Annotated in this window: 59 protein-coding genes and 1 pseudogene (2 of these 60 cut by a window edge); 25 read left to right on the top strand and 35 right to left on the bottom strand. The window is 49.1% G+C overall.

All coding sequences use genetic code 11. The features are described 5' to 3' along the window. On the top strand, positions 1 to 1,205 hold the 3' portion of the coding sequence (locus tag D515_RS18765; RefSeq protein WP_002540733.1) for a dicarboxylate/amino acid:cation symporter. 70 nt of this gene lie to the left of the window's left edge; 1,205 of the gene's 1,275 nt are visible here — the last part of the coding sequence; the start codon falls outside the window, past its left edge; the stop codon is at positions 1,203 to 1,205. Between the two features lie 341 nt (positions 1,206 to 1,546). Here the strand turns inward: D515_RS18765 and D515_RS18760 are convergent, their stop codons facing one another. Next, positions 1,547 to 1,870 carry an antibiotic biosynthesis monooxygenase family protein gene (locus D515_RS18760; protein ID WP_039850315.1) on the bottom strand — a complete coding sequence of 108 codons (324 nt, stop codon included), beginning with the start codon at positions 1,868 to 1,870 and terminating at the stop codon, positions 1,547 to 1,549. A 115-nt stretch (positions 1,871 to 1,985) separates the two neighbouring features. Between D515_RS18760 and D515_RS18755 the strand changes: the two genes are divergently transcribed. From D515_RS18755 to D515_RS18715, 9 genes are all read left to right on the top strand, one after another. Beyond that, positions 1,986 to 2,894: a LysR family transcriptional regulator gene (locus tag D515_RS18755; protein ID WP_039850308.1), complete on the top strand. Its 909-nt coding sequence runs from the start codon at positions 1,986 to 1,988 to the stop codon at positions 2,892 to 2,894. Positions 2,895 to 3,047: 153 nt separating this feature from the next. Then, positions 3,048 to 4,208 carry an ABC transporter substrate-binding protein gene (locus D515_RS18750; protein ID WP_002540728.1) on the top strand — a complete coding sequence of 387 codons (1,161 nt, stop codon included), beginning with the start codon at positions 3,048 to 3,050 and terminating at the stop codon, positions 4,206 to 4,208. Positions 4,209 to 4,247: 39 nt separating this feature from the next. Next, positions 4,248 to 5,234: an ABC transporter ATP-binding protein gene (locus D515_RS18745; protein ID WP_002540727.1), complete on the top strand. Its 987-nt coding sequence runs from the start codon at positions 4,248 to 4,250 to the stop codon at positions 5,232 to 5,234. Further along, positions 5,231 to 6,187 (top strand): ABC transporter permease, encoded by a 957-nt coding sequence (locus D515_RS18740; protein WP_002540726.1) that lies wholly within the window; start codon positions 5,231 to 5,233, stop codon positions 6,185 to 6,187. Before D515_RS18745 ends, D515_RS18740 begins: the two co-directional genes overlap by 4 nt. Continuing rightward, the gene (locus D515_RS18735; protein WP_002540725.1) at positions 6,177 to 6,992 is read left to right on the top strand and encodes an ABC transporter permease; all 816 of its coding nucleotides are present in this window, start codon (positions 6,177 to 6,179) and stop codon (positions 6,990 to 6,992) included. The genes D515_RS18740 and D515_RS18735 overlap by 11 nt, the downstream gene beginning before the upstream one ends. Positions 6,993 to 7,001: 9 nt before the next feature. Continuing rightward, complete coding sequence (locus D515_RS18730; protein ID WP_002540724.1) at positions 7,002 to 8,426, top strand: gamma-aminobutyraldehyde dehydrogenase; 1,425 nt, start codon at positions 7,002 to 7,004, stop codon at positions 8,424 to 8,426. 252 nt (positions 8,427 to 8,678) lie between these two features. Then, positions 8,679 to 9,671, top strand: coding sequence for an ABC transporter substrate-binding protein (locus D515_RS18725; protein WP_039850307.1), 993 nt, complete (start codon positions 8,679 to 8,681; stop codon positions 9,669 to 9,671). Between the two features lie 28 nt (positions 9,672 to 9,699). Next, a complete protein-coding gene (locus tag D515_RS18720; protein WP_002540722.1) occupies positions 9,700 to 10,443 on the top strand; it encodes an ABC transporter permease in 744 nt (247 codons plus the stop codon). After that, complete coding sequence (locus D515_RS18715; RefSeq protein WP_002540721.1) at positions 10,440 to 11,189, top strand: ABC transporter ATP-binding protein; 750 nt, start codon at positions 10,440 to 10,442, stop codon at positions 11,187 to 11,189. Before D515_RS18720 ends, D515_RS18715 begins: the two co-directional genes overlap by 4 nt. A gap of 52 nt (positions 11,190 to 11,241) precedes the next feature. Here D515_RS18715 and D515_RS18710 read toward each other — a convergent pair whose 3' ends face one another. Both D515_RS18710 and D515_RS18705 read right to left on the bottom strand, forming a co-directional pair. After that, the gene (locus D515_RS18710) at positions 11,242 to 12,762 is read right to left on the bottom strand and encodes a hypothetical protein (protein WP_002540720.1); all 1,521 of its coding nucleotides are present in this window, start codon (positions 12,760 to 12,762) and stop codon (positions 11,242 to 11,244) included. A gap of 48 nt (positions 12,763 to 12,810) precedes the next feature. Next, positions 12,811 to 13,239 carry a cupin domain-containing protein gene (locus tag D515_RS18705; RefSeq protein WP_231590873.1) on the bottom strand — a complete coding sequence of 143 codons (429 nt, stop codon included), beginning with the start codon at positions 13,237 to 13,239 and terminating at the stop codon, positions 12,811 to 12,813. A gap of 203 nt (positions 13,240 to 13,442) precedes the next feature. Between D515_RS18705 and D515_RS25405 the strand changes: the two genes are divergently transcribed. Then, entirely contained in the window at positions 13,443 to 14,816 is a 1,374-nt protein-coding gene (locus tag D515_RS25405; RefSeq protein WP_002540718.1) for a PAS domain S-box protein, read from the top strand. Positions 14,817 to 14,897: 81 nt separating this feature from the next. Then, positions 14,898 to 15,293 carry a DUF2750 domain-containing protein gene (locus D515_RS18695; protein ID WP_002540717.1) on the top strand — a complete coding sequence of 132 codons (396 nt, stop codon included), beginning with the start codon at positions 14,898 to 14,900 and terminating at the stop codon, positions 15,291 to 15,293. A 78-nt stretch (positions 15,294 to 15,371) separates the two neighbouring features. Here D515_RS18695 and D515_RS18690 read toward each other — a convergent pair whose 3' ends face one another. The 4 genes from D515_RS18690 to rlmC form a co-directional block, all read right to left on the bottom strand. After that, positions 15,372 to 16,538, bottom strand: a complete 1,167-nt coding sequence (locus D515_RS18690; RefSeq protein ID WP_002540716.1) for a questin oxidase family protein — start codon at positions 16,536 to 16,538, stop codon at positions 15,372 to 15,374. A 32-nt stretch (positions 16,539 to 16,570) separates the two neighbouring features. Next, complete coding sequence (locus D515_RS18685; protein ID WP_002540715.1) at positions 16,571 to 17,548, bottom strand: glutathione S-transferase family protein; 978 nt, start codon at positions 17,546 to 17,548, stop codon at positions 16,571 to 16,573. 2 nt (positions 17,549 to 17,550) lie between these two features. Next, positions 17,551 to 18,549, bottom strand: coding sequence for a glutathione S-transferase family protein (locus D515_RS18680; protein ID WP_002540714.1), 999 nt, complete (start codon positions 18,547 to 18,549; stop codon positions 17,551 to 17,553). A 163-nt stretch (positions 18,550 to 18,712) separates the two neighbouring features. Then, positions 18,713 to 19,849 carry a 23S rRNA (uracil(747)-C(5))-methyltransferase RlmC gene (rlmC, locus tag D515_RS18675; protein WP_039850305.1) on the bottom strand — a complete coding sequence of 379 codons (1,137 nt, stop codon included), beginning with the start codon at positions 19,847 to 19,849 and terminating at the stop codon, positions 18,713 to 18,715. Between the two features lie 217 nt (positions 19,850 to 20,066). On the opposite strand from rlmC, the gene murQ reads away from it, so the two are divergent. The 9 genes from murQ to D515_RS18625 all read left to right on the top strand — a co-directional run bounded on the left by murQ (position 20,067) and on the right by D515_RS18625 (position 28,416). Then, positions 20,067 to 20,966, top strand: a complete 900-nt coding sequence (murQ, locus tag D515_RS18670) for an N-acetylmuramic acid 6-phosphate etherase (protein ID WP_002540713.1) — start codon at positions 20,067 to 20,069, stop codon at positions 20,964 to 20,966. Positions 20,967 to 21,207: 241 nt separating this feature from the next. Then, complete coding sequence (locus D515_RS18665) at positions 21,208 to 21,444, top strand: hypothetical protein (RefSeq protein ID WP_002540711.1); 237 nt, start codon at positions 21,208 to 21,210, stop codon at positions 21,442 to 21,444. A gap of 404 nt (positions 21,445 to 21,848) precedes the next feature. Beyond that, a complete protein-coding gene (locus D515_RS18660; protein ID WP_002540709.1) occupies positions 21,849 to 23,057 on the top strand; it encodes an ammonium transporter in 1,209 nt (402 codons plus the stop codon). Between the two features lie 363 nt (positions 23,058 to 23,420). After that, entirely contained in the window at positions 23,421 to 23,651 is a 231-nt protein-coding gene (locus tag D515_RS18655; protein ID WP_039850304.1) for a hypothetical protein, read from the top strand. 710 nt (positions 23,652 to 24,361) lie between these two features. After that, positions 24,362 to 24,907 carry a nucleotidyltransferase family protein gene (locus D515_RS18645; protein ID WP_002540704.1) on the top strand — a complete coding sequence of 182 codons (546 nt, stop codon included), beginning with the start codon at positions 24,362 to 24,364 and terminating at the stop codon, positions 24,905 to 24,907. 83 nt (positions 24,908 to 24,990) lie between these two features. Beyond that, the gene (locus tag D515_RS18640) at positions 24,991 to 25,695 is read left to right on the top strand and encodes a hypothetical protein (RefSeq protein ID WP_002540703.1); all 705 of its coding nucleotides are present in this window, start codon (positions 24,991 to 24,993) and stop codon (positions 25,693 to 25,695) included. An 8-nt stretch (positions 25,696 to 25,703) separates the two neighbouring features. Continuing rightward, complete coding sequence (locus D515_RS18635; RefSeq protein WP_002540701.1) at positions 25,704 to 26,240, top strand: RNA polymerase sigma factor; 537 nt, start codon at positions 25,704 to 25,706, stop codon at positions 26,238 to 26,240. Continuing rightward, positions 26,228 to 26,998, top strand: coding sequence for a hypothetical protein (locus D515_RS18630; protein WP_002540700.1), 771 nt, complete (start codon positions 26,228 to 26,230; stop codon positions 26,996 to 26,998). Before D515_RS18635 ends, D515_RS18630 begins: the two co-directional genes overlap by 13 nt. Positions 26,999 to 27,120: 122 nt before the next feature. Then, positions 27,121 to 28,416, top strand: a complete 1,296-nt coding sequence (locus tag D515_RS18625; RefSeq protein WP_002540699.1) for a hemolysin family protein — start codon at positions 27,121 to 27,123, stop codon at positions 28,414 to 28,416. Positions 28,417 to 28,470: 54 nt separating this feature from the next. Here the strand turns inward: D515_RS18625 and D515_RS18620 are convergent, their stop codons facing one another. The 14 genes and pseudogenes from D515_RS18620 to D515_RS18550 form a co-directional block, all read right to left on the bottom strand. Further along, positions 28,471 to 30,255 (bottom strand): zinc-dependent metalloprotease family protein, encoded by a 1,785-nt coding sequence (locus D515_RS18620; RefSeq protein ID WP_002540697.1) that lies wholly within the window; start codon positions 30,253 to 30,255, stop codon positions 28,471 to 28,473. A gap of 263 nt (positions 30,256 to 30,518) precedes the next feature. Continuing rightward, positions 30,519 to 31,574, bottom strand: coding sequence for an ABC transporter ATP-binding protein (locus D515_RS18610; RefSeq protein WP_002540695.1), 1,056 nt, complete (start codon positions 31,572 to 31,574; stop codon positions 30,519 to 30,521). Between the two features lies 1 nt (position 31,575). After that, positions 31,576 to 32,823 carry an MGH1-like glycoside hydrolase domain-containing protein gene (locus D515_RS18605; RefSeq protein WP_002540694.1) on the bottom strand — a complete coding sequence of 416 codons (1,248 nt, stop codon included), beginning with the start codon at positions 32,821 to 32,823 and terminating at the stop codon, positions 31,576 to 31,578. Between the two features lie 74 nt (positions 32,824 to 32,897). Beyond that, complete coding sequence (locus D515_RS18600) at positions 32,898 to 34,142, bottom strand: carbohydrate ABC transporter permease (RefSeq protein WP_002540693.1); 1,245 nt, start codon at positions 34,140 to 34,142, stop codon at positions 32,898 to 32,900. Beyond that, a complete protein-coding gene (locus D515_RS18595) occupies positions 34,139 to 35,401 on the bottom strand; it encodes a carbohydrate ABC transporter permease (RefSeq protein WP_002540692.1) in 1,263 nt (420 codons plus the stop codon). Before D515_RS18595 ends, D515_RS18600 begins: the two co-directional genes overlap by 4 nt. A gap of 85 nt (positions 35,402 to 35,486) precedes the next feature. Further along, the gene (locus tag D515_RS18590) at positions 35,487 to 36,845 is read right to left on the bottom strand and encodes an ABC transporter substrate-binding protein (RefSeq protein WP_002540690.1); all 1,359 of its coding nucleotides are present in this window, start codon (positions 36,843 to 36,845) and stop codon (positions 35,487 to 35,489) included. 86 nt (positions 36,846 to 36,931) lie between these two features. Then, the gene (locus tag D515_RS18585) at positions 36,932 to 38,008 is read right to left on the bottom strand and encodes a LacI family DNA-binding transcriptional regulator (protein WP_002540688.1); all 1,077 of its coding nucleotides are present in this window, start codon (positions 38,006 to 38,008) and stop codon (positions 36,932 to 36,934) included. Between the two features lie 185 nt (positions 38,009 to 38,193). After that, complete coding sequence (locus D515_RS18580; RefSeq protein WP_002540687.1) at positions 38,194 to 38,667, bottom strand: 2TM domain-containing protein; 474 nt, start codon at positions 38,665 to 38,667, stop codon at positions 38,194 to 38,196. Positions 38,668 to 38,857: 190 nt separating this feature from the next. Continuing rightward, entirely contained in the window at positions 38,858 to 39,169 is a 312-nt protein-coding gene (locus D515_RS18575; RefSeq protein ID WP_002540686.1) for a cupin domain-containing protein, read from the bottom strand. Between the two features lie 179 nt (positions 39,170 to 39,348). After that, positions 39,349 to 39,870, bottom strand: coding sequence for a transcription termination/antitermination NusG family protein (locus D515_RS18570; protein ID WP_002540684.1), 522 nt, complete (start codon positions 39,868 to 39,870; stop codon positions 39,349 to 39,351). Between the two features lie 335 nt (positions 39,871 to 40,205). Further along, a pseudogene (gene fos / locus D515_RS18565) lies at positions 40,206 to 40,603 on the bottom strand (fosfomycin resistance glutathione transferase). A gap of 3 nt (positions 40,604 to 40,606) precedes the next feature. Beyond that, entirely contained in the window at positions 40,607 to 41,029 is a 423-nt protein-coding gene (locus D515_RS18560; protein ID WP_002540681.1) for a GNAT family N-acetyltransferase, read from the bottom strand. A gap of 26 nt (positions 41,030 to 41,055) precedes the next feature. Beyond that, complete coding sequence (locus D515_RS18555) at positions 41,056 to 41,412, bottom strand: hypothetical protein (protein ID WP_002540679.1); 357 nt, start codon at positions 41,410 to 41,412, stop codon at positions 41,056 to 41,058. 515 nt (positions 41,413 to 41,927) lie between these two features. Further along, positions 41,928 to 42,143 (bottom strand): hypothetical protein, encoded by a 216-nt coding sequence (locus tag D515_RS18550; protein ID WP_002540677.1) that lies wholly within the window; start codon positions 42,141 to 42,143, stop codon positions 41,928 to 41,930. 556 nt (positions 42,144 to 42,699) lie between these two features. Between D515_RS18550 and D515_RS18540 the strand changes: the two genes are divergently transcribed. The 4 genes from D515_RS18540 (at position 42,700) to D515_RS18525 (ending at position 46,680) form a co-directional block, all read left to right on the top strand. Then, a complete protein-coding gene (locus D515_RS18540; RefSeq protein WP_002540676.1) occupies positions 42,700 to 43,761 on the top strand; it encodes an extracellular solute-binding protein in 1,062 nt (353 codons plus the stop codon). 76 nt (positions 43,762 to 43,837) lie between these two features. Then, complete coding sequence (locus tag D515_RS18535) at positions 43,838 to 44,944, top strand: ABC transporter ATP-binding protein (protein WP_002540675.1); 1,107 nt, start codon at positions 43,838 to 43,840, stop codon at positions 44,942 to 44,944. An 8-nt stretch (positions 44,945 to 44,952) separates the two neighbouring features. Then, positions 44,953 to 45,813, top strand: coding sequence for an ABC transporter permease (locus tag D515_RS18530; protein WP_002540674.1), 861 nt, complete (start codon positions 44,953 to 44,955; stop codon positions 45,811 to 45,813). Positions 45,814 to 45,816: 3 nt separating this feature from the next. Next, on the top strand, positions 45,817 to 46,680 hold the full coding sequence (locus tag D515_RS18525) for an ABC transporter permease (protein WP_002540673.1): 864 nt from the start codon (positions 45,817 to 45,819) through the stop codon (positions 46,678 to 46,680). 71 nt (positions 46,681 to 46,751) lie between these two features. Here D515_RS18525 and D515_RS18520 read toward each other — a convergent pair whose 3' ends face one another. The 14 genes from D515_RS18520 to D515_RS18455 all read right to left on the bottom strand — a co-directional run. Next, on the bottom strand, positions 46,752 to 47,135 hold the full coding sequence (locus tag D515_RS18520; RefSeq protein WP_002540672.1) for a DUF2541 family protein: 384 nt from the start codon (positions 47,133 to 47,135) through the stop codon (positions 46,752 to 46,754). A gap of 115 nt (positions 47,136 to 47,250) precedes the next feature. Then, complete coding sequence (locus tag D515_RS18515) at positions 47,251 to 48,486, bottom strand: RNA polymerase sigma factor (RefSeq protein ID WP_002540670.1); 1,236 nt, start codon at positions 48,484 to 48,486, stop codon at positions 47,251 to 47,253. 3 nt (positions 48,487 to 48,489) lie between these two features. Then, a complete protein-coding gene (locus D515_RS18510) occupies positions 48,490 to 48,849 on the bottom strand; it encodes a YciI family protein (protein WP_002540669.1) in 360 nt (119 codons plus the stop codon). Positions 48,850 to 48,945: 96 nt separating this feature from the next. Then, a complete protein-coding gene (locus D515_RS18505; protein WP_002540667.1) occupies positions 48,946 to 49,560 on the bottom strand; it encodes a preprotein translocase subunit SecE in 615 nt (204 codons plus the stop codon). A gap of 15 nt (positions 49,561 to 49,575) precedes the next feature. Further along, complete coding sequence (locus D515_RS18500) at positions 49,576 to 50,280, bottom strand: HupE/UreJ family protein (RefSeq protein ID WP_002540666.1); 705 nt, start codon at positions 50,278 to 50,280, stop codon at positions 49,576 to 49,578. Positions 50,281 to 50,475: 195 nt separating this feature from the next. Continuing rightward, entirely contained in the window at positions 50,476 to 51,432 is a 957-nt protein-coding gene (locus D515_RS18495) for a FecCD family ABC transporter permease (protein ID WP_002540665.1), read from the bottom strand. 71 nt (positions 51,433 to 51,503) lie between these two features. After that, complete coding sequence (locus tag D515_RS18490; protein WP_002540664.1) at positions 51,504 to 52,463, bottom strand: ABC transporter substrate-binding protein; 960 nt, start codon at positions 52,461 to 52,463, stop codon at positions 51,504 to 51,506. 26 nt (positions 52,464 to 52,489) lie between these two features. After that, on the bottom strand, positions 52,490 to 53,278 hold the full coding sequence (locus tag D515_RS18485) for an ABC transporter ATP-binding protein (RefSeq protein WP_002540663.1): 789 nt from the start codon (positions 53,276 to 53,278) through the stop codon (positions 52,490 to 52,492). Between the two features lie 180 nt (positions 53,279 to 53,458). Then, the gene (locus D515_RS18480; protein WP_002540662.1) at positions 53,459 to 53,758 is read right to left on the bottom strand and encodes a PAAR domain-containing protein; all 300 of its coding nucleotides are present in this window, start codon (positions 53,756 to 53,758) and stop codon (positions 53,459 to 53,461) included. 9 nt (positions 53,759 to 53,767) lie between these two features. Continuing rightward, entirely contained in the window at positions 53,768 to 54,442 is a 675-nt protein-coding gene (locus D515_RS18475) for a hypothetical protein (RefSeq protein WP_039850300.1), read from the bottom strand. After that, positions 54,439 to 54,996, bottom strand: coding sequence for an SMI1/KNR4 family protein (locus D515_RS18470; RefSeq protein ID WP_232314488.1), 558 nt, complete (start codon positions 54,994 to 54,996; stop codon positions 54,439 to 54,441). Before D515_RS18470 ends, D515_RS18475 begins: the two co-directional genes overlap by 4 nt. Next, entirely contained in the window at positions 54,989 to 55,567 is a 579-nt protein-coding gene (locus tag D515_RS18465) for an SMI1/KNR4 family protein (protein ID WP_002540658.1), read from the bottom strand. The genes D515_RS18470 and D515_RS18465 overlap by 8 nt, the downstream gene beginning before the upstream one ends. Positions 55,568 to 55,605: 38 nt before the next feature. Next, a complete protein-coding gene (locus D515_RS18460; RefSeq protein WP_039850299.1) occupies positions 55,606 to 56,130 on the bottom strand; it encodes an SMI1/KNR4 family protein in 525 nt (174 codons plus the stop codon). A gap of 22 nt (positions 56,131 to 56,152) precedes the next feature. Beyond that, a protein-coding gene (locus tag D515_RS18455) for an HNH endonuclease (RefSeq protein ID WP_002540656.1) crosses the window boundary here: on the bottom strand, positions 56,153 to 56,726 show its 3' portion. Its footprint extends 278 nt past the window's final position; 574 of the gene's 852 nt are visible here — the last part of the coding sequence; its start codon lies off the right edge, out of view — the gene reads right to left on this strand; the stop codon is at positions 56,153 to 56,155.

Here is a 56,726-nt window from a genome sequence, read left to right as displayed (position 1 = left end):
CCCGCCTCTTCTCCATTGACGATCAGGTCGCTCAGCAAGACTGGTATCAATTGATCGCACTGGGTAAAACCACTTATCTGGGTTTGCTCAAAATGGTGGTAGGCATTGTTGTGATGCTGTCACTGCTGCAAGGTATCACCAGTATTGGCTCAACAATGCGGTTAAAAAAGATAGGCCGAACCACGATACTGTTTTATAGCTTTACCTCTTTCATTGCTATCAGCCTCGGGCTGGGTGCGTCGTTACTGCTCCCACCATGGGAGCCACTGACATCGATTGTGCCAGTGGGCGAAGAGGTCAAATTGATTAGCGCTGAAGCCGCTAATGGTGGGGCGATTGCAGAAAAACTATTCTCGATGGCACTTGTCAACCCAATACAAGCCTTGTCCGAAGGTAACCTTCTCGCGATTGTCTTATTCTCATTTATGCTCGGTTTGGCCTTAGTGTCGACACTACCTGAGAAACATTCGTTATTTGAGGTGATCAATGGATTAAACAAAGGCGTGAATAAAATCGTCAACGGTATCATCAAGCTTGCTCCATTGGCCGTTTTTTCCATCGTTTTTGAATTTTCTGTCTCCGGCAGTAGTTTGCTGTTCAAGCAATTGGCCCTGTTTGCCGTATTGGTGTTTACGCTCACCCTGATCCACGGCGCCATAGTGTTGCCGGGTATTGCAAAATTCATCACTGGGATAAGTTTCAAGCGTCTCTTTAAAGCATTGTCTGCCCCAATGGCCATGGCATTCGCGACTTCCTCTAGCTCTGCAACCCTGCCCCTTTCGATGCAGACTGCAGAGCAGGAACTTGGGGTATCTCAAACGACCAGCAGTATGGTTTTACCTCTTGGCTCTGTCATGAACATGGATGGCACAGCACTGTTTGAAGGGGTAGCTGCGATTTTTCTTGCTCAGCTCTTTGGTGTCGATCTGACAACCTCAGGATTGGTGATGATCTTTATCATGGCCATGGTGTCTTCCATTGGCGCGCCAGGAATGCCTTCAGGTTCTATGTCCGGTATGCAGATGGTACTTCTGGCGGCGGGTATTCCCCTTGAAGCGATTGCCATACTATTGCTGATTGAACGCCCACTGGATACCTTCAGAACCGCTGTTAACGTTGAAGGGGATCTGATTGCTGCGGTAGTGATCGATAAGTGGCAACAGGAGGAAGGGGCAAGTCATCAGCTAACCCATCACGCCATTTGATAACTGCCATCGGTATGCCCATCATAGATATGAATCTGAATGATTATTCATCATGTATTTTTCTTAATCCGGACATGCCGATGGCCAAACAAACTTTTTACAGCCCAATACAATAAACACCTTCAAACAGCCGAAATAGGCCTTACGCAACCATGCGCATTTAACACTCACTTGTTTATTATTTGCTACTGGTGTTTTTTATTCACAGTATTTGTGGATAAGATACATAAGGTCAACGTACGTCTTTACTTTTAACTCAGCGGTTCTTTTTTGAGAAAACCAAGTTAAAAATTTATCTATCTTGTACATCCGACCATAACAGTCTTATTTGACTAACATTTTTAGTCTGACAGACTGTACTCCTTCTCAACCTTGGCAATTCGTGTTGTAAAGGCCTGATACCATTTTTTTCGCCCCATTTTCTGGGCTTCTACATGCTCCATGTTTACTTTCCATTGCTTGATGGATTCGAGGTCTTTCCAGTACGAGACCGTAATACCTAATCCCTCCCTGACCGATTCAATGCCCAGAAAACCAGGTTGCTCAGCTGCCAACTCAACCATTCGCTCGGCCATCTCTCCATAGCCTTCATCGATCTCTGTTCGGTGGTTGGTGAATATCACAGCGTAATAAGGCGGCTCTGGGGTTTTCGCAATGTCAGACATGATCATTTTCTCCTTCGCTCAATTGCCTACAGGAAGTATCTCAGTCTTTGGGATAGCTTCAAATACGCTTCAATGCTCTACAATCAGAAGAGTCATTTCAATGGATTAATCACTTTTGGCTTTTACGTTGCGACAATTGCAGTACTTCGTCGCTACTGCAGAGCAAGGCAGTATGTCCCATGCCGCCCAGTTGCTTTCTATCTCCCAGTCCGCAATAACGGACGCGATAAAAGATCTTGAGGCTGATCTCGGGGTGCTTTTGTTTGAACGCCATCCAAGGGGTCTGAATATCACCCGGAATGGTCATCACTTCCTGCGGCATGCCAAAACAATCCTTGGGCAAGTCTCCGATGCACGCTTATCTCTTTCTCCAGAGAGCTCTACTTCCAAAGGGGAACTTAACATTGGCGTGACGGCGCTAGTTTCAGGCTATGTATTAGCTGATATTCTTTCACGTTATAAACGTGCTTATCCTTACGTAAAAATCGCCGTTATCGAAGACAACAGTGAATATCTCGAGCATCTTTTGATTGGGGGAGAACTTGATGCTGCTGTGATCCTACTCGATGAAGATCAGGACCTAATGGCACTCGAAGCAGAAACATTGGATGTTTCTCCATATCGGCTCTGGCTGCCGATTGGGCACAGATTAACCACCAGCGACTCTATCTCACTCGACGATATTTCGGATGAGCCCTTGGTCATGCTCAATATCGAGGAAATCGAAGCCACCACACACAAATTGTTGAGCGCATTAAATACGCGCCCAGACATCGTATTCCGCACGCGCTCCGTTGAAGCCGTCCGTAATATGGTCGCTACTGGCGCAGGAGTCACTTTATTGCCGGATATGGTTTACCGGCCTTGGTCGCTGGATGGTGATCGCATTGAATCACGAGACATCTCGGGCTCGCTCCCTGTTATCCGAATTGGTGTGGTGTGGCGAAAAGGCTCAAAACTCCAACCTCACGTTCAAGGTTTTATCAACGTCGCCCAGTCTCATCACAAACAGCGCTCACGATAAAAAATCTATTTTTCCTGTAGTTACTTCTGGTATCGGATTTTCCTATACCTCTCTTCTGGATATCCCATTTGTAAATGTGTACTCAAAAAACAAAGCTTCTAAAGGTTGATTCCGACTTTCGTTTTTTGAGAAGTACACAGGGAGAGAAAGGAAATGAATCAGACAAGGATTACCGCACTTATCGCCTCCACTTTCATTTTCGCCGCCTCGAGCGCTGCGACAGCAGATGCACTCACCAAGATCGGTAAACCCGAAGGTCAGGTAAACATTGTCGCCTGGCCGGGGTATATCGAGCGCGGTGAGACATCCCCTGATTTTGATTGGGTAACGGGGTTTGAAAAAGCCACAGGCTGTAAGGTAAACGTCAAAACTGCCAACACATCAGACGAAATGGTCGCCTTGATGAACGAAGGTGGTTTTGATTTGGTCACTGCCTCTGGCGACGCCTCTTTGCGGTTGATTGCGGGTAAGCGCGTGCAACCCGTCAATATTGACCTGATCCCAAGCTGGAAGACCGTCGACAAGCGATTGCAAAACGCGCCTTGGCATACCGTTGATGGCACACATTACGGGACTCCCTACATGTGGGGACCCAACGTATTGATGTACAACAAGGACGTTTTCAAGGAAGCGCCAGCCAGTTGGAACGTGGTTTTCGAGGAAGTCACACTGCCAGATGGGAACACCAACAAGGGACGTGTTCAAGCCTACGATGGACCAATACACATCGCAGATGCCGCCAACTATCTGATGCACCATAAACCTGAGCTAGGCATCACCAGCCCTTACGAGCTCAATCAGGAACAATACAACGCGGCGCTTGATTTACTCAGACAGCAAAGAAAATTAGTTTCCCGCTACTGGCATGATGCCTTCATCCAGATTGACGACTTTAAGAATGAAGGCATGGTAGCCTCAGGCTCTTGGCCATTTCAGGTCAATCTGCTCGCTGCAGACAAACAGCCTATTTCATCAACCATCCCAGTTGAGGGGGCCACAGGTTGGGCGGATACCACCATGATGCACGCTGACGCTGACAACCCTAACTGTGCATACCTTTGGATGGAACATACCCTTGCTTCGAACCTTCAAAGCGATCTCTCAGTATGGTTTGGCGCAAACCCCAGTGTACCCGCAGCGTGTACAGATGGCCGCGGCATGCAAACTGCCGCAGGTTGCAAACTCAACGGAATGGAAGAGTTTGACCGCATTAAGTTCTGGCAAACCCCTGTCTCCAAGTGTAAGAGCCAAGGTCAGTGCGTGCCCTACTACCGTTGGGTATCTGATTACATTGGTGTGATAGGTGGCCGTTAAGGCCACCTTCAAGGATTCCCCGGACACAAGGAGGTAACGATGTCCGATGCTGTGAGTTTCCAATCGGTTTCACGTTGCTACGGCGATGTTAAGGCTGTTGATGATCTAACCCTGTCTATCGAAGAAGGTGAATTCTTTGCCTTACTTGGTCCTTCAGGCTCAGGGAAAACCACCAGTCTTCGCCTTATTGCAGGTTTTGAACAGCCCTCCTTTGGAGATATCAGGCTATTCGGTGAAAGTGTGTCGGGCATTCCGCCCTACCAACGACAGATAAATACTGTGTTTCAGGACTATGCGCTCTTCCCTCATCTCAACGTTCTCGACAACGTGGCATATGGGTTGATGATCGCAGGCGTTGGAAAAAGCGAACGCTACCGGGAAGCTGAAAGTGCGCTGGAGATGGTTAAGCTTCATGGTTTTTCAGACCGACGCCCGGCTGCACTTTCCGGTGGGCAACGTCAGCGCGTAGCCCTGGCTCGTGCACTGGTCAACAAGCCCCGTGTACTGCTTCTTGATGAACCTCTCGGTGCGCTTGATCTCAAGCTCAGGGAGCAAATGCAGGAAGAGTTGAAATCGCTGCAACGTCAATTGGGCATTACCTTCGTGCTTGTTACCCATGACCAAAGTGAAGCACTTTCCATGGCTGACAGGATTGCGGTTTTCTCAGAAGGGCGTGCCATGCAGGTAGACTCACCGGAAGGCATCTATCGTAATCCCGCGTCAAGGTTTGTCGCCGACTTCGTGGGTTCATCCAATGTTTTGCCACCGCAATTTGTCGAGCGTCTTAACGGAGAATCACGATGGGCAAGCCTGCGGCCAGAAGCCGTTAACCTCGTGAATGAAGGAGGCCTACGCGCCACGGTCACAGGAAGAAGCTTCTTAGGGGTGATGACAAAGATAAGCCTGAATGTTGAAGGTTACGCCCTCTCGTTGCTCGCGCCGTCTTCGTCCGTGCTGCCAGAAGAAGGTATGCAGGTTCGCGTGAACTGGCAGCCCACCGACCTGCATTTGATGGAGGCCAAATGAATCATCAAGCCTCTACTGTCACAACACCCAGTGCAGCTTCAAAAGGATTATTGGTCAGCTTCTCGGATTTACTTTGGAGAAAGCCAAGCGTTTTGCTCGCGATTCTTCTTGGCCCCCCCGTACTTTGGCTGGGCGTCGTCTATCTGGGCAGTTTGTTTGCACTTCTCATCCAAAGTTTCTTTTCCATCGATGAGTTCACCGGACTGATTCAGTACGAATTTACACTGAAAACCTACGGCGAACTTTTCAGCGCCGCCAACCTCGACATTATTGTCCGTACCGTATCTATGGCGGCATTCGTGACAGTTGGCGCTGCGATCATTGCTTTTCCCGTTGCTTACTTTGCTGCCCGCTACGCACATGGGAAATGGAAGGCCCTGTTCTATCTCGGGGTGATGCTCCCACTTTGGTCGAGCTATTTGGTCAAGGTGTATGCATGGAAACTCATCCTCGCCAAAGAAGGCATTCTTAACTGGCTGCTTACCCAACTGCACCTAGATGCGTTGCTTAACGCCTACCTTTCAATACCCATCATTGGTGGTAACTCGCTGTCTGTGAGTTATACAGGAACCTTTTTGGTATTCCTTTATGTCTGGTTACCCTTCATGATCTTGCCGCTGCAAGCTTCGCTTGAACGCGTACCGTCGAGCATGCTGGAAGCCAGCTCAGATCTGGGCGCAAAGCCACTTCAGACGTTCCGCCATGTGCTGCTCCCTTTGGCGCTCCCAGGTATGGTCGCGGGCTCGATCTTTACGTTTTCACTGACACTGGGGGATTACATCATCCCTCAGATCATCGGTTCATCCCGCCTGTTTATCGGGCAAGCCGTTTACTCTCACCAAGGCACTGCTGGGAATATTCCTCTTGCTGCAGCCTTCTCGGTGGTCCCAATCGTGATCATGGGTTTCTATCTAATGGGCGCGAAGCGCATGGGGGCTTTCAATGCACTCTAATTCTTCCCCCAAAGCACCTTGGTTGTTGAAAGTCGCCGCTTTCGGTGGGCTGGCCTTTTTGCACCTGCCTATTCTGTTGATATTTGTCTACGCGTTTACGACTGAAGAAAAGAGCTACCAGTGGCCGCCACCAGGTTTCACGCTGCGCTGGTTTGAGGTGACCTGGAACCGCCCTGATGTTTGGGAGGCGCTAACCCTTTCGCTGAAGGTCGCCAGCTTGGCAACCATCATCGCCATGGTGTTGGGAACACTCTGTGCGGCAGCAGTTTCGCGATCTCGCTTCTTTGGGCGCGAAACCATTTCCCTGTTGGTGATTTTGCCTATCGCACTGCCAGGCATTATTACGGGGATTGCCCTTCGCTCAGCGTTCAATCTGGCTGACATTCCGTTTTCCTATTGGACGATCGTATTGGGCCACGCCACCTTTTGTATTGTTGTGGTTTACAACAACGCGGTAGCGCGTTTTCGCCGGACCTCAGGCGCATTAATTGAAGCTTCTATGGATTTGGGTGCAAACAGCTTCCAGACCTTCAGATACGTGATTTTGCCCAATATCGCCACCGCATTATTGGCAGGTGGCATGTTGGCATTCGCCCTTTCATTTGACGAAGTTATCGTCACCACATTTACTGCAGGACAACAAGCCACATTGCCCATCTGGATGTTGGAAGAGCTTGTGCGACCAAGGCAAAGACCCGTCACCAACGTTGTTGCTATGGTCGTCGTTCTGGTGACATTTCTACCAATTCTTATCGCCTATTACGTGACGCGTGAAGGCAGCCACATTGGCGGACAAGGAAAGTGAGGAGGATTCATGGACACAAACATGTTGATTGGTAAAAGCATAGAAGCTGGCCAGGATGCGAAAGAAACCATACTGAACCCAAGAAATGGGGAAACCATCATTGAGCTGCCGGAAGCCTCCAGAGATCAAATTGACCGCGCGGTCTTTTGGGCCCGAAAAGCCTTTACGCACTGGTCGCGCACAACGCCTGCGGAGCGATCGGCATGCTTGCTGAAAATTGCCGACCGCATCGAAGCCTCTGCTGAAGAGTTTGCGCGACTTGAATCGCTCAATTGCGGGAAACCTTATGGTGCGGTTCTCAATGATGAAATCCCTGCTATCGTTGACTGCTTCCGCTACTTTGCAGGCGCAGTAAGGTGCACAACCACCACGGCGGCCGGAGAGTATCTGGAAGGGTTCACCTCGATGTTACGCCGTGATCCTGTCGGTGTTGTCGCCTCAATTGCACCGTGGAATTACCCACTGATGATGGCCGCTTGGAAGCTCGCACCCGCCATTGGTGGTGGTAATACTGTTGTGTTCAAACCTTCAGAACAAACACCACTCACCGCCCTGCATCTTGTTAATATTCTCGCCAGCGAGCTACCTGAAGGTGTCGTCAATGTGGTGCTTGGCCGCGGTGAAACTGTTGGGAATGCACTTATCAATCACCCTGACGTTGATATGATTTCAATCACCGGTGATATTGCGACCGGCAAGAAAGTGATGGAAGCAGCGAGTAAGTCTGTAAAACGGACACATTTAGAACTGGGCGGCAAAGCGCCTGTTATTGTATTTGACGATGCGGACATTGATCTCGTGGTTGCCGGACTCAAAGACTTTGGTTACTACAACGCAGGACAGGACTGCACGGCCGCCTGCCGTATTTATGTCGGTGACAGTGTTTACGAGAAATTAGTAGCGGATCTCAGCGCTGCCGTCAGTACCATCCAGTACAACAATGATGATGACGAGACAAACGATATTGGTCCGCTTATCTCACATCGCCAGCGAGAGCGCGTCGCCAGCTTTGTAGAGCGCGCTTCCAACCAAAAACACATTGAAGTTGTGACAGGTGGGAAAACTCTACCGGGGAATGGCTTTTACTATGAACCCACTGTCATCGCCGGGGCGCTGCAAAGTGATGAAATCGTCCGCAAGGAAGTCTTTGGACCTGTGGTCTCGGTGACACGTTTTTCAGATGTTGAAGATGCGGTAGCCTGGGCGAATGACTCAGATTACGGCTTGGCTTCTTCTATCTGGACTCGTGATGTCAGTAAAGCCATGGCAACGGCAGCAAGGCTTCAATATGGCTGCACCTGGATAAACACCCATTTTATGTTGACCAATGAAATGCCCCATGGCGGCATGAAACGCTCGGGTTATGGCAAAGATATGTCGATGTATGCATTGGATGATTACACCGCCATACGGCATGTGATGATTGCACATTAAGTTAACCCTTTTTGCGAAACCCATTGATCACCTCCTCCTCTCAGGTCCTATTCGGTCAATGGTCTTTTTTCTTGGGGTATGTTGACCTTTGGAGCGAGGCACAAGTGCCTCGCTCACATTGAACAAAAACAACATGCCTACAACTGTTCCAACACAGCAATTGTGTTTTTTCGTCACAAAGTAGCATTGTGCATAAACACTTAACTGCTTAGTTTTAAATCTGTTGCCACCGGAATCAAGAGGTTAACCGTCATGGTTAGAATGTTCTCCGCTGCGTTAATACGTAGTCTGTTCTCCGCCACCGTCCTGATAGCAACATCTTTCTCAGCGCTCGCGAACGAATTCCCAGTGGTTAAAGTCGGGGTTCTAAAGTTCGGTACCATTAACTGGGAAATGGACGTTATTAAACGCCACAAACTGGACGAGAAAGCTGGCTTTGTTTTAGATATTACGCCGCTGGCTTCGAAAAACGCGTCTTCCGTGGCCTTACAAGGTGACGCCGTCGATGTCATATTCTCCGACTGGGTTTGGGTCAGTAGACAACGAGCGGCAGGCAAAACCTATACGCTTTCTCCGACATCTGCCACCGCAGGTGGCGTGTATGCCGCTTCGAATTTAACCCTTTCTTCTCCCTGTGATATCAGCGGAGAAACACTCGGGATAGCGGGTGGTTCTGTCGACAAAACCTGGCTTCTTTACCAAGCCTATTGCGAAGCCAAAGAAGACAAAGCCATCAGCGAACTGACTGAACAACAGTTTGTCGCGCCCCCGCTGTTAAACAAACTTCTGATGCAAAACAAAGTCCCAGTCGGTATCAACTTCTGGCATTACGGCGCAAGGCTCAAAGCGGCTGGATTCCAGCCCGTTATTAGCCTTGATGAAATCGTTGAAGGCTTAGGGATCAACACTCAAGTGCCTATGCTTGGCTGGGTGTTCGATGAAAAGTGGGCGAATGCGAACCCATCTCTTGTTTCAGCGTTTTTGAAAACATCCGCAGAAGCGAGAGCATTGCTACGCGCTTCGGATCAAGAATGGGATGTTATACGACCGCTCACTAAAGCGGAGAATGACGACGTTTTCAATGCGTTGAAAGCTGCTTATCGCAGAGGGTTCTCAGGGACTTTCGGCGACGAGCAGCTGAGAGCGGCAGCTCAGATCTTCGATATTCTCGCTAAAGAGGGTGGGCCAAAACTCGTGGGTGAATCAACCTCACTGAGTGACGGCACCTTTTGGCTACAACCATAGCCAAATATCAAAGAGGATTTGCTGACGAGTGCGCTTACCAGGCTACCAACGCTATCTCCTTCCGATTCTACTGCTGGTGTTCTGGCAGTGGTCAGCGGCGCTGGTTAACAGCGCCGAATACCCAACGCCTGTTCAGGTCTACAACGCGTTTGTTTTTGAGCTACTCAATGAGCAGATGCTTTCTCATCTTGGCATCACGCTTTGGCGCGTATTTCTGAGTTTCATTATTTCCATGGTGCTCGGGGTGATATTTGGCATCATGATGGGTCGCTTTCCAAGGCTCAATGAGCTATCAGATCCCTTATTGATTCTTGCCCTCAATATCCCTGCTCTTGTGACAATCTTGCTTTGCTACCTGAGCATTGGTCTGGTGGAAACCGCGGCCGTTACTGCCGTAGCGCTGAACAAGATCCCCACCGTTGTTGAGATGATCCGCGAAGGGGCGCGGGTGATTGATAATGATTTGATGGATGTTGCCAAGGTCTTCCGCCTTCCCCCAACTAAGCGCTTTCTTAACGTCTTCCTACCCCAGCTTTATCCATACATCATGGCTTCCGCACGTACCGGACTTTCACTGATCTGGAAAATCGTGCTAGTTGTAGAGCTGTTAGGTCGCAGCAATGGTGTTGGATTCAAGCTTCACACCATGTTCCAGTTTTTCGATATTGCCGGGATTCTTGCCTATACCTTTGCGTTTGTAACCGTGATATTCCTGCTCGAAGCATTGATTTTCCGCCCGCTCGACAAAGTCGTCTCAAGGGGGCGGGCATGATATCCATTACGCTCAATATCGAAGAAAAAAACTATGGTTCTGAAACGCCAGTGCTGGGCTCACTGCGTGGTCAAATAAAACCTGGGAAAATCACCGCGATTGTTGGCCCTTCAGGTTGTGGTAAATCCACCTTACTCAACATGATTGCAGGGTTGGAAAGCTCACAGAAAGGAGAGATCGGCTTTTCTAATGTATCCGAAGAAAAACCGAGGGTGGGTTACATTTTCCAATCGCCGAGGTTGATGCCTTGGCTCACTGCCAAGGAAAACCTTGAACTGATAGCTGGGAAGAACAATCCCGCCATTCAGGAAACTCTCAGTGCCATGGGTATTCTTGATAAGTTGGATAGCTATCCTGCTCAGCTTTCAGGTGGCATGCAGCGTCGAGTCAGTATTGCCCGAGCATTCGTTTATCACCCAGAACTACTGCTGCTAGACGAGCCTTTTACCTCGCTTGATGCCCCGACAGCCGATCAACTGAGGCAACAACTTATTGCGCTATGGCAGCGCCAACAATCGACTATGGTATTTGTCACCCACGACCTTCGTGAAGCGATTTCGCTGGCAGATGAAATCTGGTTTTTGAGCCGACCTCCAACGACAGTCATTCATAGAATGGAAATCGACCAGCCCAGTGAACGCTGGCTTGGCCGAGACGACGGCAGAAGACGCATTGATGATATTGTTGCAAACCTGATCTCAATGCATCCCCAGATACTTTCAGGAGTGCTGGACGCTGGGGCATAAAAAAGCGGGCATCAACTGCATACCCGCTCATACCTTCGCAAAATAGTGTTGCTCATTTTTTGGCGAGTACTGGCCGACAAGTACTCTGTTCACTGGGGATCATTCCCAGCATCACATTTCCCGCAGGAGGCTCATTGTAGCCAACTGGCTCTGAGACCGCCGGATAGGTGAGTTCTAACTTCTCCGGCACATGCTGACTGTCAGGGTTTTTAATGCCTTTCGAGGTGTGATAGTCGTCCGTAAATACACCGTATTCACCGGGCTGCATCTTATAGGTCACGGTTTCTGTCCCAAATCCTGCATTGGCCAGATATTTGTTCGGGTCGTTCCATGAACGCCCATCAAGATTGGTGTAAAACTTGATGTCGAGAAGCACAGCATCACAGAGCGGCGTCACTTCCTCATATTGCGTGGGCCAACCCGCACCACCAGCCGTATCAGGGTAACGTCCCCAATCTCCACCTTTAAGGGGACATGCCCCACCCCCACCAAATACAGCCCGGTTAGGATGGTGAACACCATAGATTGGCAAACCAATGGCTTCTCCTTCACTCCCGCCAAGCAAGTTAAACCTTGGCGCCATGGTCACTTCAGTTTTTAGCTTGCCTGCATCAGTTAAAGACGCGTAATACGCACCATCAGGCCTGACGTACTGGTGATCTGCGTTATTGAGGTTATCGTAAACGGCCGTCAAAAAAAGGTAAGGCTTGTTGAAGAAAGTACGCTCAACCAGGTAGTACTCCACATGAGTTTTAGAGGTATCAATCGCTTTCCACTCAACAAAAGACGTATCTTTTCCTTCCTGCCCAACATTCACCCAGGACTTAGCATCGGGAAAATGATCGAGCCTGAGCACGTTGAGGTAGTTTTCCTTTACATCAAGCCCCGCTCTTTTACCGAGAGGTCCTATTTGGTTAGCTGCTTCCTGACTAAAGGCAAAATCCATTGCTTTCTTGGCATAGGGGAAGTCGTTACCAGACATGGTGCAATACCAGTTTGATAGGTCGATTGGCTCATGGTTGGCGTATTTGCCCTTGAAGATGGGGTGAGTAATGGGAACATCGATGTAATTGAGATTACCGCTTTCGCTCAGTTTTTCATCAGGATATTTGTACCCAGACCAGCTTTCATCCTCCAAATAATAGCCGTATTCATTGCCTATTTTCTTAACGGCTTCTTCCGCATATAAATCACCTCCGGGCTGAATCCCCTCGGCGTTGCGCCGCCGGTACAGCCTGACGTTCCCATTTTCCTGTACACGCCAAAGACCATGTTTGCCCTCACCAATCATGGTAAATACCTGTTCGGCAATATTCACAAACCGATAGGTCGAATTGGTGTTCATGTATCCCATGTATACGGGAAGATGGGGGATCTGAGAATGTGTTCGGTTTGGACGCCCTATGCCAAGTAAAACTTTGACGTCATTATCCGCCTTAATATTTTGATCACTGGTGTAAAAAAACGGGTCGTTATGGGTCAGATCTGTTAAGTTCTCAACTGCCAGTGCTGCGGCTCCGTAAGAAAGGTATGCGACGGCAGCAAAGGTTGATTTTGCTAGGGATAACTTCATGTCCTTCTCTCCCTAAAGTCCTATTTCTAGTGATAGTTACCATCGTCTCTAGAACAACTTCCTTTGTCCGCAGGCATAAGCCAGTCCTGAATCATCCGTCGAGAAAGTGATTGTTGAGCCTTTCGGGAAGAACAATACGTCACCGACTTCTCCTTTAACCTTCTGGTTACCATCAGAAAAATAAATGTGTCCATCCAGAATCACTTTGCTGTCGTCATAGTCGTAGGTGTAAACAAGAGGGTTACCCTTTTCAATTTTGAAGATACCGCAGGCAATAGGCGCGTTGGGATCAGCGGAGCCAACAATATCTTCAAAATAGGCGTTCACGCCGGGCTCATTCATTGACGCTATTTGCATTGAGGGCACATCTTTGAATATTTGAAGGCTCTTGCTATCAGACGGGACTTTTACTCCATGAGCTTGAACATTTGCAGCGACAGCAGTCAGACATAACGTCATGATTACTCTTGTTTTCATAATATTCTCCAGTATTAAACATGCACTTTAATATGCTTTTTATTTCATAATTTACTGCCATTTAAACCGTACAATAACCTATATAATCAAAAAAATTACCCGTCAAGTAATAAATTACTCACTAAGAAATTACCCTTTAATTTCCGATACTTCATGCTAGTATTTCATTCTCCTAACCTTCTAAATGCCGCTTGAGGACGAATATGAAAAAAGACAACTTCGGCGAGCGTTTAAAATCCTTGCTTAAACAACAAAATAAAACTCAGGCTGAAGTTGCAGTGGCTATCGGAACCTCTATTCCTTCAGTGAACCGTTGGACCAAGGGCGGACAAATTGAATATGGCAATCTAAGAAGCCTTGCTGACCATCTGAAAGTCAATTGGATATGGTTGCGATATGGTGATGAAGCCGTAGAAAGCGTCCAGCAAATCTCGCACAACGAATCCAATGCCAAAGACATGCGTAGAGAGTATCTGAACCAGATCATGGAAAGTGAAGCGCGCATGAGGCAAGCCCATGAAATGGCAAATATTATTACTTGGGAATGGAATGTTCTGACAGGTTCAGTCGAGTGCTCTTCCAATGCTGCTGATTTTTTTGGTGTCGAGGATAAAAACCTTCCCAATTGTATGCTCCCTTATGCTGACATGGCCCTTGAAGAGCTCTTACATGTGTTTGGTGCAGATGAACCACACTCCTGGGATTTCTCTTCAGTCACATCAAAAGGCATACTTAAATGGTTCAATTCAAAAGCAAAGCTATACTTCGATGCTTCAAACAGGCCGACAAAAGTCATTGGTATATGCTCTGAAATCACGGAAAGGAAAGAGGTAGAAAAAGCACTTGAGAAGAAAGAACTATTGCTGAGACGTATTCTGGAATCTATCCCGGTAGGGTTTTGGGGAACAGATGAAAAAGGCGTCATTAATCTCATCAACCCAGAAGCCGAACGCATTTGGGGAGGCTCCACCTTTGCCAAACTAGAGCACTACCAGACGACACAAAGTTGGAGTACCGAAGACGGCCATTTACTCAAAGCTTCTGAACGTCCACTTTCAATGGCAATTGAGAATAAGCAGGCCATAGACCCTAAAGTCATCACCATTAAATCTCTCGATGGCAACTTCAAAAAAATCATTTCTTATGCCGCACCCATTTATAACAGCGATAACGATTTTCTCGGCGCATTCGAAATAAATCAGGATGTCACGAAGATAGATATCGAGGAGCGAAAACATCTAGAAGACGACATCTACACCCGTTTATTTTTGAGTGAAAATAAATATGGCATCTTGTTAATTAAGAATAAAAAAATCATTAGAGCCAATCAGTTTGCAATAGTACATTCTGAAGAGAAGCTTTCCAATATCAGGCACCTTAACACCCTTTTTTCTGAAGAAACGACCAGCGAAATTATGGCTTGCATCTCCAGTAACGAAACGCCGAAATTTAATATTACCGGTTCGGAAAAGTCGGGGGAAAAGCAGTTCTCTATCTATTTGTCATCCTTACACCATGAAGCGGACCGATACACAACTGTTGTGTTCTTTGAAACGGGCTTAGTCGCCCGCGAATAAAGACCAGTTATGGTATGATCGCTTTTACACTCACATCTTGCGATAATGCCACTCTTAACTTATTGCCCGGTGGAAATCAAAATGGCAAAGACGCTGACTCAGGAACGCATTGCTGAAATCCTGAAATTCGACGTAGACCAACGTTACAAATATCTAGTGAAGGAAGTGGTGGAAAACCGCGAAATCTGGATCCTGACCGATGAGCATGGTTGTGTGATGCTCAACACCGAAGACGAAGATTGTGTGCCAGTATGGCCGAATGAAGAATTCGCACAAGAATGGGCAACCGGCGAGTGGGAACATTGTAAACCAGAGCCAATCGGCTTGAACAAATGGCACAGCCGCTGGACTAACGGTCTTCTGGACGATGAGCTTTCTATCGTGGCTTTCCCAAATACCGATCTGGAAGGTGTAGTACTGTTCCCAGATGAGTTTGATTTCGACCTGACCAACCAGGCGAAAAAGCAAAAGCGTTAATTAAATACCAACATTAAAAAGAGCGGGCAATGCCCGCTCTTTTAGTTAAACCTCTATTTTTGCAGATCTGCAAATTTATCAGCTCAACTTCACTGGCTTCACATGGGTGTGATCCGCCAACACATTGATGGCTGAAGCTTTAAACAAAGGATTTTCATCCAGTTCTTCAAACAGCCATTTGCAGCTGAATACCATTTTGATGGCATGCACTTCCGGCACTTTACGGATTCCACTGGCAATGTCTGCCCAGTCGATGGCATTCACGTATGCCAGCGCATCTTCATCCAACGTCGGCAGGGTTTTAGGATAACCTTTCTCGATGTAAAGACCTGTTAACCATATCCAGTAACGTTGCCATAATTCAGCCAACAAAGGACGATAACCATTCCCCTCTGCCAGCACACGCTTAGTGATGTCTGCCAAAGCCTGAAAACTCGTGACGGCATGAAGCGTGGTCAACGCAGGTTCATACAGGTACAAACCAATCGCCCGGTCACCAATTTCACGCATCTTCAGCTCGATGTTTTCTTCCGTAATAAAGAACTCATCTGCTACCGAAATATCATGAAGTACGGTGTCTGAGCAGAGCATTTCGCAGATTTGCAAGCTACCACCGAAACGGGTGATTTCAGGTTTGGCAGCATGCACTTTCAGCCATTGATCTTCTGCAGTAATAGACTGTGCAGACATATCAATGCGTGGGGGCAACATGCGCTTGTACATATCTTCAAAGCGGATCGCCCAGTACGCTAAGGCATCGGCAATCAGCCCTTTGTCGCCATGCATAATGGCAAAGCTCAGGCGGATCACCGGGTGAAACAGACCCATCGGCAGCGCGTATTGCAGCTTTTCAAGTACGCCCATCAGATACGCCGTTTGGTCGTTCGCTGCTTCCTGCCCTTCGAAGAAAAGACGTTGGAAGTCTGCAAGGTATTCCGCTTTTCCCAGGTATTCCGTCCAATTCTCTTCGGTCACGACACCGGTATCGCGCAGGTGAAGGTCTTCTTCAATACGTGCACGGTAACGTGGCCAGCTGCTGCGGAATGCTTTGATTTCATTATCAGTCGCGCCTAATCCCTGCAGCGACATAATCGTCATTGGGTAATGGTTCGACATACCACCTTTGGTGACGCCACCAAGGTTCGGGTGGAATGCGCTGTCGCGCTGCATTTCGTCATTGACCAACGCAGACATTTCTGTTGCCGCGTTGAAGCGTCTTTCTTTGTTTTTGATTGAGAACAACATAATGGATCCTCCTTGCGTTGATTGCTGTTGGTTTAATCAAGAAAGCTCACGCATGGCGCAACGGGCACGATACCGTGCGGATTTCTAAGTGGGCTTTTCGAGTTATAGCCTCGGCGATAAATATCCAAATCTATGGTGTCTTTTACGCCAGGCTGCTGTACCAGTGTTTTCAAATACGCTGAGATATTCGGGTAATCCCGCAGCGCTTTTAAATTGCACTTGAAGGCGGTGAAGTAACCCACATCAAACCGCACTAATGTCGGTAGCAATCGCCAGTCTGCTTCGGTGATGGCATCACCCAGCAAGAACGCTTGTTTGCCAAGGCGCGCTTCAATCTCTTCAAGTGATGCAAACAACGCAGTGACTGCCTCGTCATACGCATCCTGCGTTCTGGCAAATCCGGATTTGTACACGCCATTGTTGACCGTGTTGAAAATCCAGTCGTTGGTTTCATCAATCTCTTTAGCCAACGCTTCCGGATAGAAGTCCTGCGTATCACCGGTAATCTCGTTAAACGCACTGTTAAACATGCGGATAATTTCCGACGATTCATTGCTCACAATGGTTTGGGTCTTTTTATCCCAAAGCACAGGCACCGTGACTCTGCCGGTAAAATCGGGATTCGACTTCACATAGAGCTGGTGCATGGCTTCAAGCCCGAGCAGATTGTCGGTAAAGCGTTCCTCGGTGTTATCGAACACCCATCCTTGCTCCGTGCGAAGTGGTGCCACCAGAGACAAACCCACCACGTTTTCCAGTCCTTTGACTTTTCGATAAATCAGAGTGCGATGCGCCCAAGGGCAGTTCAGTGCTGCAAACAGGTGATAACGACCTGCTTCGGCTTTAAAACCAGCTTCACCACTTGGCCCTGCTTCTCCCGTTGCGGTGACCCAATTACGGAACTTGGCGACGCCGCGAACGAAACGCCCGTTTGCTTCTGAATACTGTTTCTCTTCCCACTCACGCAGTTGGTCATCGGTGAGCCAACGGCCTTCAATTAACTTGCCCATCTCTAACCTCCATACTGCGCAGCGCCGACGTTTTCACGTCCGTGCGGTGCATCGAAATCCAAAGCCGGGCCAATCGGCACAATGCGGGTTGGGTTGACCGTTTCATGGCTGGCGTAATAGTGCGCCTTGATATGATCGATATTTACTGTCTCTGCGACACCCCCGAACTGGTAGAGCTCACGAAGGTAGCCTGACAGGTTTGGGTATTCACTGATCCGGCGACGGCTGCACTTGAAGTGTCCGACATAAACAGCATCGAATCGGATAAGTGTGGTGAACAAACGCCAGTCTGCTTCAGTAAGCTGCCCGCCCACGAGGTAGCGATTGGTCGCCAGATGCGCTTCCAGTTTGTCCAGCGCACTGAATACGTCTTCCACTGCTTCATCGTAAGCCTCCTGCGTGGTCGCAAACCCAGCGCGATACACACCGTTATTAATGTTCGGGTAGACAAAATCGTTCATTTCATCGATGGCTTCCCGCAATGCTTCTGGGTAGTAATCACCCGGAAGCGCGCCAACTTCATCAAACGCACTGTTGAGCATACGAATGATTTCTGAAGACTCATTGCTCACAATGGTTCCTGTCTTCTTATCCCAAAGCACTGGCACCGTGACACGGCCGGTGTAATCCGGTAGCGCGCTCGTATACACCTGATGCAAATAGGTCGCGCCATTAATCGTGTCCTCGACCACATCATCGCCCGGCAGAAAGGTCCATCCGTCATCGCCCATGAAGCCATTGACCACCGCAATGGAAATCATCGCTTCCAGCCCTTTCAGCTTTCTAAAAATCAGGGTGCGATGCGCCCATGGGCACGCCAATGAAACATAAAGGTGATAACGACCCGGCTCTGCTTTAAATCCGCCTTCGCCTGTTGGCCCCGCCGAACCCTCTTTCGTGATCCAGTTTCGAAAGCTCGGCGCTTTTCGGGTAAAGCGTCCGTTTGTTTTGCTGGTGTCATACCAATCGGTGCGCCAAACACCGTCTACCAATAAGCCCATTGCCGTGCCTCCAAGCTGTGTAATTTGCTGATGGGCTAACAATAGGTGTTATTGCACTGAGGAAAAACAGAAGATAAATGAAATGATTGTTCTCTAAACGAGAACAAAAAGGCGTATTCAGCCCACCGAAGCAGGCTGAAACAAGAAAGATAGGGAACGAGGGTTAGCGCTTTTCCAGAAGCACCATGACTTCGGCATGTTCTGTGTGTGGGAACATATCAAACCATTGCAGACGTTTGACGGTGTAGTTCTGCCAACCATCAACATCGGCTTTCAGTGTTTCTGGATTACAGCTGGAATAGATAATGTGGTTGGGTGCCAACTCACCAAGTTGTGCCACCAACTCTTTACCCAAGCCACGGCGGGGTGGATTGACCAGCACCAGATCAGGTGCACTGTCTTGCAGCAGCGAGAATTTCGCCGAATCAAGCGCATCAAAGCTGAGGTTGGTAATTCCCATTTCTGCCGCAGAACGCTTCGCGCTCGCAATGGCTTCCAGCTCGATTTCAATACCGGTTACAGACTCGGTCACCGACGCGCAATGCAAAGCAAAACCACCAACGCCGCAAAACAAATCCCACATGTGTTTTGGCTTAAGTTCTCTTACCCACTCACGCGCTGTCGCATAGAGTTTGGCGGCGACTTCAGGATTGGTCTGGAAAAAGCTTTTCGGACGCACTACCAGCGGTACGTCGTTGAATTGCTCGATAAGGTGTTCATCTTCTGTTAGGAAGATTTCCTCATCGCCTTCAAGGCGCGCCATGTGCACGGGCTGCAGGTTTACAGACACGACACGGATTTTCGGAAACGCCTCACGAAGCCTCGCTAAGTTCGCTTCCACGCGCGGCATAGCATCGCGGCTGCGCATCACAAATCGCAGCATGAACTCGCCGGAATGTGCAGCGCGGGTCAGCAGAATGTATTTCAGCTCGCCTTTCTTTTTTGTTTTGTTATAAGGCGGAATACCGGAGGTGCGAATCCAATCCTGTAGGTAATCCAGTAGTGCGGTCATGTCTTCGGTGTAGAGTGGGCAATGGGTCAGGCTGACCAGTTCAGGGTTATCTCCCAACTTTACGTCTGCACCCAACACAGGTTGATGCGCTGCACCCAGCACCACCATCTTGGCTTTGTTGCGGCAGCCCGTTTCTTTGCTCAATACCGGCGATAACCACTGCTCTGGCAAGCGGTTCTCAAACAGGGATTTCAGCGCGTTGTCTTTGTCAGCGACTTGCTGGGTGTAAGGGACGCCCCTCAATTCGCATGAACGGCACTTGTGCTGATCGAAGAATTTGCAATGCATAACGCTCTACCGCAGAAAAAGAAGGGAGAGTCTAAGCATCCTGACGAAAATGACCATTCACGTTATTACTCGTTAAAATCGAATATATTGATGGTAGAAACCAGACGCATTGAAGCCCGGTTCAAGCATGGGAAAAATGCCTTTTTTCTTGAGTTTATCCCTGCGCTTCAGGAATACTGGTCGCACAAAAATCCGCTGATAAATGAGCACACTACTGATGAAAATAGATCTAACCCGACTGATCACAGAAAGCCGTAACACTGCAAGCGCAGAAATCGACAAACTTTCCACGCTGGAAATGCTCGAAGTGATCAATCAGGAAGATCAGAAGGTGGCGCTCGCAGTGAAAGATCAACTCCCACAAATCGCCAAGACGGTAGACGCCATCACTAAAGCCTTTGCGGAGGGTGGCCGACTGATTTATATGGGTGCAGGCACATCAGGTCGTTTGGGTATTTTAGACGCCAGCGAGTGTCCACCAACCTACGGCACCAAGCCTGAACTTGTGGTGGGGTTAATTGCTGGCGGTCATCAAGCCATTTTAAAAGCGGTTGAGAATGCCGAGGACAATGTCGAACTCGGCAAGCAGGATCTGGTGGATTTGAGCCTGACCGCTAAAGACGTGGTGGTGGGGATTGCCGCCAGCGGCCGCACACCTTATGTACTGGGTGGGATGCACTACGCCAAATCTGTCGGCGCAACCGTAGCCGCAATTGTTTGTAACCCTGTCTGCGCAATGGCAGATGAGGCAGACATCGCCATCATTCCTGTGGTGGGGCCTGAGATTGTGACGGGTTCTTCAAGAATGAAAGCAGGAACAGCGCAAAAGCTGGTGCTGAACATGCTGACAACAGGCGCGATGATCCGAAGCGGCAAAGTGTACGGCAACCTGATGGTGGATGTTGAAGCCACCAACGCAAAATTAGTTCAGCGTCAGGTCAACATCGTCGTAGAAGCCACTGGTGTCGGTGCTGATGAGGCTGAAGTAGCACTTCAAGCTTGCGGGCGTCATTGTAAAACTGCGATCTTAATGATTCTGGCTGGCATTGATGCCAAAGAAGCAACAGCACGGCTCGAGAAGCACAACGGCTTTATTCGTCAAGCGCTTAAGACATAAGCCAGATAACCGTCAACAGCATTTTTATGCTGCTCTATACCCAAGTTAACGATGATGTGTCTTCGCTGCTTCGGTACCAAGGAGCCGCCTCTCTCCAAAAATGCCTTCAAAGACACACAGTGCATAAGTCTCAAAATGCATACACAAATAAACCCAAAATGCCTGATAATTTAGGCATTAAAGGGTATTTGACACTCTTCTTTGTAAACTATCAAACTGAATTCTCTGGCTAGGAGGGAAAATGGATTTAGATTACATTAAAGCGGTTGATGTTTTGGGCCAATTACGGGTAGGAAACTCAATCAGTGAAGCACTCAGGGACGAGGCCGGTGAGGTAGCTAGAGCAGTCTTCGATAAGCACAAAGATAAGTGCGATATCGACGCTATCTTTTCACTGCTAGATCATTCCATGGTCAGCGCGCAATTACGAAACAGTTGGACCGATGCCATCTGTGATGTATGGCTAGAGCAAAGATAAGCGGCTGATCTTACGCCCAAACAACCTGAAGATGTAGGATTCCGCCAGTTTGGCTGGCGTTGTGATCGCGGCGTTCTTTTGTAGTTGTGGTTTCACATCCATCAAAAAGGAACAATAAAGAGCACGGCGTCAGTCATTTCGTTTATGCTTCATTAACTTTCGCACAAAGATAGTGCAAACATGCCCCGTTTAAGCGCATCAAACATCCCTTCTCTTGAATATCCCCGCTTCCAATATCAATAGACATCTTGAGTGGTGCATGATTTTCTATATAAATATCATTGATTTAATACACATTTGCACACTTGTGGCGCTTTCGTGCACTTATTTAGATCATTCAGGCACGCTTTGTGCTATCCCCATCCACAGGAAATTCAATCTCAAGGAAGTAGAGGAATTACAACGTGGAAAATATTAGTAGCGCGATTCAAACGCTGTCAGAAAGCGCGAACACGCTCTTTATTCTGATCGGTGCCATCATGGTTTTGGCAATGCACGCAGGCTTTGCCTTTTTGGAAGTGGGTACCGTCCGTCATCGCAATCAGGTTAATGCCCTGGTGAAAATCATGTCCGACTTCGGCTTCTCAGCCCTCGCCTATTTCTTCATTGGTTACTGGGTTGCCTATGACGTCAACTTCTTCAGCAGTGCCAGCGTTCTCTCAGAAGGGAATGGTTACGAGTTGGTGAAGTTCTTCTTCTTGATGACTTTCGCAGCGGCGATTCCAGCCATCATTTCCGGCGGTGTAGCAGAGCGCGCTAAGTTCTATCCTATGTTGATCGCAGCAGCAGCCATCGTTGCTTTTGTTTATCCATTTTTCGAAGGGCTGATCTGGAACGGCAACTTTGGTTTTCAGGATTGGTTAGAAACCACCTTTGGCGCCCCTTTCCATGATTTCGCTGGTTCAGTCGTGGTTCACGCCGTTGGCGGATGGATTGCACTGGCTGCCATTATGATTCTTGGCGTGCGCAAAGGCCGTTACCGTGGCGGTAAGCTGATAGCGTTTGCCCCTTCAAACATCCCATTTCTTGCGCTGGGCGCGTGGATCCTGACTGTTGGCTGGTTCGGTTTTAACGTGATGTCAGCACAAACCATGGACGGTATCAGCGGTCTGGTCGCAGTGAACACCTTAATGGCCATGGTGGGTGGTATCGTCACTTCCCTTATTGCAGGTAAAAATGACCCAGGCTTCCTGCACAACGGTCCATTGGCTGGCCTTGTGGCCGTTTGTGCCGGTTCTGATTTGATGCACCCAATCGGCGCACTGATTACTGGCGGTGTGGCTGGTGTGTTGTTCGTTTGGCTGTTTACCCTTATCCAAAACCGTTTCAAAATTGATGACGTGCTGGGTGTTTGGCCACTGCACGGCGTATGTGGTGTTTGGGGTGGTATCGCGGCAGGTATCTTCGGCTCAGAAGCACTGGGCGGCTTAGGTGGCGTTAGCCTGATGGCTCAGATCATCGGTACCGTTGCTGGTGTGGTTGTGGCATTTGTTGGTGGCTGGATTGTTTATACTCTGGTTGAAAAAGCGGCTGGTATTCGCCTGAGCGAAGAAGACGAATATAACGGTGCTGACTTGGCTATCCACAAAATTGGCGCAACGTCCGAAGACTAATTGTTTTATTCATTTTCCCAAAGCCCTGCTAATCTGCAGGGCTTTCATGAAAATGTAATAATTACAAGATTCCGTTTGGTAACAAAGCTCATCAAACCTTCCTCAAAGTTTCACTTCTTTTCCCATTCTTTTCATCCGGCATAATTAAAATAAAGATCCAGAGATGCAATTACGCGCATAGATCATCAATAATTCGTCTCACATTAAAAACACCCATAATATTAATTTGACAAAAATAGTTGACGAAACTTTAGATATGCGCCAACTATTAATACAACAATTATTAACAAATAGACATCTGTCTTTTGGTTATACACTTGGCACATTGGTATTAGTGGAATATTTCCCGAAAGGGGAGGGAATATGGACTTAGAATACATGCAAGCAGTAGACGTATTGGGACAGCTGCGCGTGGGTGACTCTATCAGCGATGCACTGAGGAGTGAGGCGCAATGCGTAACCCGTGAAATCTTTGATAAATATCGGGACCGCTGCGACGTCGAATCGATTGAAGGGCTACTGTTTGATAATGAAGTGAGTACCCAATTAAGAAACACATGGACAGACGCAATATGCGATGTGTGGCTCAATTAAGTCCATTTTCTGTTATCCCTATCATGTTTTAGAGCAAGCAAGTATCCTCGAAGGCTGAAATAGAAATAGTGCAGAGCCTCACTGCTAACGCACAAAAAGTGGAGCCCTTAGTGGGCTCTATTTATTTTCCTTCACTCTAAGAAATGCTTCAATCTGTGCTGGATTCTGATCGGCTTTTCAGCTTTCTAAACCTTACTCCCAGAAAACTTCCAGTCTCTTTTCACTCTATTCCTATATCCAGAACTGGAGATGTAGCCATCCACTTATCCAAAACAGTTTTTAGCTTCAATTAAAATAGAATGAAAAATACCTAAACAATCCATGGCCCCTTCTTTGACCTTTCTTCTTAAACGCTGTCCGAACCCAACTGTTTATATACCCAAATAACCTGAAGATGCAGGATTCAGCGAGATTGACTGGCGTTGTGATCGCGACGTCCCTTTGTAGGTGTAGTCACCTCCATCAAAAAGGGACAACAATGAGCACGACGTCAGTCAACTCGCCCGAAGGGAGGCCTTCAATGCGCCCACTTCTTCGTTAAATTCCACGGAAATAGAATGACTATTCCTCGTGAAATTTGCCTTGAATTGAACGCATTGATGACCTCTGAATACGAGCATCTTCAGGTTACTTGGGTATACATGGCTAACATTCTTTACCGACTTCAGTGGTAATATATCCACATTAGTCATTTTCTATTCCCTAACATTATGCAAACCATCATTGACTGGATTCAAGAAGACGCCTTACGCATGCAGGCGATCAAGGTGGTTCACTCTCTCAAATTACCCAACGGTTATCTTGCCGCGGGCTTTGTCCGGAATCTGGTTTGGGATCGCCTGCACCACAAAGAAAACGCCACCCCGCTCAATGATGTGGATGTGATTTATTTCAATGAAAATGAAACTGATGAGCGTGCCTACCTGTCGTACGAAGCGAAGTTAAATGCATTGATGCCAGCACTTAACTGGCAGGTTCGCAATCAAGCTAGAATGCACACGAGAAATGGTGACCAGCCTTATCAGGATATCTTGGACGCCATGAGTTTTTGGCCAGAGCAGGAAACCGCCGTGGCTGTCCGGCTCACTGACGATGGCGTACTAGAGTGTGTTTCCTCTTTCGGATTTGAGTCTCTTTTCGCGTTAAAAATCACGCCTAATCCCAAGCGCGATATCACCCTCTTCCACCAGCGCATTCATTCTAAAAATTGGCTCTCATATTGGCCAAAATTAACCGTTGAAAAAAGTTTCGAATAACCTGCATCCAATCCGCCTTTCCCACCGTCTCCTTCTCTGACAGCGCTGTCTCATGATGTCAAAAACAATGAGAAGGAAATCCCATGTACAAACACATGCTTGTCGGCACTTTGTTGGTGCTTCCAGCGCTGGCTATTGCCGCAGACAACACTGTCAACACCGCTGCAGGTGAGATTTTTGTCGACCCGAACGGGCACTCGCTCTACACCTTCAGCAAAGACAAAAAGGACAGATCCATCTGTAATGGCGGCTGCGCAGCAAAATGGCCCCCCCTTCCAGTCAATCCAGCGACAGAAATGTTGTATGGCAGTCAATCTGGATTCAGCGTTATTCGTCGCGACGATGGCAGTGAACAATGGGCTTATCAGGGCGCACCACTTTACCGCTGGTTTAAAGACATGAAGGCAGGCGATATCGAAGGAGCAGGTATCAAAGGTGTTTGGCCTTTAGCGCGTGCCGATGATGTGACAGTCCGACTATATAACGATGATAACCGCCGCTATCTGGTGGATGACAACAATTTTACCCTCTATACCTTTGATAACGATGAAAAGGGTATCTCCAACTGCTATGGCGACTGCGCCGCTTATTGGCCACCCGCTTTGGTGGACACGCAGAACATGGCATCACTGACATTGTCCGGTGATTTTGGGGTAACAGAGCGCAAGGATGGGAACGTTCAGTGGACATACAAAGGTATGCCGCTTTACCGATGGATTAAAGATACCGCGCCGGGTCAAACGACAGGAGACGGCGTGAAGGACATCTGGCACATGGTGCCGCTATGAGGTGATATTTGAGTCTCGATACCAAGGAAGTCGGTGAGCTACTCTCCCGCATTGCCCTGAAAGATCGGAGCGCTTTTGAAGCGCTCTATTCGCTTACTGGTTCACGTCTTTATCATTTGCTGGTATCCATCGTCAAAGACGAAGGATTGGCTGCAGACTTACTGCAGGAGGGGTTTCTGAAACTCTGGTTCAGACAGCACAGCTACCCTATTGAATACCCTTGGGCCTGGCTATGTCAGAGTATGCGTAACCTCGCCATTGATGAACTGAGAAAGGCACGCTACTCAAAGGAAGTATCGGTCTCTGACCCCATGTCAGAGGCCGACAAAGGTCTGGCAACGCTGGAAAACGGCGCACATCCCGAGCACCAGAAGCTAAGCTACTGCCTGCAGGCGCTCACACCAGAAAAGCGCAGTGTCATCGTCCTCGCCTATGAGCACGGCATGAGTCATGAAGAAATTGTCGAACATGTAAAATCTCCACTGGGAACAGTGAAATCCTGGATTCGACGCGGACTGATGGAGCTGAAGCGATGCCTAAATTAACCGTTGCGAAACGCTACCAATCCACGGAGTTAAGAGACAGGCTCGCCGCTGAATATGTCCTCGGCACGCTCACACCCAAAGTCCGGCGTCGTCTGGAATGTTTGATGAATCAAGACCCAAGTTGGTGGGAACACATTGAGCACTGGCAGCAGCATTTTGCCGGTATCACCCCTTCTATCGATGCACATTTAGATTGGGAGTTCACCCAACCGCCTGATCGGGTTTGGCGCAATATCGACGCAGCCGTTAACCCCCAACGTGAAGTAGCCAGAACTGTAGCGAAAGCGCCTTGGTGGAAGGGGTTCATCATGCCTTTATCACTGGCCTTTTCGCTGGTGATGGGTGTGCTGATTAGTCCGATCATCACGCCTACCGAGGCTCCAAAGAAAGGGCCGATTATTGTTCAGCCTGCGAACTACTTTGCTTTGATGTCCTCTGAACAGGAACACAATCTGTTTGCCATTGTGGCGTATCGCGGATTAGGGGATGCGAAGTCGACACTGCGTCTGCAGCGGAACCTGCGCGAATCGGAGTTACCGCCGGAAACGGCCACTGTGTGGATGCGGGATAAAGAATCCAGTGAGGTTACCCGCATCGACACGCTGAGAAACATTAATGACACCCGCTTTATGTCGACTGCGGAATGGAAGCAATTGCAGAACAGTTCAGAGCTGATTGTCACCATTGGTGAGACGCCGGACAGTCAAGTGCTATACCGCGGCCGTTGTGTTGAACTGAGTAACTGGAACGCCATTTAAAAACGGGTCAGGGGGTGCACTGTCGCCTCCTGACCTTCATTTAAAATACAGTGATTAATCACATTTCCAAGTGCGAATGCGGCATATTCTGAAGCTGATTTCTTCATTAGGTTCAGGACAATATGGACGTATTACTGCTCGCTGGTTTAATTGTGATTAACGGCTTGTTTGCCATGTCGGAGATTGCGCTTGTCGCCGCCAAAACCAGCCGACTGAAACGCATGGCGGAAACCCGAAAAGCCGCCTCAGTCGCGCTTTCCCTCAAAGAAAACCCCAACACCTTTCTTTCCACCATCCAAATCGGCATCACTGTTATCGGGCTTCTGAGCGGTATTGTCGGTGAAGCCACACTCTCCAAACCTTTCGCAGCGTTTCTCGTTTCAGCTGGTATGCACATCGAAACGGCAGATTATCTCTCCACCGCTTGCGTGGTGCTTGGCATCACCTACTTTGCCATCGTCGTGGGCGAGCTGGTGCCAAAGCGTATCGCGCAGTCTCATGCTGAAACTATCGCCGTTCTGGTTGCTCGTCCCATCCGCTGGATTTCTATTATTACCCGGCCGTTTGTGGTGGCGCTGAGTGTCTCAACGCAAACATTGCTGAAAGGTCTTGGTGTGCGCGAAGACAGCGAAGAAGCAGTGACAGAAGATGATATTCAGGCCATCCTCAATGAAGGTTCTGAATCCGGTGCGATAGAGCCACGTGAACAAACCATGATCCGCAACATTCTGCACCTCAATGATCGTCTGGTCAGCTCGCTGATGACACCCCGCCGCGACATCGATTATCTCGACATCAACCAGCCTGTCGATCAAGTTCTGGCGCGCATCCGAAGTACCAAGCACAGCGTTTTCCCGATCTGTCGTGGCAATCTGGATAACGTTATCGGCACCGTTTCTTCCAAACTGCTGCTGAACCATGTCAGCGACATCAACACCACCGTCATTGCCAAATTGCTAAGACGCCCTATGTATGTGCCAGAGTCGATGAAAGGGCTAACGCTGCTCGATTACATGCAGCGCCAAGGGGCAGAAATGGCGTTTATTGTTGATGAATACGGCGATATTCAAGGGCTGGTTACGCACTATGATTTGCTGGAAGCGATTGCCGGTGAGCTCTCGCTCTCACCACAGGATTTGTGGGCGCAGGCTCTGGAAGAAGGTGGTTGGGTGATGGATGCGTTGATCCCTTTGAACGAGTTGAAAGACCGGCTTGGGGTTTCGACTTTGGAGGGCGAAGAAGCCGAAGGTTTCCAAACCCTAAATGGCATGTTGAGTTGGTTAGCGGAGCGGGTGCCTGGCGAGGGGGAAGTACTTCTTCATCAAGGCTGGCGCTTTGAGGTTCTTAAAGTCAAACACAATCGCGTCGCCAAGGTAAAGGTGACACAGGTGCGCGCAGAAACCGAAGCGGATATCTAACCAATAAAAAGCCCTCCAAACGTTGGAGGGCTTTTTCTATCGGAAGAAAACTGCTTAGTTGTATCCCGACACTTGCTTCGAGAAGTTATTCATCGCTTTCACGCCGTCAATCTGGTCAGTAAAGCCCAGCGGCAGTTTGGTATTCGGAGAAAGCTTTTCTGGCGTCGAAAAATACGGGATCGCATTGCCGCCCATCACAGTGCGCTCCGCAGAGTAACCAACCGCGATATTGCGTGCCAAATCCGGCGTCAGTACACCATGATTCAGTCCCATGTTATGTCCCAGTTCATGGCGCATGACATCGGTGCCACAGTTAAGCGAGCCCGACGCCACCATGTTGAAACGGCTGGATTTCACATACGCTAAGCCGCAACCACTTTCTGTACCCTCATAGTAAATCGCGTCCGCTTTCAGGGCATCACGTCGTTGTTGGGCAACTGGGTTTGAGCGTATTTCGCGCAGCACATCACCAAGTCTCAGCCAGGTATCCGGCGTCTGGAATTTCTCAAGAGAAACCATGCGGAAACGGAAATTCGCCCCTGAATTCAACAGCGCTTCATTGGTTTTCACGAAGCCTTCCACCAAACGAGCACGTGATTTGGTTTCGCCAATTTTCTGCACGTTTCGATGGCTGTAGTAAGCCAGTAAATCGATGGTGACGGTTTCGCGTTCCCAGTTTCCACTGCCATTGACGACAAAGGTTGCCCATTCGCCACGGTACAGTCTATTTGGACTCATACCCTGCCCTGATACCACAAACGACCAGGCGGCATCCGTTTTCACGTGAACACGGGTGCCTTCGCCACGATTTGGAAATTTCAAATCCCGAACCCAATTAGCATTGGAAAAGTAAACGTGCGTATCAGGCGCAGTGATATTGAGCTCGCCGTTTTTCACATCACGTGCATTCAGGCGTACTTCTGGACTCTTATACAAGCTCCACAGATTGCGGTCACCACGATAAACAAACACATACTCCTGGCCGTTTCTGAGCGTTAGAGGCGCACCCACATTGGTACGGGTGTTCATAATGGTGGCATTCCAGTCCGCGCGGGAGCGAATGGCCACGGTATCCCCTTCCTTGCCCTGTCTGGGCAAGGAAATGTTGCCGATGTAATTAGCATTGGCAAACTGCACCACTGTCATCGGTGAGTAAGGGGTTGGCACCACACCGTCTTTAATATCACGCGCATTGATAAAGCGTTCCGGTGCAGACTTAAAGAACCATTTTTTATACTGCTTGTTGTAGACCAACACGTATTTGTCTTTGGTTCGGATCGAAGCCGTACTCTTGGTTCCCAATTGCGCTTCATCAATGCGTGATGTCCACGACGCGTTGGACGTGATCACTATGCCCTGAAGCTGATTAACGTTTTCAGGCAGTTTCACCGCCCGCGTCCAGTTACTGTTGTACATGTGATAACGAACAAAACGCTGTCCCGCATCGTTCTTGATGGTATCCCCCACCTTGTTTGGCGTCTGGAGATCCATGTCCATACCCCACGCTTTGGTGGCAGCATCATAGCGGAACGTCACCGAGTCATTGGTGTAGAGATAAACGGTTTCAAAATCCAGAGAGTCATGACTGATTGAAGAGGTATAACCCGCATTAGAAACCAGATTCACAATGGTTTTGTCCTGGGGCGCTGTGGGGAATTTTATCTCGCCCACCCAGTTTCCGTTGTAAGTCGTAAAAGTGATGTTGTTGTCGTTATTCGGCAATTGCCCATCGGGAAAATCCTTTGCCGTATAATTTCCTGCCAATGCCGTTGCAGAAAAAAGCGCCACGCCAAGGCTCGCCACAATCCCTATATCTCTTTTTAGATGTTTAAGATTCATCAAATATCCTTTTATTTTTATCCATATCAGTCAGTGTGTTTCCCTGACTTAGAGAAAAGGTTATTCAATTAATCATGATAAATTTGTTTATGAAGTGAGATGAGTAAGAATATCAGTACTTTTCTGCCACTGAAGTGGCAAAAAAAAGCCCGGCATCCAAGGAGAAAATGCCGGGGGAGTGTTTTGCAGTTCACTGGAAGAAAGAACCGCATCAAATGGAGAATGTGTGCCTTCAGTAAACTCGAAAAACCGAAGACACTTGATCATGATTGCGCGACAGATAATCCTTCCGCGTCGAAGAAGTGCAGCTTGTTGGTATGGAACTGGATACCCACGTTGTCGCCAGCTCTTACCTCGCTTTCCCCATCGGTGCGAACGGTTATTTTGCCGAGCTCACCACAATCAACAACTACATAGATATCCGCACCAAGGTATTCAGTCACATCTACGATGCCCTGACAGTTACCTTCTTCCGGAGAAACCAGATTTATGGCCTCTGGACGGATGCCAAGCTGGGTTGCAGAACGTGAGTGCGAATATACCCCGCCATTGCCGCCTGCCAGCCCATATTCTCCCCCTTCTGTCACGCAGGGCATGATGTTCATCTTAGGGCTGCCGATAAACTGCGCGACAAAGAGGTTCGCAGGGTGGTCGTACAAGGTTTTCGGACTACCAATCTGCTCAATCACACCGCCTTGCAGGACGACAATTTTGTCGGCAAGGGTCATCGCTTCTACCTGATCGTGTGTCACGTAAATCATGGTGGATTGCAAAGACTGGTGAAGCTTGGCGATTTCGTAACGCATTTCGACACGAAGCGCCGCATCCAGATTCGACAAGGGTTCATCAAACAGGAACGCTGTTGGGTCTCGGACGATAGAGCGACCAATCGCAACACGCTGTCGCTGACCACCGGAAAGGTGTCTTGGACGACGGTCGAGATAATCCTCAAGCTTGAGCACCTGCGCCGCGTAATTCACTTTTTCGTCGATTTCAGACTGCGGACGCCCTTGGGTTTTCAGGCTAAAACCCATGTTGTCGCGCACTGTCATGTGTGGATAAAGTGCATAGCTCTGGAACACCATGGTCAAACCGCGTTTGGCTGGCGGTTGATCTGTCATGTCAGTGCCGTCAATCAAGATCTGCCCGCGGCTGGTTTCTTCAAGGCCAGCAATCATCCGGAGCAGCGTAGACTTGCCGCAACCCGAAGGCCCAACAAAAATCACTAGTTCACCCTCATCCACCGAGAGATCGATCCCCTTGATGACCTGCGTGTCGCCATACCATTTTTCGACGTTGTTCAGTTGAATTGAGCCCATGTCAGCCTCCTGCTAAGTCAGACAGCGACCAGGAAAGCCAAACGGCTGCTGTCCAAGTAAAATGCCCGCCGCCTGCCGGCGTTCCATTGTCCGGGTTGAAGTATTCGGCGAAGCCATAATTTGCAATCAAACCCGCGGTTTGCTGGCGCACTGCCCTCGCGAGTGTGATATGTCCTTGCTCTTCCAGTCCCCAACCAATCAACGCGTTCATGATGGCCCACACAGGACCTCGCCAATAACGCATAGCGTCGTATTTCTCTCCTGCCGGATCATAGCTCGGCACAATGTAATGCCCATTCGCAAGGATGCGCTCGAGATGGTGCACCATTTCCGGGCTTTCAATGCCTGCGTACCAGCAAAGGAATGAAGCATTTGACAGACTCCCCGCGAACTTGCCGTTTCGCAGATTCACGCTGTCGAATGCGTTAATCTCTCTGTTCCAGATTTGTTTGCAGCCTGCTTCCAGCGTTGCGATCCAGCCTTCAATCTCGGAGACATCCTCACCTAACAATTTTCCGATCTCCGCTAAATCACGGTGGCCACGAAGCAAGGTAAAGTGAAGACTCGGATCAGCGACCCGAAACGGACTGGTTTGCTCTATCACCTTCTCATCCCAGCCGCAGTCACGACCTAAGTACAAAAGCGATAAATAGCGGTCGTAATCCAGCTTGGTCGGGCGCATCGACGCGTCCACATGAGACGTATCACGACGCTTGTATTCGCCGACGTGAGAGATATCAATCGCCTCTGAGGCTTCATCCCAATCCGGCGCATTATCGCGGCCACTCTCCCAAGGATGCGTGCTTGCCACCACACCGGATTCCGCGCGGCAGGCCATGTACCAGCGGTGCCATTTGATCAACGCCGGATAAATGGTTCTAAGTTTCTCCAGACCGAGTGCTTCGTCACGCTGATAAATCTTGCGCGCAAAGGTTGCCACCAATGGCGGTTGGCTAATGCCTGACGACGCGATCGGCCCTTTTCCACCCCAGACCTCCGGCCCCGGAAAGTAACCTTCATCGGGTTGGTGGAAAACAATGTGCGGCACCATGCCGTTATCCCACTGGGCAGTCAGTAAAGTTTCAATTTCCTGCCAGGCACGCGGTAAGTCGAAGGTTGAAAAACCCAACGCCGCAAACGCGCTATCCCAGTTCCACTGATACGGGTACAAACCCGCCGTGGGTATGGTGTAACCGCCTCGATCGTTATCTGTCAGTATGTCGATGGCTTGTTTATCCAGAGCTTCCATAATCAAATTCCCAAAATTTTAAGCTGTTGGCCGAAAGGCGCTTTACCGCGAATCTCGCGCCTTAGGGCATATCGTTATTTGACTGATCCCGCCGTGAGACCTTTCACCATAAACCGCTCAAGACCCAGGAAAATCATCATGATAGGCACGGTGGCAATCACTGCCCCAGCCATCAAATGCTGACGCGGTATTTCCGAGCTGTTGAGCATGGCGACCCCGCGGGTCAGGGTGAATTTGGATGGATCATCGAGCAACATGAAAGCAAGCAGGAACTCGTTCCACGCGATCATAAAGACGTACAGCGATACCGACGCCATGGCAGGCAAACTGAGTGGCAGCGTGATTTTCAAAATAACTTTGAGACGCGACAGCCCATCCATCAGGCCCGCTTCTTCCACTTCTGCTGGCAATCCGCGGAAGTAGCCCTGCAGCATATAAAGCGCCACAGGAATCGTGGTCACCGGATATATCAGCAGAATACCAAACAGGGAATTGCGAAGGCCCAACATGCTGAATCCGATATAGATAGGCAGCGCGAGAACGATCATCGGCACCATATAAATCAGCAGAATCGAGCGGGACATCGCCGCTTGACCTCGGAAACGGAGACGCGCAACGGCATAGGCTCCCGGAACGCTGAAAAGCAAAGTGACAATCACGGTCGCGACCGACACGCTGAAGGAAGTCAGCAGGTATTCGCCGAAATTGAACTGCTCAAAAAGTTCGACATAAGAGCGGAACAGACCCAATCCTTTGTCGAGATCCAGGCTGAAATCGAGTGGATTGGCCAGCAGCGCTTGCTGGCTTTTCAGACTGGTCATTACCATCACATAGAAAGGCACTGCCACGATGATGATGAAAAACAGGTAGCCGAACCAATACATGAAGTTGATGATCGCACTTTCAAATTCATGGCGATCCAGCCATCCCTCAGGGGTTTCCACCAACATGCGGGAGAGCGGCCAGACGGTGAAAAGTGCCATGACAACAAATGCCACAGCCTGCGACGACGTATGCTCAGCCAGCGAAATAGTGAACGGTGTGCCAAGTGTCAGCACCATGAATATCAGCAAATAGACGGTGGTGGCGCTGACCACCAAAGACGTACCTTCAAGACGGTGTTGCATGCGAAGCACATACACTGCGCACACTGCACCAGCCAGAAGGGAAATCCACACATAAGGTGCCACACCCGCACCGGTCATCAATGCCAGCGCCACCGTCACGGTAATGGCGGCGCTGATGCCCCAACCTGCGCCGATGGCGGCGGCAACAAAGTCCGCCTGGCGATACCAGCATTTTTCTGAAGCCGTCATCATAAACCCTCCTCACGGCTGACATAGCGGAAGAAGAAGAACGAGAAGATCAGCAAGCAGACGAAGATCACCACGGCCACGGCTGCACCCGCGCCAATGTTGGACAGTGCAAAGGCTTGCTCATACACATTCACTGTCAGTGTTCGCGTCCCGGCATTACCGCCGGTGAGTAGGAAGATGTCGTCGAACTTGTTGAAGGTCCAGATAAAGCGCAGCAGGAAAAGGACCGACAGAATGCCAAGCAACTGGGGAATCGAGAGGTACCAGAATTGCTGGAAGGGCGACGCGCCATCCATTCGGGCAGCTTCGTACATGTCAGCGTCTATCGACTGCATCCTTGCCAGAATGAACAGGAAGGAGAGCGGGAAGTAACGCCAGATCTCAAACACTGTCACACTGATCAGTGCCAACGGCTTTTCGCCAAAGAAGTTGATAGGTTCAGTGATCGCGCCCATTTGAATCAAAAGCGCGTTGGCCGAACCGGAAAACGGGTCAAACAGTGTCACCCAGGTAAAGGCAACAGCAATCACGGGCGCAACATAAGGAAACAGCATCAAGCCACGAATGAAGCCCTGACCTTTGAATGTTTTGTTCAGCAGCAGCGCCGCCATCATACCCACGACAAGTGCGCCAATGGTGCCGAAAACCGTGTAGAAAATGGTCACCCAGAGGACTTCAATAAACTCATTACTGTCGAATACCTTGGTGAAGTTGTCGAACGTAAAACTGGTATTAAAGAGGTCTGAACTACTGATACCTGCCATTTCCGCCGGATAATCACGCATCCCCACAAGGTTTGCGATATAGGCTTCCTCGACCACAACCGGGATTTGCATACGCTCTTTGTAGCCCGGCTCCCAATCTCCCAGCTCACAGAAAATTTCGCGGCCATTCAGGGTGCAGTTTTCTGGAACAGATTGTGCGGTAAGGCCTTCTGGAATGACATCACGCAGCGTGACGCTCTCAATCGCCTTTTCCTTTGAACGGTTCGTCAGGCGATATTCGATTTTGATTTCGTCTCCCGCCGCTTTGGGTTTGCCACGGAAGCGCTCGTAGACATTCGGCTCGACGGGTCGCAAATCGGCTAATTCAATCGGCTTGGCACTGATCCAGAAGATAGACAGCAATGGAAGCAGAACCACCAGCGCGACCGAAATCAAAGTCGGAGACAACAGACCCCATGCCAGCCGCGTTTCCCGTTTTTGTAGCGGTCCGACACCCTTGGGCGGCTCAGGTTTTACAGTGTTAATTGATTCGCTCATCCCAGTTCCTTGGATATGACTTCCCCGTCAGGAGCGGATTTCTCCGCTCCCGTTGGGTGATTGTGTTCGGGAATGAATGCGTCGCTTAGTAAAGCTCAGCCAGTGCTTTATTCATGGCATCGACCGTGGCAGAGGCATCACGCGTGCCGTCGATGTATTCGCGCACCAGTCGGTTGATCACTTGGCTGTTGATAACCTTCGATGCCAGCGCCAGTTGGCCTTCTGCCACACCCCAACGTTGCGCGTTGTTCAAGCCACCAACGATTTCATCAATCATTTCGGCTTCATACAGCTCAGACAGAGGCGCTTTACGGTCAACACCAACCGGCAGTTTTGACCATGCTTCGGTATAAAGTGTCGCGTTATCTTCGGTGCCGCGTCGAACAGGGAACTTGCCTTCTGGCGCAATCGACAATGTATTGGTGTAACCATCGCTCATGGAGTAACGGACGAAAGCCATGGCATTGTCGATGTCTGCATCTGTCGTGATACCGAAGTAACGTACATCCCCCCATGCGGCGCCTTCCGGATTAGATGGACCAGAGAAACGGGTCACGATACCGGTTTTTGAAGCCAATTCGCGGCTGGTTGGATCGTCATTAGTCGTTGGTGGCGCGCTGTCACGCAGCCCTGCCAGCTCGTCGAGAATGAACGGAGACCAGATGATCATCGCTGCTTTGCCGCCAAAATACAGCTCGCGGGATTGCTTCCAGTACAGCTCACCATCTGGCGAGGCGTCGGCAATCGCTTTGTAGAAATCCAGCACTTCGATGGTTTTCTTCTTATCCAGTTGCTGAATGCCGTCTTTGTTCACTGGCGTCACGCCATTGGCGAGGAAAACATGCTCAAGCACCTGGCTCATGAAGTTTTCGTCGACCTTAGTCGCCGCTACAAAGCCGAACATGTTTGGCGGATTATGAAGTTTTTCGATCGCTTTCAGCACGTTTTCATAGGAATCCGGCGCGGCCAGTTTGTTGGCATCAAACAGGTCTTTGCGGTAAACGAGCATCTGGGTCCAGCCATCAACCGGCACCGCCGCGTAACCATCTTCCACCGTCGCCATTTCCAGTGCGCCCGGTGCAAAAGTATCAACACCCAGCTCTTCAATCACTTCTGTGGCGGCATCCGCATCCAGAATACCCGCTTCTGACCATGGGAGTGTGTATTGCAAAGTGTGGTAAATCACGTCAGGCAGATCACCTGCAGAGAAAGCCGCAGTCGCACGGGTACCAAGATCACTCTCAGTCACCGGAATCACTTCAACCTTGGTACCGGTCAGCTTTTCGAAGTCTTTCGCCATCTCCTGTTGACGCTCCAGACGCTCTGGCTGCTCTTCCGTTGTCCAGAACCGGATGGAGTCGGCATATACCGATGAGACGCCAAACATCGCTGTTATCACGATACCCGCCAGCCAACGGCGCTTGCCAGTCTGCTGATTGTTCATGGTTTACTCCTTTTTGTGCGCGTTCATTACGTCGTCTAATACCCGCCGTTTACTAAAAGCGTAGTATGTACTCACTTTCCTTGATATTACTTGGTGACATGGTGCTTGATTCCGTGGGACAGGCGCTTTATCAATTGGGCATTCACCAGCTTTCGGAGATCTTCCGGCCGCTCCCCATTGATTTGACGAAGCAGCAGCGTCGCTAACTGCTCACCTGAATAACGCATGTCCACAGAAAACGTTGTGAGTGGTGGCGAGGCGAATTCACTTTCAGGCAGACCGTCATAACCAATCACTGCCAGGTCTTTTCCTATCTCAATCCCGCGCTCTGAGGCAGCGCGATAGATCCCGAGAGCCGCAATATCAAGCGCACAGACAACCGCCGAGGGCGGTTCACTTTGAGAAAGTAAAACCTCACCTAATCTTTGTCCTGCCGCCTTGGTAATGCCGCCCCATAGCAACAGACTTTCATCCACTTCCAGACCGGACAATTGCATGCCTTGACGGAAACCGTCTTCCCGCAAATGGCTGTAGTTGTATTCATCGCCACCATTCACAAAGGCAATGCGCTTATGGCCGCGCCTAGCCAGAACCTGCACCGATTCACGCATCGCGGCTTCACCGCGGATATCGAAGAAGCTGACGTTATCCAAATCCTGCGAGCGGCCAAAAATCACAAAGGGCACTCCCTCTTCCTTTAACAGGGCAATACGCGGGTCGTGCGCTTTGCTTCGCGGTAGGATGAATCCATCCACTTTGTGCTCTTCAATCAGGCGGCGAAGCGTCTGCAACTCATCTTTTTCGCCATTCGCGGTCGCAACAGTTAACGTCCAGTTATGGCGGCTTACCGCCCGACTGATCCCATCAATAAAGTTGGTCAGGAAAGGTCTGTGGGCATTGTCACTGCCGAGGTTCAGTACCAGCCCTATGGCACAAACCTGCCCGGTTTTAATGGCTTGGGCGTAACTGAGTGCGCGATAACCCATTTCCTTGGCTTTTTCACGAACGCGCTGTTTGGTAATCGGAGAGATATCAGGATAGTCATTGAGTGCACGGGAAACCGTGCCTTTGGAAAGCCCCAATGCCTTGGATAGTTCATTGATCGTCGGGCGTTTTTCTCGAAGCCCGCGACCGACTGCTGACACTCTCGGATTGAACGTCATAAACCACCTTGTTCCGTACTGATAATTTAAAAACTATTTAACGAAACCGGTTTCGGCAAATGATGAATGTGTCATTAGCGAGAAAAACTGCACCAAGTGGGTTCAAGAGGATGAGGTCGGAGTTGTTACGGTTATAAAAGCAAAAGGCCAGCAGAATGCTAGCCTTTGAGTCTTTGGGAATGCGCTTAAAGCTTGCGACCGAGGCGCTTTTCGATCTGTTTCTTTTCCCAATCTGGGCCGAAGAAGTTCAGGATTTCGAATGAGCTTAAAGCGTGGACAGTAATACCGATGCCCCAGCCCATCGCTGGCCACCATGCCCAAATGTAACCTGGACTGGTAAGGAAGTTGATCACAAACAGCAATCCTATCACCAGCACGTAGGTGGTCAGGTGGGAATAAAACCCTTTAATTTCTCGCACCTGATTAATCACACGTTCTTCTTCGGCGGTGTATTTCACTTCTTCTGTCATGTCGGGCTCCGGTTCTTTTTGAAGGTCAGAAACTTGGATTTCAAAGACAGCCGCCAGAGACTTCAGCGATTCCAGACCTGCTTTATCGCCACGTTCAATTCTCTGAATGGTACGGACACTGAGACCGCTCATTTCAGAAAGTTGCTCTTGCGACCAGCCGCGCTGCAATCGTAATTTCCTGACAATCATCTTGTTTTTCCTTTTCGTTGTGAACGCTTCAAAATTTACCGAACTTTCCTTGTTGTCAGGAACGTCACTCACCCGACACATACATGACAGTGCTTTTAAAACAGTAGGTTATCGTGATTTTGTTGTTTATCAAATCGGGGCGTCATTGATGCGACAAACACCCGTCAGGAAGGAAATTCAGAGGAAAAAGTCACACACTCCCATCGGTTTCAATCACCAACACCCGCGCTTCACCCAAAGGTTTGGCAACGTGCTCCGTGCCTTCAGAGGCGTAGAAAATATCTCCTGCCTGAAGCATCACTGACTTCTCGTCACCTTCCTCACGAAAATGCATCTCAACCATGCCGTTGAGCACTACAAAGACTTCCTCGCCTTCGTTGATGTGCCACTTGTAGGGTTTGTCAGTCCAGTGCAGTCTGGTGGTGATACCGTTCATATTAGCGATATCCATCGCTCCCCAGGCATTCTCCGCGGTGAACTTCGCACTTCGAATCACTCTCATGATCACATCCTTGATAAGTTGAACAATACGAATTGGATGTCATGAGCATAGCGCTGAAATCTATACCAATCTGCGCAGAAAGCGGGATTTATGAAAGGAAAAAGCTAGGGTGTATTGATCTTTGCTGGGAAGGTATTGGCGTCACAATCAAAAAGAGCAAGCTATTAGCTTGCTCTTTTTTAAAAGGACACCAGCGAAGGCACTTTGGTTTGGAAAATCGTTTCCATTGGCACCTTGACGTTGATGGAGTAGCCAAGGTGGTCAATTTCCATCGAAACCGGCCTTTCTCCCTCTCCATGGGGAAGAATGCCCGTCATGCCCGTTAAGTGACCGCTGACAACAGCCACTGTTACACCATCCACCTGACTGTTGGCGACAGAAGTAGCATCTTCGTAGTAATACAAAATCGTTTTGATCTTGATGATGTGGGATTCAGGGATAGAGGCCAAATACCTGCCGTGACGCACCAGATGTGAAAAGCCCGGCGCTTGTTTCACTTCCTGCAATCCCGCTTGGGTAGTTCGCACAAAAAGGTGGCATTTGAACAAAGGCTCATAAGAGATTCGCCGTTTATTACCCACAGTTTCCCAATACCTGCGTTCAGGCAAATAGACTTCATAGCCTTGCGCTAACAGGTAGTCGCGGAGGAGTTTTTCCTCATTAAAATGGGTATAAACTGCATACCAATGATAGTGATGCAATTCGATCTCTCCAGTAAAAGAAAAAGGTGTCGCCTACCAAAAAATTCAGGCGAAAAAATACTTCAGGCAGCCGGAGATCACGATGCATCGAAAGGTAATTATAAGAGTGATAAATTCATCGCGACGTCTGTGAGTTGCCAACAAAACTCATGGCTCGAAAAAGCCTGCCAGACTGCATGGAGTTGATGTGAAGATAGTAGCCTTTTAGCGGGCTACAGGGAAGTGAATTCGGGTGCCAGCGTGAGCTTCGCCTTCGAACAAAATTGACTCTTTGGCGAATATCACACATCAGAGTGAAAACGCTAAAGTTAGGGTTGGAATGAACGAGGGTCGACTTAGAGCCAAGTCAGCCCTGAATAAGGTTTTGCTTTTAGACTATCCAGTCTACTTTGAAGGCCACCAGCATGAATTTCGAGCTTATGCCCGTCCGGATCCAGAAGGTAAAGAGATTGCCCCTCGCTGTGGTTTTGTTTCCACTCGCTCACACTTTTTTGCGCGCTGATGCGGCGAACGCTACAAAGTTTTCATCGTCGATATCGAAAGCAATGTGTGAGTAATCATCTTTCTCACAAGGTTCATCGACGGAAAGGCAGAGCCAAAGGTCACTCAAAGAAAGGTAAGCGCCACCATCCCATCTGACATGACCTTGAAAACCCAGAACATCAAGATAAAAAGCAAGCGAGCGCTCTAAATCAGACACCGCCAGCGTGATGTGATTCAACCCTTTCAGCATGGTTTAGCCCACCAATTTTTTGGTGAGGAAGTGAAGCTGATGCTCATCGCCGGGAAAGGCATCCAGTGTCATTTGGTTTTGATAACCCAGAGATTCGTAAAATGGTCTGGCCTGAAAACTGAAGGTATCAACCATGGCAGATTTACACCCTTTGCCGACGGCTTCCGCTTCCATCTTCTGCATCAGGGTTTTGCCGATACCCTCCCCTTTCAGCGCAGGATCAATCCAGAGGAACAGGATGTGCATCCAGTTACCCCAAAAGCGCGAGACAATACCACCACGCCTTTGACCGCTTTCATCAACAACAAAGACCGCCATTTGCATCTCGTTCAGATGCTCGACGAAAGGGTCATTGAACGTCCGAAGCCCGCCGCGCACGTCCATGATGTCCTGCTCTGTCGGATTGGCAAAAACCTGATACTCCATCACTCCTCCCTGAGTCTCAGTCTTCGCTAACTGGCTGACTGGTTGTCTTCCTTCACCGCATCTTTCAGCTTCTTGATGCGGGATTCTTTATAACCAAAGATACCGAACATCGCGACGGTAACAGCAATACAGGTATAAAGCTGCAGCTGGGAGTAAATATTGAAGTTGGTTGCGAGGAAATAAAGCATCAGAGCCATCAGCACGATTTGGATAACCCAGCGGGGTTTGTCATTGAAGTTGAAGGTCTTAGTGTCTTCTTCGTAACGCACGTGCACGCGCCCTACGAGAAAACCAAGGTTAATCAGCAATCCATCGTTATCAGTCGCTGATTTAAAGTCGATGTGGTTCAGCGCCAGGTATTTTTCCAGACCTTTCAGATCCATTCAGAGATTCTCCCAAAAACATCTTGTCGAAAGCACACGCTTTCCATTTGCCCGATAATATCAGAAGAGCAGCGCGAGTCTGAATGCCGTGCGTCAGCCTCACCCAATTTGTTGTTACGAAGTGTGAGTCAAAATGAGAAAAGGCCACCTTTGCAGGTGGCCTTTGATTACGAGGTAAAGAGGTAAAAGCGAATAAACCAAAAAGCGATGATTATTTTATTCACGTTTCTGTGATTGTTTGGTTTCCCAGTCAGTCGTGGAGACCCGCTTTTCGCATAATAAAGTCGTCAACACCAGTCGGGATAATCAAACCTACAACAGCTTCCATACACTCCTCATGTCGACCTTGGATGACTTCATCATATGCCAGAAATGAAAGGTAATTTGTGAATCTCGCCGAGAATTCAGCTTGCCAGTTCACTTTCCTTACTCTTTGAATATTTGGATATTATTGGGCTTTGCTTGACGACCAATCAGGTACAAAAAAGGCAGCTTCAATGCTGCCTTTTGACATTCTATTTGGGGAGGAAGATACGATATATCGCGCCTTCTTCATCTCTCAGGCTGAGCGCCCGTTTGCCTGATATACGGTGGTTGGAAGCGTCTTCAAAACTCCAATGAGTGGATTTGGCGCCTTCGCGCAGTGCAATGCTGACACCAAGCGCTTTGAGCTCTTCCAAATTGTCCGATTCTCTGACGATATCGCCGCTAAGTACATTCACCAGCTTCATACTGCATACCTCTCGTCGTTCAGGTTTTTCCCTAAACCTAATTCGAGGCTAGCAAACGAATGTGACGATTTTTTGAACCATTTATTGGACTCATTAACTTTTCGACAGACAACCAAGTTCTACTGTAAGCACACGCACCTCCAGAACAATTCTTCGATTGACTCTTAGTTTCCGGTTCCCTCGACGCAACGCTAAAACGGCAATTTACATCGACTTTCTGTGTCATTTTCTTTGATGTTTCAGCCAAAACGGTACGTTTTTATCTCTTCATTTTTAAGCTCCACGACCAAATCATACAGGTTCATATCCCTGTATGTTTTCAGAACCAAAAATGTTCTAAGTGCGTCATTTTCAGAAGTTTGTGCAACGCTATCTTTATTTTTGTGCAATAAATTTATAACAAACCACTCGTAACGTTCGGTGCTAAGTTCTATTGCACCTGCTTTACGAGCCGATGCAGTGGGATATCTGCACGCGGCCAGCACATCAAAATTTGCTTGGCTTCTTAAACGCGACAACGACAAATAAAACGGAAACAGGACGAAAGGGAAACAAGATGAACAGCATGAAACTGACTGTCATGGCTGCCAGCACCCTTCTGCTGGCTCAAACTGCCAACGCTGAAACACTCCGCTTACTCACCTGGGGTGGTTACGCACCACAGGAAGTCATTGACCAATTCCAAAAGGAAACCGGTATTGACGTTAAGGTCACCAAGTCTAACAACGAGGACATGATCTCAAAACTCCGCGCGACCCGCGGCGCTGGCTTTGATCTCGTCCAACCCAGTCAGGATCGCATCACAGGTGCGCAACGTGACTTCAATATTTACCAACCCATTGATCTGTCAAAAATTGACACCAGTTTGCTGATCCCTTCCATGCTGGATGCAACCAAGAAAAATACTGGACTGGACGGCGCGGTATACGGCGTTCCCCACATCTGGGGCACCAGCGGTCTGGTTGTCGATACCAAGAGTGCTTCAGGCATCAAAGATTACACGGACCTCTGTGACGATGCCTATAAGGGTAAGGTTTCCTACCGCCTGAAACGCCCAACCCTTATCGGCTTTGCATTTGCCATGGGTGAAGACCCATTTGCTGCCTACAGCGATCCTGCCAAGTATCAGGCGATTCTCGATAAAGTGCAGGCAAAACTGATCGAGTGCAAACCGAACGTGAAAGCCTATTGGTCAGGCGGCGATGAGCTGCTGAATCTTGTCAGATCCGGTGAAGTGGTGGGCGCGATGGCATGGGATGCGGGTGGCTGGAAGGTGAACCGCGACAATACCGACATTACCTTTGTGGCACCTGAATCAGGTGCGCTGGGTTGGATTGACACCTTCGCGATTCCGAGAAAGTCAAAAGCTGTCGATGCGGCTTACAAATGGATTAACTTCGTCAACCAGCCGGAAATCGCCGCCAAAATCACCGAATCTGCGGGTAATTTCACTGCTTCTAAAGGTGCCGACAATTTCGTGAATGATACGGCGAAAGCCCAGTTCCAGGCGAGCTTCCCCCAGGCTGATATCGACAATATCAAATGGTACCCAACCGTTCCTGCCGGGCTGGAGGAAATGGAAGGTCTGGTGCTGGATCGCGTGAAAGCAGCGAACTGATCACCTCAATGTACCCAGACGGTCTGCATCATGCAGGCCGTTTCTCTTCATTTTCAAATTCACAGGCGTTGTTTCTATGTCAGAAAACCCGATTCCCGATCTGGAATGCCACTCCCTCAACAAATCCTTCGGCAGCTTCACGGCAGTAGACAACATCAATGTCACCGTGCCCAAAGGCAGTTTCTTTTCTATTCTTGGCCCGTCTGGCTGCGGAAAAACCACCCTTCTGAGAATGCTGGCCGGTTTTGAACAACCAACGTCGGGCGATATCATCATCAAAGGTAACCGTGTTAACGACATTGCTCCCAACCGTCGTCCTGTGAACATGGTGTTCCAGCATCTGGCGCTGTTTCCCACCATGACGGTGTCTGAAAACATTGGTTATGGTCTTCGCCGCCGAAAAGCACCGAAGAATGAAATAGACCGCAAGGTCGATGAAGTGCTCGCCCGAGTCGGGCTTTCCGGCAGTGGGCCAAAGCAAATATCCCAATTATCCGGCGGACAAAAACAGCGTATCGCCATTGCGCGCTGTCTGGTACTGAACCCAGACGTACTGCTGCTTGATGAGCCTTTAGGCGCTCTGGACCTCAAACTCCGCGAGCAAATGAAAGTGGAGCTCAAGCACCTTCAGCAGGAGTTCGGCACCACCTTTGTGTATATCACCCACGACCAGTCGGAAGCACTAGTAATGTCCGATCAAGTCGCCGTGATGAATAACGGTCGCTTCGAACAACTCGGTTCGCCACAGGATCTTTATTACTCCCCAGCCACCGCCTTTGTCGCCAAGTTTGTGGGTGAAAACAATCACCGCTCAGGTACAGTTGCAGACGTTAACGGGCAGACTGTCACCATCACGGGCCAATATGGCGAACGCTTGATGGCCAACGCCAACCAAACGATGAAGGTGGGCGATAAAGTAGATGTCTTCGTCCGGCCGGAAGCCATCAGCATCGCGCAGGCAGATCAAAAACCACCACAGGTGGAGAACGGGTTTGGTGTGCAGGTAAAAGAAATCCTGTTTGACGGCTCACGCAGCCAGTTAGTGGTGGAAAGTGCCCCGAACCAAAATCTGTTTTCAGTGCAGTTGCCACAAACAGAAAGCTTTCGCACTATTCGCCCCGGCGATCCGCTGTTCATTCACTGGCAAGCAGCCGTTTCACGCTGTCTGCCCGTCCAGAGTTAGGAGGGAGCATGATAGAACGTGGAAACCGCCTGGCTCTCTACCTGCTGCTGACGCCATTCTTACTTTGGCTGACACTACTGATCATTTTGCCTCATGTGCAGATGTTCAATATCTCGATTCACGATCGTGTAGTGGGCGGCGCAAAAGTCCTGAGCATGGATAACTACGCCACCTTCTTTACCGAACCTTTGTATTGGCGGACCTTTGCCCGCACCGCCATCATGTCGCTGTTGGCCACGGCACTGACGCTGCTGATTGCCTTTCCAGTGGCATTTTACATCGCCAAAGTGTGTCAGGGTAAAACCAAAAGCCTGCTGTTTGTTGCCTGCCTGCTCCCTTTCTGGGTGAGTGAACTGGTGCGTTCCTATGGGTGGATGATCCTGCTTCGCGAGTCTGGCCTTGTCAGCGGTTTTCTTCAGTATCTCGGGCTTGCAGATCAGCCTGTCGAGCTCCTCTACAATGACGCCACCATTATGCTGGGCTTGGTTTATACCTCCATGCTCTTTATGGTCGTGCCGCTTATTACCACGCTCGATAGCCTAGATAACAGTCTGATAGAAGCGGCTTATGACCTTGGCGGCAGCAGTTGGGATGTGCTGCGCGAAGTGGTGATCCCCCATGCGATGAGCGGCATTGTCGCGGGCTGCATTGTGGTCTTTATGCTGACGCTGGGTAACTACCTGACACCAACGCTCCTTGGCGGCAAAGACAGCCTGTGGTTTACCGAACAGATCTTCACCCAGTTCATCACCCGGTTTAACTGGGAGCAGGGTTCAGCGTTCGGCATTTTGCTGCTCGCACTCTCCTCACTGATGGTGTGGGGCGGGTTAAAAATCACCCGTCAGTCTTTCGTGAAAACCATGGGGTGAACCATGATTCCTTCATTGCCCACCAACCGGCCACTCTCACGCATTTATCAGGGATATATTGCTCTATTTTTTGTGTTCCTGATGTTGCCCCTTGTTGTTGTCGCCGTGTTTGCATTTAACGATAGTCTGTTTCCGTCACTGCCTTGGAACGGCTTTACCCTTTCCTGGTTTTTTGGCGACAGCGAGCCAAAGGTAGGCATATTCAACGACAGGGAACTGACCGACGGTATTGGCGTCAGTTTGTTTGTCGCTATTGCGGTGACAGTCTGTTCACTTTTTCTGGCTACCACCAACGCCTTTCTGTTTGAGCGCTTTGACTTTCGCTTTAAAGGGTTTTGCTATGTGTTGCTGTTGTTACCGCTGGTGATCCCTGGCGTGATTTTAGGGGTATCGATCCTTTTGATGAGTAGCACCATCGCCAATGGCATCGAAGACAGTATTGGGTGGGATATTGAGTGGATGCGGCCAGGGTTAGTCTTGGTCGTGTTAGGCCAATTTGCGTTCATCACCACCATCTGTACTTTGGTGATTGCAGCGAGATTACGGAAATTCGATATCAGCCTGGAAGAGGCCGCTTTGAATTTGGGCGCCACCAAAATGGAAGCGGTGGTCACTATCACCCTGCCATTTTTAAAGCCCGCATTGATTGGGGCGGCGATCATTGCCTTTTTGATGTCCTTTGAAAACTTCAACACCACACTGATGTTAGTCGGCTCGGATGCACCGCTAACCATTGCCATGTTCGACCGCCTACGAGAAGGCTCGACGCCTGTTATCAATGCCGTGTCATTGCTTTTGATGGTCGCTTCGGGTCTTTTGGCACTCGCCAGCATCTGGTTTTCATCGAAGTCAGCAAAAACTGATTAGCTGGAGCAACAAGGTTTTGAAAACAAAAACAGCAGCTGTATATGGCTGCTGTTTTCAGTTTTGTGTGGCAACTAGGTGCGTCCGTACACACGCACACCCGCCGATGAGTTTTTCGACTCACCGAAAACTTCCAGCTTCTTCACACAACGTTTGTACGGCAGTTCGCGCCAGTCAGTGGTGTCATCTTCTTTGATATTTCGGTAAAAACGGAACGTCTTGGTGTCGCCGTTTTTAAACGTCGCCACGACCTTTCGCAAATACATATCGCGGTCGGCTTTTACCTGAATAGCATCAACGCGGCGACAAACCAGCAATGGAATGGGTGCACCGTAATCAGTGTTTTCAAACACAATCGTGCGACCCAGCGTGATGTCGTCATCTGCCTGTGCTGTTGCACTCGCACCCAATAAGCCCAAAGACAGACAAACCACAGAAAACCAGGATTTCATTTTCATCTTTCAATCTCTCAATATCGGCCCGTCGCCGAAGGACGCGGAGTGTAGCGCCCAACTGGAGATGAAAAGACAGGGGAGTGTTAATTTTTCAACGGTGAGAGTGTGGCTAACTGGATTAACGCAACGACCGTACTTTTCGCTCCAGCAGTTTCCGGGAAGCGTCGTTTGGTGCTGTCTCAATCGCTTGCAGGTATGCCTCATGAGCGCCGCTGAACTCGCCAAGCTTCTCCAGCACATGGGCGCGAGCCGCGTACCAAGGTTGATAGCTTTTGAGCTTGGGTTTCAGCTCATCCATCTTTTGTAAAGCGAGTTCAGGTTGACCGGTTTCAGCCATGGCCACAGACCAGTTCAGTGCGGCTACGGGTGTAGGTTCAAAGTGCCAAAGCGCTCTGTAGAGAAAAGCTATCTGCAGCCAGTCTGGTTTAGGTCGCATCATGTGACAGTCTGTGATGGCGGCTTTGATTTGAAAAGGCCCAGATTGCCCACGCTCGATGGCATTTTCAAGGATACCTCTCGCCTCTGTCACCGCATCACTTAACCAAAGCGTGTCGTTTTGCTCTTCGACTGGCACCAAAGCCCCCTCAGCGTCGATTCTTGCAACCCGCCGGGCATCGGTCAGCAGCATCAAGGCAAGCGCACCCTCGATTTCCGGATCATTCGGGCAAAGGTTGCGCAAAAGACGCATCAGAAAAATGCCTTCTTCACATAGGTATCTCGGCCCCTTGTCTTCTGTGACATAGCCAGTGGTGAAAATCAGGTATATCGTGGACAGCACTGTGTCCAGCCTGTCCGTCCATATCCCTTTTTCGGGAACAGAAAAGCTGATGCCTTTGGACCGAATCTTCGCTTTGGCTCGGGACAAGCGCTGTCCCATTGTCTGCTCATTATCGAGGAAGGCTGCTGCAATCTCCCGGGTCGTTAAATGGCAAACAGTACGCAGCGTCAACGCAACGCGGGACTTTTCCTCAAGCGCAGGATGGCAACAGGTGAAAATCAATCGCAGGCGTTCGTCGGGGAAGACTTCCGCAACATCTAAACCCGCTTGTTCTTGTGAGTCTTGGGCGACTAAATCGAGATCGTTTTGTCTCTGAGATTCGCGTTGGGAGGAACGGATTTGATCTATCCCTTTGTTCAGCCCCACCTTCATCAGCCAGGCAACCGGATCGCGCGGAATACCTTCTTGGCTCCAATGCTTGAGCGCAGAAATAGATGCTTCCTGCAGCGCATCTTCGCCCAATTGGAAATTTCCTAATCTGGCAATCAACCCAGACAAAATCCGCCCCCGATCGCGGCGTAATACCTCATCAATGAGATGACCTACCGCGATAGCTTTGGGGGCGGCGTTCTTCATCTGTCAGCTCTCTTGATCAAAGACCAACAAAGGCCGCACCTCAATGGTGCCAAAGTGGGCGACAGGTATCATCTCGGCATATTTCAAGGCTGCATCCAGATCCGCAACGTCCAGCACGTAATAGCCGCCTAAGTGCTCACGGGTTTCCGCAAAAGGACCATCCATAATTTCCACCTTGCCGGACTTTATCCGTAAAGACGTCGCTGTTTCGATATCTTGCAGCCCTTCACCACCCACCAGCACCCCATCTTTCTCATAGGCTTCACTGGTTGCGGCAAACGCGGCCATCATTTCATCGAATTCCGGCGTCCCGTATTGAGGCTCTTTATCCGGTGCAGCGTAAAGCAGTAGCATGTATTTCATTTCCAAATTCCTTCTTTAATGATGGTTCTCGCTACAAGGACGATCCCAACCCGCAATTTTCGACATGTATGGGAAAAAAATTTTGTCACCTGCTGCTCAAAAGATTCGCTTAACTTCGGCATACTCACCGCTGGTGCGTAATATCACCATAACAGTGTGGTCATTGCGATTACGGAAAAACCAGCCATGGTTGCCCGTGAATGCAGCCGTTAACACACCTTGATCTTCGATCGCCCCGCGACCCTTTTCATAGCTAACCGCATGGCCATTCCCATCACCATGTGCGTCAAAATTCACAGCTCCACCTTTGGCTTTCCATTCAAATATCGCTTGCTCTCCCTTATTCATCATCAGCTTCACTTCCGCCCCTTGTCCGGGTTTAAGTGCCAACAGCACCCGATCTTTCCAGACGGGTTTTTCGCCCTGAAACTCGGTGATAGCAGGTGTTTCTACTTCCTTGATATCTGACGTGACACTTAAGCTATTGGTGGCTTTATCTGCTGCTGCCTCTTGGGCTAACTGCGTTTTGATATCACCCATCTCTTTAAGCCCTAACACCCGGCCAATACCCGTTGGGTCAATGCCATACTCCGCAGGCAAAATCACTGTCACCAGCAAGAAGATCGCGATGACAAGCGCAATCAGCGTTGAGCGGATAAGCTGTTTCGACGTGGGTAATTCTGCGCGGGTGGGCATATCGGAGTTATACATGTTGAGTTCCTTCTCTTAATGCTGCGCCACAACGTAGCCCGTTAACTGATATCCGATCAGCATAAAACCCAGGCTCATCATCACAACATTGGCGGAGTATGCATGGCGATAGAAGTGGGTATGCCGACGCCAGAACACCATCAGAATCAATATCGCGCCCAAAGCCAAGAGTTGACCAAGTTCAACGCCGATGTTGAAAGCTAATAGGTTGGGAACCAGTCCATCAGGTGAGATATCGTAATCAATGATTTTGGATGACAAACCAAAGCCGTGACAGAAGCCGAATAGCAAGGTGGCAAGTTTGGTATTCGGCTGGACGCCAAACCAGCGCTGAAAAGCACCGAGGTTATCCATGGCTTTGTACACCACAGACAAGCCAATAATCGCGTCAATGATGTAGCTGTTGATACCAATGTTGAAATAGACGCCCAGCAGCATTGTGGTTGAATGCCCCAAGGCAAACAGGCTGACATAAAGCGCTATGTGCTTTGGCCTGTAGAGAAAGAAGATAACGCCTAACAGGAAGAGGATGTGGTCGTAACCTGTCACCATATGCTTTGCACCAAGGTACATAAAAGCGATGACATGTGTGCCTGTGATTTCCTGAATGTAACCTTTGTCGCCTTCCGCGACGGCGTGCGCAAACGCCTCTGAGCTGCTGATAGCAACCAAAAACAGCAAAACTGTGCTGAGCATGGTTGAGAGCGTTTTTCTTCGCATAGTCCTTCCGCAATTGTTCTACAGGAAAAAGCAACACGTCCTTTGCTGCCTCAACGGGATGTTATTTAAACCGAAAAGCTTAGCGTCTTCATTTACCAAATGGTCAAGAAAACAACAAAACAGTGAGATCGTCGTCATTACAGTTTTTGCGCTCTCAACAGTATTGAGGAAAACTTGACCACACTCTCTATTCTTTCAACGGGCTGGCTTCTTCCAGACAAGATAGAGCACAAACAAACCGCCCAAGGCCGCAGTGACAATGCCGACTGGCAGTTCCTGTGGTGCCAGAATGGTGCGGCTGACAAGATCGCCAAGGGTTAAGATCACCGCCCCCCACAACGCAATGAGAGGCAGCGCACGCTTGTGGGTCATCCCCGAAAATGGGCGCACCAGATGAGGCACCATCAATCCCACAAACCCAACCACGCCGGTGAGTGCAACAATCGAAGCCGTACAAAAAGCGCAACACAGGAATACTTCACTTTGCAGCCTGTCAACATTGATACCCAGCGAGTGGGATGTTTGCTCGCTGACAAGCAAAGTATCCAACTCCCGGTATCGCATCAGAATCAGAACCACCAAGCAGAGCAAGCCCGCAGCAGCAAAAATCAGATTATCCCAACGGGCTAAACCCAGTCCGCCCATCGTCCAAAACAAAATTGAGCTCGCAGCACGTTGGTCACCCGAGTAGATAAGAAAGCTGGTCACAGCACCAAACAAAAAGGAGATGGCCAACCCACACAGAACAATGTTGTTGTCACCTTGCTTTTTCTGGAGGGAAAAGAGCATCAGTACCGCAGCGGCTGAGACAATTCCCCCCGCAAATGCAGCAATAGGCAGAGACCATATCCCAAGCGCATCACCGATCTTGGTAATCACCAATACCGCCCCGGCCGACGCGCCAGACGATAAGCCAAATAGGAAAGGATCCGCCAAATCATTGCGTGTGGTAGTTTGAAGCAAAGCACCCACCAAGGCTAAACCAGCGCCTGCAATCAGTGCGAGTATGGCTCTGGGTAACCTCAAATCCATCAGGATACGGCTTGTTATGCTGGCATCGTCTTCGTTGAACGAGATCAAGCCTTCAAGCACTTGTCCCAAGGAAAGCGGTACAGTTCCAAACTGCAAACTCAGCACAAAAGCAATCAGCATGGCACTGATTCCCAGTAGCCATGCTGCGCGATATTTGTTGATTCCTGCAATCAATCTAGGTGCTTTCTAGGTTATTGCGGATAGAAGGCCTGAGCGAGCTTTTCGATTGCCTGAATATTGGCGGGTCCCGGCGTTAACTGCTCATAGCGCAGCTTCACATAGCGACCATCCTTTACCGCATTGGTATGTTTCATCAAAGGGTGTTGTTCAAGGAAGGTTTTCAATGAATCTGCGCCACTGGCGGTTTGATAATCTAAAAGGATAATCACATCAGGGTTTTCTGTCGCGACATGTTCCCATGACGTTCTGGCCCAGCTGGTTTCCATGCCATCAGTGACATTTTCCCCACCCGCCGCTTTGATCATTGCGCTAGGCATCGCGAATTTACCCGCGGTGAATGGCTTGTCTTCACCGGAATCAAACAGGAAGACCTTAGGCGCTTTATTTTCTGCGTTGCTTTGAGAAGTGACCGTTTTCATTTTGGCTTGCCAGGCTTCCACCAAAGCTTCCGCTTCATCCTGCTTATCAAAAATCACACCCAGCTTTTTGATGTCATCATAGAGCAACGCCATACTGGCGCCTTGCTCCAGCTTATTGGTGTGAATACAGCTTTCCGAGAGCACAAGGGTGTCGATGCCATAAGGTTTTAGGGTTTCCGGAGTCACTTCGCCACCGACTTTCATCCCGTAGTTCCAGCCGGCAAAGAAGAAGTCGGTTTTAGCCGCAATCAGGGTTTCCAGCGAAGGATACTTGGGTGCCAGTTCAGGAATGTCGCCCAGTGCTTTTTCAAAAGAAGGAGACATCTTGTACCAACCTGTAATGCCTGTCACACCCACCATGCTGTCTTCCAAGCCAAGAGCAAAAGCCATCTCCGTCATGTTGATGTCGTGAAACACAGCAGCATTCGGGCGCTTTTCAATTGTCAGTGGACTCCCACAGTTATCGACCGTGACCGGATATTCCGTGCTTTTGGCATTAGCGATGGCGATGGGAAAAAGGAAGAACAGCGTCGATGCGACTGACCACTTCATTGTGCAGCTCCTATTAATGGCATGGCTTAATGGGACGGTGCGGCTTCAAAATGATGCACCATGTTGTTGATTTGGGGATGGCTGAGTGGAAATACACGAAGACCAAAAACGGGGGTAATGAATGCGTCCTGCAACACCTCGTTGGGGGACGCGCAGGTCACCATTTTCTGCCCGGCCATCAAAATCACTTTGTCCGCAAAAGGCGCGACCAGAGGTAAATCATGCAGCACTGCAATCGACGCGATGCCGCGCTGTTTAATCAAGTCGAGCAGCTCAAGACGCGCCAATGGGTCAAGGTGATTGGTAGGCTCATCCAGAAGCAAAAGCTTGGGTTCCTGAGCAAATGCGCGGGCAATGCTGGCACGCTGTTTTTCACCCCCGGATAGAGAGCCGAACAGGCGATTTTCTTTGGCAGACAAACCTGTGTCATGAATGGCTTGTTTGACGGCACGTTGATGCTCTTTTTCAGTGCAGCAGAAGGTATGTGGCACCCGACCCAAACCGACATATTCACTCACACTCAACCTTGGGTCGACATGTTCATGCTGGGCAACCACCGCCACTCTTTTCGCCCGGTATAAGCGATTCAGATTTTCTTCAGCGCAGCCTTCAAGCCAGAGTTCACCCGCCACTTTCCGGTATTCACCTGTGATGGCTTTAAGCAAACTCGATTTCCCACTGCCATTAGGCCCGATAACAGCGATGCATTCGTTTGCGGAAACAGAAAACGTCACGTCAGACACCGCGCGCCAACCTGAGAGGCTATCAGCACAGAAGTCAGCCAATGAGAGTATGGGTTGATGAGTTCCTTTCATCTTATGCCCGCGGATTAAATTGATATGTTATAACATAACATTTATATAAGTAGACTTGTCAATAGGCAGGAAAATGAGTCTTTCCGAGCGTCATAAAAGAGAGAATGGCAGCGCCCATTCCCAGAAAAGTTGAAAGGAACAAAGCCGCACAAAAGTACGTTGAGAAAAGAGTCTTTCAGGTTAGCTCATGGTAATGGTCGGCCATCCTTGCACCACCTGACCACCATGCGCGCAACCGTCTCCCATTCTCACCACGGCTTTTCCGTTAATTTTCACCAAAGAGGAGCCTTGCTTCAGGTCATCAGGCATACCTACACCGGTGCAAATTGCCTTGCCTCCGACCACTGCGACAGGAATACCATTGACCTTCACTAGCGATTGGCCAGCATCGATGATTGGACCTCCCACATGAGGAACTGGGCCGGGTTCTACCTTGGGGCAGACGTGCATATGGCCAAGTAAAGAAACAGGTTTACCCATAGCAATACCTCATTGATATAATTGAAGGTTTGGGTTCACATCAATGATCGCAAACCCTCTCGATGTATCCAAAACAACATCAATCAGTAAAGGTTGTTCAAGTTGCGCCACATGATCCCCAAGGCCGAGCCACCACTTCTTTATCGCTTCTCGGTAACCGGCTTGAAAATCTTGCCGTTGCCGATAACAACGAGCGTCCAATAATGCCCCTCCGGAAACTGCCAGTCGGTATTCAGAACGCGCAGAAAAGTCATGATACGGAAACAAATACAGCCTCGGTGTTACCTGGTCTGCGACATACGCATGAAGTACCTGAGCCATTCGGTCCGATAGGTTTGTCAGCCAGCACGATAGCACTTCATTTTGACTTTCTGGGTGAAGCAACCCTTTGGGCAGCATTGCCATTCCAACGCAATCTTTCCAACTCACTACGCCTAATTTGGGTAAGTAATCTTGGGGCTCGATGATGCAATCAGCCGTAAATCTCACCGCCCTTTTAGGTAGCCCCGAAAGACGGCGGTAACTCGTATTGTTCGAAAGCCCTGCTAACAAAATCTCACTTGAAACCGCCAGTGTCGCTGCCGGTTGCTGAAAATAATGACGCTGGAAAACATCGGGAAGATTTCCATATTCTGTCGCGATGATTGCTGTTGAACATTTGGCGATTTTTTCCAGCTGTTTCATCGAATCATTTCGTCAGGGATATTGAAAGCAGGCTCCTCAACCGAGTCATTCTCTACAATCTTTAACAGCAAATCTGTCAGCGACTCGGCAATTAAAACAAGGTAGTCACTGTCTTCAAAAGCTCCCCATGGCTTCAGATTGCTGAGAAAGTAGATAAAGCCAAATCGCTCGTCACAAAGATCCATCACTAAAAAATCACCGGAAATAGAATCCGCAATGATCAAACTTTCATCCGGGATTCTTCTGTCTTCACCATCATCAGAGTACATTTGGGTGACAACAAGTGCTGAGTCGGCAGCCAGGAATGCAGAGAGAAAAGATAGCGAAATTCCACTCAACTTGAGATGAACTCTTTCATCTTCGAAGCTACGCATCCCATAGCTTTTCATAAACCATCGATAATCCTTCGGTAGCTTACGATTCAGAAACGTTTCAAGCGCGACCAGCTCTTGCTCCATTGCACAATAAACGTCTTTCGTTTCACACTCTTCGGCTATTGGACTCCAAGAAATATCTTTACATAGCTGCTCAATCACATGATTGGAATCAGACACTGCTCCCACCCTGAGCCACGATCAATTCGGCTTCTTCATACGTCACCAGACTTTCAAGCCAGTCTTCGAAGCTAATGGCAATCAAGATGATGGAATCATTTCCCTTGTCTCCCCATGCATTCTGGGTAAACCGCCAATGCCACAAAGAGCCATAATGTTTCTCCGCCAAGTTCATCAGAAGGTAGCCATTGTCATCGGCCAAGCTGTCAGCAATGGGGATCATGGTGGGTGGGATCAACGCGGCATCCGTTTCCCAGAAATCAGGCAGTTCCTCGTTCAACTCAAACAGCGTATCTTCAATATCATCCACGTTGTAAATGAAGTTATGCGCCACAAAACCCGGCACACTGCGTTCACCTACATCCAACATATAAACGCAAAAGTTCTGTTCAAGGTCATTAAAACTACACGCGCCGTATTCTGTCAGAAAAGATTTGAACCCCTCTGGTAACACAACACCATGCTTGGCCTCAAAATCCGATATTGCTTCTTGAGAAGACAAACGGTCACCCAGGTCTTCCGTGCTAACTATTTCCTGCTTCCAAAACGACAACAGTTTCTCTTTGTTCATTTGCGTCTCCTTGTGAAACAGGTGTTGGTTGGCTGATTTCAGTTGGGTTCATATTGGACAATCTTTTCCAACAGCTCGGTGAATGAGTCAGCCAAAAGCACAAGTCCTTCGTAATTGTGTCCAGACCAGTCTTTTTCGCCTTGATAGCCATTCATGTACCAGACTTTCCCGTAGTTATTCTCGGAGACATCAAGCAACAATAAGTCTCGGGAAATGGAGCTTTCCATCACCACTAAATTCGGTGGGATGCGGGCGTCACCATCATCATCGACATCGCTTGCCATCATGGTGAATGTCAATACATCAACGGCATCCCGAAACCAGTCTAAAAATTCCAGCGATATACCGTTCACTCTGACTTCAATTCTCTGATCCTCAATCAAGCGTCTCCCTACATTTCTGAGGAACCATCTGTAATCTTGGGGTAACTTGGTATTGAGAAATGCTTCCACTGCTAGCACTTGTTCTTCAGTCGAACAAAACAGCTCGGGTGTTTCCCCGTCCTCAGCATCAATAGACTTCCAAACGATTTGCTGACTTAGTGTCTCAATGTTCGACGGCATATCTTTCCTCATTAATTCGTCGCTAGAACGCATCCGTGTCCATGATTGAACGGCTACCTGTGTGGCTTGCTTTGGAGTGTAGCTTGGAAGGGACATAACCCAGCGTACCATCTTCAAAATGGTGTAGAGTCCAATCTTTACCGGGAGCCGTGATCCCCTGTTGCTTCAACAATGCGCTGTCAGTTGCGACGTTGTTGCTCAAATCAGTAACTCTCACCCTGCCATGAACGTGTTTGTCCTTAAATACAGGAAAACCATCCTGATAATCGATTGATTTAACCTGACCACCAGGCGGGTTTGGAAGGTCCACAGGTTTGTTAAACGTCAGTTTCCCTGAGCCAAAATTCGGGCTTTTCGGGTCATTGGCACCGGGTGGATTCCATGTTCCTTTTCGGTTAGATGGCATTTTGTGTTTGCGCTTAAATTGCTCGCATTTTTTGCACTTGAAGGCCCTTTTACGCGCATCAATCATTTGAGCTCTGGCTTTTCTCAGCGCTTGCATCCTAGCTTTCATCACCTGTGTAGCGGACAAGACGCTTTCATAAGACTTGGTCATCGAGGCGACATTGTCGAACTTCTTAAACATCAGCCCGACC

The sequence above is a fragment of the Grimontia indica genome, assembly GCF_000333895.2.
GTDB lineage: Bacteria > Pseudomonadota > Gammaproteobacteria > Enterobacterales > Vibrionaceae > Enterovibrio > Enterovibrio indicus.
Note: the sequence above shows the minus strand (reverse complement) of the source record. Positions and strands in the feature narration are given on the sequence as shown.

What these genes read in the sequence shown, in the direction of transcription:
- D515_RS18760 (WP_039850315.1), bottom strand. Translation starts at nt 1,870, where the DNA reads ATGTCTGACATTGCGAAAACCCCAGAGCCGCCTTATTACGCTGTGATA.
- D515_RS18750 (WP_002540728.1), top strand. Translation starts at nt 3,048, where the DNA reads ATGAATCAGACAAGGATTACCGCACTTATCGCCTCCACTTTCATTTTC.
- D515_RS18745 (WP_002540727.1), top strand. Translation starts at nt 4,248, where the DNA reads ATGTCCGATGCTGTGAGTTTCCAATCGGTTTCACGTTGCTACGGCGAT.
- D515_RS18740 (WP_002540726.1), top strand. Translation starts at nt 5,231, where the DNA reads ATGAATCATCAAGCCTCTACTGTCACAACACCCAGTGCAGCTTCAAAA.
- D515_RS18735 (WP_002540725.1), top strand. Translation starts at nt 6,177, where the DNA reads ATGCACTCTAATTCTTCCCCCAAAGCACCTTGGTTGTTGAAAGTCGCC.
- D515_RS18730 (WP_002540724.1), top strand. Translation starts at nt 7,002, where the DNA reads ATGGACACAAACATGTTGATTGGTAAAAGCATAGAAGCTGGCCAGGAT.
- D515_RS18725 (WP_039850307.1), top strand. Translation starts at nt 8,679, where the DNA reads ATGGTTAGAATGTTCTCCGCTGCGTTAATACGTAGTCTGTTCTCCGCC.
- D515_RS18715 (WP_002540721.1), top strand. Translation starts at nt 10,440, where the DNA reads ATGATATCCATTACGCTCAATATCGAAGAAAAAAACTATGGTTCTGAA.
- D515_RS18710 (WP_002540720.1), bottom strand. Translation starts at nt 12,762, where the DNA reads ATGAAGTTATCCCTAGCAAAATCAACCTTTGCTGCCGTCGCATACCTT.
- D515_RS18705 (WP_231590873.1), bottom strand. Translation starts at nt 13,239, where the DNA reads ATGAAAACAAGAGTAATCATGACGTTATGTCTGACTGCTGTCGCTGCA.
- D515_RS25405 (WP_002540718.1), top strand. Translation starts at nt 13,443, where the DNA reads ATGAAAAAAGACAACTTCGGCGAGCGTTTAAAATCCTTGCTTAAACAA.
- D515_RS18695 (WP_002540717.1), top strand. Translation starts at nt 14,898, where the DNA reads ATGGCAAAGACGCTGACTCAGGAACGCATTGCTGAAATCCTGAAATTC.
- D515_RS18690 (WP_002540716.1), bottom strand. Translation starts at nt 16,538, where the DNA reads ATGTTGTTCTCAATCAAAAACAAAGAAAGACGCTTCAACGCGGCAACA.
- D515_RS18685 (WP_002540715.1), bottom strand. Translation starts at nt 17,548, where the DNA reads ATGGGCAAGTTAATTGAAGGCCGTTGGCTCACCGATGACCAACTGCGT.
- D515_RS18680 (WP_002540714.1), bottom strand. Translation starts at nt 18,549, where the DNA reads ATGGGCTTATTGGTAGACGGTGTTTGGCGCACCGATTGGTATGACACC.
- rlmC (WP_039850305.1), bottom strand. Translation starts at nt 19,849, where the DNA reads ATGCATTGCAAATTCTTCGATCAGCACAAGTGCCGTTCATGCGAATTG.
- murQ (WP_002540713.1), top strand. Translation starts at nt 20,067, where the DNA reads ATGAAAATAGATCTAACCCGACTGATCACAGAAAGCCGTAACACTGCA.
- D515_RS18665 (WP_002540711.1), top strand. Translation starts at nt 21,208, where the DNA reads ATGGATTTAGATTACATTAAAGCGGTTGATGTTTTGGGCCAATTACGG.
- D515_RS18655 (WP_039850304.1), top strand. Translation starts at nt 23,421, where the DNA reads ATGGACTTAGAATACATGCAAGCAGTAGACGTATTGGGACAGCTGCGC.
- D515_RS18645 (WP_002540704.1), top strand. Translation starts at nt 24,362, where the DNA reads ATGCAAACCATCATTGACTGGATTCAAGAAGACGCCTTACGCATGCAG.
- D515_RS18640 (WP_002540703.1), top strand. Translation starts at nt 24,991, where the DNA reads ATGTACAAACACATGCTTGTCGGCACTTTGTTGGTGCTTCCAGCGCTG.
- D515_RS18630 (WP_002540700.1), top strand. Translation starts at nt 26,228, where the DNA reads ATGCCTAAATTAACCGTTGCGAAACGCTACCAATCCACGGAGTTAAGA.
- D515_RS18625 (WP_002540699.1), top strand. Translation starts at nt 27,121, where the DNA reads ATGGACGTATTACTGCTCGCTGGTTTAATTGTGATTAACGGCTTGTTT.
- D515_RS18620 (WP_002540697.1), bottom strand. Translation starts at nt 30,255, where the DNA reads ATGAATCTTAAACATCTAAAAAGAGATATAGGGATTGTGGCGAGCCTT.
- D515_RS18610 (WP_002540695.1), bottom strand. Translation starts at nt 31,574, where the DNA reads ATGGGCTCAATTCAACTGAACAACGTCGAAAAATGGTATGGCGACACG.
- D515_RS18605 (WP_002540694.1), bottom strand. Translation starts at nt 32,823, where the DNA reads ATGGAAGCTCTGGATAAACAAGCCATCGACATACTGACAGATAACGAT.
- D515_RS18600 (WP_002540693.1), bottom strand. Translation starts at nt 34,142, where the DNA reads ATGATGACGGCTTCAGAAAAATGCTGGTATCGCCAGGCGGACTTTGTT.
- D515_RS18595 (WP_002540692.1), bottom strand. Translation starts at nt 35,401, where the DNA reads ATGAGCGAATCAATTAACACTGTAAAACCTGAGCCGCCCAAGGGTGTC.
- D515_RS18590 (WP_002540690.1), bottom strand. Translation starts at nt 36,845, where the DNA reads ATGAACAATCAGCAGACTGGCAAGCGCCGTTGGCTGGCGGGTATCGTG.
- D515_RS18585 (WP_002540688.1), bottom strand. Translation starts at nt 38,008, where the DNA reads ATGACGTTCAATCCGAGAGTGTCAGCAGTCGGTCGCGGGCTTCGAGAA.
- D515_RS18580 (WP_002540687.1), bottom strand. Translation starts at nt 38,667, where the DNA reads ATGATTGTCAGGAAATTACGATTGCAGCGCGGCTGGTCGCAAGAGCAA.
- D515_RS18575 (WP_002540686.1), bottom strand. Translation starts at nt 39,169, where the DNA reads ATGAGAGTGATTCGAAGTGCGAAGTTCACCGCGGAGAATGCCTGGGGA.
- D515_RS18560 (WP_002540681.1), bottom strand. Translation starts at nt 41,029, where the DNA reads ATGGAGTATCAGGTTTTTGCCAATCCGACAGAGCAGGACATCATGGAC.
- D515_RS18555 (WP_002540679.1), bottom strand. Translation starts at nt 41,412, where the DNA reads ATGGATCTGAAAGGTCTGGAAAAATACCTGGCGCTGAACCACATCGAC.
- D515_RS18550 (WP_002540677.1), bottom strand. Translation starts at nt 42,143, where the DNA reads ATGAAGCTGGTGAATGTACTTAGCGGCGATATCGTCAGAGAATCGGAC.
- D515_RS18540 (WP_002540676.1), top strand. Translation starts at nt 42,700, where the DNA reads ATGAACAGCATGAAACTGACTGTCATGGCTGCCAGCACCCTTCTGCTG.
- D515_RS18535 (WP_002540675.1), top strand. Translation starts at nt 43,838, where the DNA reads ATGTCAGAAAACCCGATTCCCGATCTGGAATGCCACTCCCTCAACAAA.
- D515_RS18530 (WP_002540674.1), top strand. Translation starts at nt 44,953, where the DNA reads ATGATAGAACGTGGAAACCGCCTGGCTCTCTACCTGCTGCTGACGCCA.
- D515_RS18525 (WP_002540673.1), top strand. Translation starts at nt 45,817, where the DNA reads ATGATTCCTTCATTGCCCACCAACCGGCCACTCTCACGCATTTATCAG.
- D515_RS18520 (WP_002540672.1), bottom strand. Translation starts at nt 47,135, where the DNA reads ATGAAAATGAAATCCTGGTTTTCTGTGGTTTGTCTGTCTTTGGGCTTA.
- D515_RS18515 (WP_002540670.1), bottom strand. Translation starts at nt 48,486, where the DNA reads ATGAAGAACGCCGCCCCCAAAGCTATCGCGGTAGGTCATCTCATTGAT.
- D515_RS18510 (WP_002540669.1), bottom strand. Translation starts at nt 48,849, where the DNA reads ATGAAATACATGCTACTGCTTTACGCTGCACCGGATAAAGAGCCTCAA.
- D515_RS18505 (WP_002540667.1), bottom strand. Translation starts at nt 49,560, where the DNA reads ATGTATAACTCCGATATGCCCACCCGCGCAGAATTACCCACGTCGAAA.
- D515_RS18500 (WP_002540666.1), bottom strand. Translation starts at nt 50,280, where the DNA reads ATGCGAAGAAAAACGCTCTCAACCATGCTCAGCACAGTTTTGCTGTTT.
- D515_RS18495 (WP_002540665.1), bottom strand. Translation starts at nt 51,432, where the DNA reads ATGCTGATTGCTTTTGTGCTGAGTTTGCAGTTTGGAACTGTACCGCTT.
- D515_RS18490 (WP_002540664.1), bottom strand. Translation starts at nt 52,463, where the DNA reads ATGAAGTGGTCAGTCGCATCGACGCTGTTCTTCCTTTTTCCCATCGCC.
- D515_RS18485 (WP_002540663.1), bottom strand. Translation starts at nt 53,278, where the DNA reads ATGAAAGGAACTCATCAACCCATACTCTCATTGGCTGACTTCTGTGCT.
- D515_RS18480 (WP_002540662.1), bottom strand. Translation starts at nt 53,758, where the DNA reads ATGGGTAAACCTGTTTCTTTACTTGGCCATATGCACGTCTGCCCCAAG.
- D515_RS18475 (WP_039850300.1), bottom strand. Translation starts at nt 54,442, where the DNA reads ATGAAACAGCTGGAAAAAATCGCCAAATGTTCAACAGCAATCATCGCG.
- D515_RS18465 (WP_002540658.1), bottom strand. Translation starts at nt 55,567, where the DNA reads ATGAACAAAGAGAAACTGTTGTCGTTTTGGAAGCAGGAAATAGTTAGC.
- D515_RS18460 (WP_039850299.1), bottom strand. Translation starts at nt 56,130, where the DNA reads ATGCCGTCGAACATTGAGACACTAAGTCAGCAAATCGTTTGGAAGTCT.